Here is a 57,025-nt window from a genome sequence, read left to right on the forward strand (position 1 = left end):
CTCATTTGATTTTTGCAGTCATTGGCGCAGTGATTTTACAAAAGCATCCAGAAATTTTAATCAATAAAGAGGGGAAATTCACTTTATTAAATGGGAAATTACAGTTGTTTAACGTGGGAATTGGAGTGATTCATTCCGCTGCCGAGCTAGTGGTTGTTTCTGTATTTTACACAATGGGCAACTTGCCAGGAACCTATTATACAGCCGGCTTCATGTATTCTATTTTTCTTTTGATGGGCGTTGGTGGATTAATTCATAGTTTGGTGGATTTCAGTATTGCCTACTTTTTAGCAAGTACCTTAAGTAAACATGTAGATATTCCAACTTTTACAGAAGCGAAACAACCCAAAGTGATAAAGAAGAAGGTTAAATTAGCATAAAGAGAAACAATCGAGGCATCCGTCATTGCGACGGATGCCTCGAGATTTTTTTATTTAATGACTTCTTCTGTTTGAGGGTCGAAGAAATGTCCTTTGTTAATATCAAAAGCTAAGTCAATCATTTCACCAGGATGGTGGAAGTCACGAGCATCTACTTTTGAGATAAACTCTGTATCACCAATTTTTGTATAAAGCATGGATTCAGCCCCTAATAATTCAGAAACAACGACTTCAGATTTAATCACCGCATCTTTCATTGCTGTTAAAGCCACTTGTTCGCTATGAATATCTTCTGGACGAATACCGAAAATTAATTCTTTGCCTTCATAACCATGTTCAACAAGCTCTTTGTTTCTTCCTTCAGGAATTGCTAGTTTTAAGCCATGTTGGTTAGAAATAACCCCATTGTTTAAGGTAACTTTGAAGAAATTCATGGCAGGTGAGCCGATGAACCCAGCTACGAACATATTTTTTGGTGTATTGTAAACTTCTTTTGGTGAACCAATTTGTTGAATAAAGCCATCTTTCATAATTACGATTCGATCAGCCATGGTCATCGCTTCGGTTTGGTCATGTGTCACATAAATTGTCGTAGTTTCTAAACGTTGGTGTAGTTTAGCGATTTCAGCACGCATGGCTACACGTAATTTTGCATCCAAGTTTGATAAAGGTTCATCCATTAAAAAGACTTTGGCATCACGAACAATTGCCCGGCCAAGTGCAACACGTTGGCGTTGTCCACCAGAAAGCGCCGCAGGTTTACGTTGTAAGTACTCTGTTAAACCCAGAATATCCGCAGCATTTTCCACCCGTTTTTTAATTTCAGCTTTATCATATTTTCTTAGTTTTAAACCAAAAGCCATATTATCAAAAACAGTCATATGCGGGTAAAGCGCATAGTTTTGGAAAACCATGGCAATATCACGATCTTTCGGTGCAACGTCATTCATGACTTTGTCCCCAATTGATAATTCACCTTCAGTAATATCTTCTAAGCCAGCAATCATTCGCAATGTTGTTGATTTACCGCAACCAGAAGGTCCGACAAAGACGATAAATTCACGGTCTGTAATTTCTAAGTTAAAATCTGTAACAGAATAATGTTCTGCATTGTCATATTTTTTATACACATTTCTAAGCGCCATTTCCACCATTTGATACGTCACTCTTTTCTTTTTGATTTGTTACTCATAGTTTAAATGAAAACGCTATCTTTCAGCAAGGGAGAGTTGCACAAGAAAAAGAAGACTTTTTCGTCAAGGTGACAAAGGACAAACACTCTCAGCGGATTTATCGCTAAACTTTTGTTATAATATAACAAAGACAGGAGTTGGATAACATGAAAATCGCTTTAATCGCTCATGATCGTAAAAAAACATTAATGATCAAACTAGCAACCGCTTATAAACATATTTTAGAAAAACATGAATTGTATGCAACAGGAACGACAGGCATGAAAGTGATGGAAGCAACTGGCTTACCCGTGCATTGCTTTAAATCGGGGCCATTAGGTGGGGATCAACAGATTGGCGCAATGATATCAGAAGACAACATTGATTTAGTTATTTTTTTAAGAGATCCTCTTTCCGCGCAACCGCATGAACCAGACGTGACGGCTTTGATTCGTCTAAGTGATGTCTATGAAATTCCTTTAGCAACCAATATCGGCAGTGCTGAAATTCTTTTGAGAGGTGTCGAGGCGGGGTTTGCGGACTTCCGTGAAGTTATCCATGAAGGCGATCGTCGACCGTTAGCTTTTTAGAGAACCTTAATGGTTATTTTGACTATTTTGTGGTATATTTTATGAGGACTTTTGTCCAAATAAAATAACAGAGTAGGAGACAAAGCGTTAAGTGCTAAAAGGATGGGATGTTGCCTTTTGGACGAAGAACATAAACAGTGTGTTGCTAGAAAGCAAAGGTTCTTACTTTGCTTATCATCAGAACAACACGTTCAGCTTTTTAATGTTCGCGGTTTTGTTTTCGCATTCGCTGCATGGTTCGTCATGTAGCAGCTCTTAGAGGAGATGCTAAAAATGACAAAGAAAAAATTTGGCACAAAATCCATTGCGTTAATGGGCGTACTCATTGCGGTGGTCGTTGTCTTTTCACGCTTTTTTGCGTATGAAACAACGTTTTTAAAAATCAGTTTCACGTTTATCCCAGAATCATTGATTGGGATGATTTTCGGACCTTTTTGGGCTGGAATCGGCACGGCGGTGGCTGATGTGGTAGGAATGCTGCTTTTTCCAAAGGCAGGCTATTTTCCTGGGTTTACTTTAAATGCCTTTTTGGTTGGTGCTATTTATGGTTATTTCTATTATAAGAAAGAAATGACATGGCAACGAGTGATTTTGGCGACATTGTTGGTCACCGTTTTAATTAATATCATTTTAACTCCTTTGTGGTTAAGTTTAATGTATGGAGTCAATCTAGCAAATTTTGCTTGGTGGGTACCACGCTTAATTAAAACAGTTATTTTCTTTCCTATTCAAGTAATTGCCACTTATTATTTAGGCAATAAAATTCCCTTTAAACGTTTATTTGGAAAACCATTATCTGAATTAGATCAATAAATTTAAAATTAAAAGAGTCACTTTTCATCATCCCAGAAAAGTGACTCTTTTTTATTGTGCTTTTTGATTAAACTGCGCTTCGTAAAGGTCACGATAATAACCCTGTTCTTTTTGCAATAATTCGTCATGGGTGCCAATTTCAACCACTTGACCATTGTCCATAACTAGAATTTTTTCAGCACTTTTGATTGTTGCTAAGCGATGGGCAATAACAAAACTGGTCCGGCCAGTCATCATTTGTAAAAAAGCATCCTGAATTTTTTTCTCAGTCAATGTATCAACTGAACTGGTCGCTTCATCTAAAATAAGCATCGGCGGATTACTAATCATCGTGCGTGCAATAGTCATTAATTGTCGTTGTCCTTCAGAAATTTTAACGCCTTGGGAACCAATCTCGGTATCTAGTCCTTGAGGTAAACGCATGACGAAATCAAAAATATGGGCTTTTTTCATGGCTTCTATAATTTCTTCGTCAGAGGCTTCAGGATTCCCGTATGTTAAATTTTCCCGAATGGAACTATCGAATAGCCAAGTATCTTGGAGAACCATACCAAAACTTTTTCGTAAGCTGTCCCGAGTAATTTGAGTAATGTCGTGAGTATCAACCGTAATTTGGCCACGGTCGACCTCGTAAAAGCGCATTAACAAATTCACTAATGTTGATTTACCCGCACCAGTTCGCCCAACAATGGCAATTGTTTCTCCTGGTTCAGCAATTAAATTAAAGTTTTCGATTAAAGGTCGCGTCGGCGTGTAAGAAAAATCAACGTCTTTAAATTCAACACGGCCTCGCGCTTCTTTCAAAACAATTGCGTTCGGGGCATCAGGACGTTCAACTGGTTGATCCATCATATCAAAGGTACGTTCCAATCCAGCTAAGGCGGCTTGGATTTGGTTGGTGATTCCTGAGAGTTCAATAAAAGGTTTAGAAAATTGACTAGAGTAAATGGTGAAACTGGAAATAACACCAACTGTGACTAAAGGATTGCCACTTAAAACTAACAAGCCACCGACTAATCCAATTGATAAATAAGATAAATGATCGATAAATCGAGAAAGTGGGTTGGTTAAGGAAGAAGAAAACTGAGCCTTCTGTCCTTTTTCATACAACGTTTGATTCAATGCTTCAAATGTTTCTTGTGTAGCTTGTTCTTGTTGAAAGGCTTTAACAATTTTTTGGTTGCCAACCATTTCTGAAACGAAGCCGGAAATTTCACCAACAATCGTTTGTTGTGCAGCAAAGTTTTTTTGTGAAGCTTTTGCAACAAGCCAGTTTACAATAAAAATAATCGGCGTACTGATAAGAACCACTAATGTGAGCAGGGGACTTAGCCGAATCATAAAGAGCAAAGCAACAACGACGGTGGCCATGCCGGAAAATAATTGGTTGAAGACAGCCGAGCAAGCCATTGAAATATTGTCAATATCGTTGGTAAAGCGACTGACGATATTTCCGTGTGACGTTTGGTCATAATAACTTAACGGTAATTGATTTAAATGGGCAAAGGCATCTTTTCTCAGCTGTGTGGTCGATAAATAAGACACGCGATTACCGAGACGTTGAATCAGCCATTGACTTAGAACGGTTACGAGTAAAATTCCTGCTAATAAACCTAAAATTTTGATGAGTTGCGCAGCATTGACTTGTCCTTTACCAACCATTGTATCAACGGATTTACCTATATAATAAGTCATGAGGACAGTCGAAAAACCACTGAGAATTCCTAGGATTAAGGCGCCAATAATTTCTTTTGGATAGCGTAGTAAATACGGCTTAAAACGTGAGAAGGCACCAAAATGAATTTTTTTAGTTTGCATGGGTATCCTCCTCCTGTGACGCAACGATTTCTTGATACTCTTTAGAAGAAGTAAGTAATTCTTCGTGGGTGCCAAGGCCAGCGACTTTTCCACTATCTAGGACTAAAATTTGATTCGCCGTAGCAATCGAACTCACGCGTTGTGAAATTAAAATAACGGTTGTCTCTGCTCGTTCTTTTTGTAAAGCACGGCGCAGATTCAAATCTGTTTGATAGTCGAGGGCACTCAAGGAATCATCTAAAATAAGTAAATGTGGTTTCCTAATCAAGGCACGGGCAATGGTCAACCGTTGTCTTTGTCCACCAGAAAAGTTTTTTCCGCCTTCGTTAACAGGCGTGTCTAACCCTTGGTCTAATTGTTCAACAAATTCTTTACATTGGGCGATAGATAATGCTTCCCAACAGTCTTCATCAGTTGCATTTGGTTTGCCCCATTGTAAGTTTTCTCGAATAGTCCCTGTAAATAAGACGGCAGTTTGTGGGACACTTGCCACTTGTTGGCGTAAAGTAAAGAGCGGCCAATCGCGCACATTTATACCATTAATAAAAAGGTTTCCTGCACTCACATCATAAAATCTGGGAATGAGTTGGGTTAAGGTACTTTTCCCGCTGCCGGTAGGTCCCGTGATGCCGAGAATTGAGCCTTTAGGAATCGTAAAATTGATATTTTCCAAAGCCAAACCGGCCTCTGGTTCATAGCGAAAATCTACATGGTCAAAGGTAATATCACCAAATTGTGGCGATGTTTTTGCTGATTCTGGTGTATCTGTTAACTGACTTTCTACAGTTAAAACCTCATTGACACGGTTTGCGGAAGCGGCAGCTCGCGTAAAAATTACCACGAGATTAGAAGCAACAATTAAAGCGAGCATCATTTGATTCATATAATTGATCAATGCTAAAACTTCCCCTTGTTGCAAGGAACCAAAAGAAACTTTTAAGCCACTAAAATAAAGTAAAAATAAAATTCCAACATTCATAATCAAAGTGGTTAAAGGCGTTAATAAAGCAGAGACATTCGATACGCGAATGTAAATATCGCCTAAATCATCGGAAGCTTTATCAACATGTCGTTGCTCTGTTTCCTTTCTAGCAAACGCACGGATCACACGGACACCGCTTAAATTTTGACTAATTTGACGGTTTAACCGATCCAAATATTCTTGGACTTTTTGATATAAAGGCACAGTCACTTTAATGATAATAAAGAGAATAAGGCTAAAAATTGGTAAAAGTAATAGGAAAAGAAAGCCCATCTGTACGTCAATGTAAAAAGCCATGACCACAGAACCGATACTTAAAAAAGGTGTCCGAATGACCAACCGAATAAACATCGCTAAAGCCAATTGAAGCTGGTTGATATCGTTTGTGATCCGAGTGATGAGGGTATCTGTACCAAAACTATTCAATTCTTTGTGTGAAAGCTGATTAATTTTCTTCATTAATTGATTTCTTAGCTCTGTTCCAAAACCTTGCGAAGCGACTGAAGCATAATATTGACAAATCATGACAAAAAATAAACCAACTAACGACATAACAAGCATCCAGAGGGCCATTTCTATGACAGTCTGTCGGTCGTTTTGACGAATACCGACATCGACTAAGTGAGCCATGAATAAGGGCAAGACTAACTCGAAACAAGCTTCTAAAAATTTGAAGACTGGACCGAGGATAATTTGTTTTCGATAATTTTTTGCGTATTTCAATAAACCAAACATAAGATTCCTCCCTTTGCTGCTCTCATTGTAGCCTAATCTTTCAATGAAAGAAAGTTGTTCGCTACATTTTCTCAACTTCTGTTAAAATAGAAGAAAAGCGCAAAGAAGTGGAGTGTGACAGAAACGTGGAAAAAATGAGTCAGGTTATTTTGTTATTTTTTATTTATTCCTTTATCGGCTGGTTATGGGAAACGGTGTATTGTTCATTAAAAGCCAAAAAATTTGTTTATCGAGGATTTTTGGTAGGGCCTTATTGTCCTATTTATGGATTTGGGGTCTTAAGCGTTCTCTATTTTGTGGAACCCTTTGAGAACAATCTCTTGGTATTGTATGTCGGATCGGCTGTTTTAGTGACGATTTTAGAATATGTCACTAGTTATGGCTTGGAAAAACTGTTCCATGCCTCTTGGTGGGATTATCATGATGTACCTTTTAATTTAAACGGTCGTGTGGCTTTACCGGTTTCTCTTTTTTGGGGATTGGGTTGTGTCTTGATTGTCAAAGTTATTCAACCAGAAATCGCCAAAGTTGTCAGTTTTTTACAAGCAACCTTTGGCAACTACTTAGCCCTTTGTATAGTGATTGTAATGGGGCTTGACTTAATTTATACGTTGCTGAACATGCAAGGTTTCAAAAAACTTATTACCGAGATGGGCCAAACGTTGGAAACGAACCAACAAGAATTTAAGCAACGGTTGAACACAAAAATGGAAATCGCTACAGCTGATTGGCAGAAGTTAAAAGAACGAACCAAAAAAGAGCATTTCCAAAATCGGTTAAATTTCCAACAACGTCGTTTTATTAACAATTACCCAAAACTAACTTTAAAAAACATTAAAAATTCCAAAGAAGTTCGGCATCTCTTAGAAGATTTGAAGAAAAAGGGCCAATAATTAACAAAAAATATTACAAAATATTTCAATCAATGGTCTAATGGGATAAAAAAAAGAAAAATCGTCAAAAGCTAGTTTTTAAGGCATCTTAAGAAATTCTTAAAGAATTGAGATAGAAATGGACTAATGAATAAACGCAGGATAAAAAAAGAGTTGCATTTAAATTGTAACAAATTGTAACATTATTGAAATAAAACAAGCCCTCCTGACTAGTATAATGAGTAGGTGTTTTAGATAAGTTAGGAAAGGTGTTGGATTTAGTGAAGGTTAAAAAGTTGATACCATTTTTAACAACAATGATGCTTATCAATTTTGGACTTCCAGTCGCTGCGGCAGCAGAATCACTTGATTCGTTGCAAGAAAAAGAAGCGCAAGCGAAACAATCTGGGGAGTTAATTAGTAAAGAAATCAATTCAGCCTTAGACGATGTAAATGCTAAATATGCGGAAATCGAACGTTTAAAAACGCAAATTTCAAAAGCGGAAGATACGTTGAAAACTTCGAAAGAGGAAATAGAAAAAACAGAAAAAAATATTTCTCGTCGTAAAGAAGCTGTTGGCGATCGTATGAAGGATATTCAATTAAATGGCGACCAACGTACTTGGCAAGCCTTATTAGATGCAGAAAATTTATCAGATTTCTTTAATCGGGCCTACGCCATGACCGTTTTACAAAACTTTGAACGGGAAAAGATTGAAAGCTTAACTAGCGAAAAAGAAAAGTTAGCTGCATTACAAGAAAAAGTTGAAAATACGCAAACAACTTTAAAACAAAATGAAGAAAAATTACAAGTTGAAGCTTCTTCAATGAATAATAAAGTCTCTGAGTTAAAAGAAAAAATGGCGGATAATGAAGAATTATTGGCTCAAATTTCGACAGACAAACAGAAAGAGCAACAACGCTTAGTCAGCGAAAAAGCAGCAGCTGAGGCACAGAAAAAACGTGCGGCAGAAACTGCCAAAGCAGAAGCAGCGAAGAAACAAGCAGCTGCCGACAAACAAGCGCAAGCAGATGCGGCGGCTAAACTAGAAGCCGAAGCTGCTGAAGAGTCAAGCAGTCAAGCATCAAGCTCTTCTACAAGTACGGAAAGCAGTAGCACTGAATCTTCAAGTTCAGCTAGTTCATCCGAATCGTCATCAACGACAGAATCATCGACAGGCGAATCATCAACACCAGGAACTGGCTCTGGTCGTGTGCTTCAGATGGAATCAACCGCTTATTCTTGGCGTGAGCCAGGTGCAAGTAATCTAAGTGCTACTGGTATTGACTTAAGTAAACAAAGCAATGTAGTTGCAGTCGATCCAAGTGTAATTCCTCTAGGTTCATTAGTGAAAGTCTCTGGTTATGGCTTTGCTATTGCTGGAGATACAGGTGGCGCTATTCAAGGAAATATTATTGATGTTCATTTTGATTCAGTAGACCAATGCCGTCTTTGGGGACGACGTCAGGTTACAGTAGAAATTCAATAATAAATTTGTTATACTAAAGACAAGATAAAAGGAATTGGCTAAGTCAGTAATGATAGTAGCCAGTTCTTTTTTAGTTAAATGTAAAGGAGAATTACAATGATTCGCTCGGCAACAAAAGAAGACGGTCAAGCGATTGCTCGGCTGGTCTTAGTTATTTTAAAAGATATGGAGTTACCAATTTTAGAAGAAGTCTCAGAAGAACAAATGATTGACCTATTAGCAGAGGCAACGGCGTATCCAACCTATCGCTATGGCTATCAACGAATTTTAGTTTATGAACATGCAGGTGAAGTTGCAGGGATTGCTGTCGGCTATCCTGCGGAAGATGAAAAGATTATTGATGAACCTTTAAGAGAAGTCTTTAAAAAACATGGCTTAGCAGAAGATGTTCGGCTATTTATTGAAGAAGAAACCTTGCCTAATGAATGGTATTTAGACACGATTTCTGTGGATGAACGTTTCCGTGGAATGGGAATTGGTTCTAAGTTATTAGATGCTTTACCTGAAGTAGCTAAAGCTAGCGGGAAGCAAGCCTTGGGTCTAAATGTTGATTTTGACAATCCAGGGGCGAGAAAGTTATACGCAAGTAAAGGCTTTAAAGATGTCACAACAATGACTATTAGTGGTCACTTATACAATCATATGCAAAAAGAAGTGTAAAAATAACGAAGCTAAAGTCAATCACTTTAGCTTCGTTATTTTTCATTAATCCGTTAAAGGATCAAAATCTAATCCAAAATCATCGGAAGTTTTTTGTTTTTTCTTATTATATAACCAGTAGTCAAGGACAGCTGCTATACAGATGCACAACGGTGCGTCCTCATCATTGGCAACAGTTAAAACAAAATAGTCGCCTGTACAAAGCATGGTTTTATCCATTGACATAATTTTTTTATGGACTTGATAAATTGAATATTGATGCGCTTTGATATCACCAACAACTGCCCAGTGAAGGCCTTGAACATAATAGAAATCAGCATTCAAATTGAACAGTTTTCGTAGAGTACCCACTTTTTCAAAACGCTGATATAACTCAAATCGTGTACCAAAAGTCCAAGAAACTTGTTTAATACTGGCTAAAATTTCTCCGTTCATTGCATATAAAGAAAGCGCATCTCCTCGTGTACCCCAGCGCCCCACCAATAGAAAAAGTGAACGGCCTGCTTGGTCTTTCACGATGGTTCGCGTAACCTTTCCTAACTGTTGTTCTTGAATAAAAAATTCAGACACGACACGATCTCCTTTCTATATATAAATGAGTGCTGTAACTGGTAGTGCTTATTACAAATCTTCTCTTATTGCACGCAGGATGGCTTCGCCAACACCATTTTCTAAATTAGTGGCTGTTTCATATTTAGCGTATTCTTTTAATTCCAGTTCGGCATTGCCCATTGCAAAACTTACTCCGGCCCATTGAATCATGCTGACATCATTTAAATTATCACCAATAGTCATGACTTGTTCAGCGGGAATCCCACGTTCTTTAGCGACGCGCGCAACCGCAATCCCTTTTTGTGCTAGGCGGTGGTTAATTTCAATATTATTAAGCGCAGAAGAGGTAACAACCAAATCATCTAGTTCTTCTACTTCCATCCCAGCAGGACCTAATACTTTCGGCCCATCCATACTGAAGCCAATAATTTTAAGGACTTCAATCGAATCATCTTTTAAAATGTCGTCCAAACGATCAACATAGGTAATATGCAATAAAGATAGGTGTGCTGAAGCCATGGCAATCGCCACTTTATAAGTTAAATGGGGCATGGATTCTGCAATATGAGCGGCAAAGTTTTCAATTCTTTTTTCTTGATGTTCAGAAAAAATACCTTTATTTGTAGAGATTTCATAGTAAACATTGTGTTGACTCAAAATAGTTAGTACTTCTGTTACTGTTTCTTTTTCGATCCCAGCCGTGAAAAGTGAGTGTCCATCTTTGTCGAACACTTGGGCGCCGTTTAAAGTAATCATGGCGCAGTCAATTCCAGCTTCTTCTAACGCGGGTTTCGCTTCGGTATATGCGCGGCCAGTAGCAACCATAAATTCGATTCCTAAACGTTCCGCTTCGCGAATTGCTGAAGCGTTATCATTTGTGATGCTCATTTTTGCATCTAAAAGTGTTCCATCCATATCTGAAGCAATTAATTTAATCATCGATTCTCTACACCTCATTATCTATTTAAAGCTTACCTATAGTTTACCACGTTTTTCCAAGAGAAAGTACCCAGAAATTTCTTGTCAGGTTTGGAGAAATTCGTTATGCTTAGAGAGCGAAGGAGTGAGCATTATGAAAGAAATTATTCACAATAGTTGGCAAAACATTTTATCTGCTGAATTTGAAAAACCGTATTATCAAGAATTGCGGGAATTTTTGAAAAAAGAATATCAGACACAAACGATTTATCCAGATATGTATCATTTATTTTCAGCGTTAGAACTAACCCCTTTTGAAGAAGTAAAAGTAGTAATTTTGGGACAAGATCCATATCATGGACCCAATCAAGCACACGGACTAAGTTTCTCTGTCCAGCCAGGTGTGAAAGTGCCGCCATCTCTTGCGAATATTTACAAAGAATTACAAGCTGATTTAGGGTACCAACCCGTCAACCATGGCTTTTTAGAAAGCTGGGCCAAACAAGGCGTGTTATTATTAAATACTGTGTTGACCGTTCGGGCAGGTCAAGCCTATTCCCATCGAGGTAAAGGGTGGGAGCAACTGACAGATGTCATTATCGAAAAGGTGAATGAGCGTGAAAAACCTGTTGTTTTCATTTTATGGGGACGTCCTGCTCAAGAAAAAATTAAAATGATTGATACGACTCGGCATGTGATTATCAAATCGCCACACCCAAGTCCATTGTCAGCACATCGTGGTTTTTTTGGCTCACGTCCGTTTTCTCAAGCGAATGCCGCTCTAGAACGTTTAGGGGAAACGCCGATTGATTGGCAACTTCCTGAAACAGTGTAGTGTAACAGTGTATGCTGTTATAGTGTAGAAGAGTTAGTTTGTGAAAAGTTTATCGGATTATTGGTTTTTTTGACTAATACAGCTAGAAAAAACTGTTATTTTCTTTGAGAATAGTGTATGATGGATTTTGTAAATATAAAACTGGAGGGTTTATCGTGGAATTATTCGATAGCTTAAAATTTAAAGTCGTACGCCGTAATATCAAAATTGTTTTCCCTGAAGCAACAGATCCTAGAATCTTAGGTGCTGCTGCCCGCTTAAAATCTGATGAATTAGTAGAACCAATCTTAATTGGTGATCCAACAGATATTGCAAATGCTGCTATGGCTCGTGGAATCAACACATCAAACTTTATTATTATCAACCCAAATGATTATGAAAAATGGGATGAAATGGTCGAAGCATTTGTTGAACGCCGTAATGGAAAAGCTACTAAAGAAGATGCTGAAAAAATCTTAAAAGATGTCAACTATTTCGGTACTATGTTAACTTACATGGGTATTGCTGATGGTATGGTTAGTGGTGCTATCCACTCAACAGGTGATACAGTTCGCCCTGCGTTACAAATCATTAAAACAAAACCAGGCGTGAGCCGTACAAGTGGTGCTTTCTTAATGATTCGTGGTCGTGACCAAGAAAGATATTTATTCTCAGACTGCGCGATTAACGTGAACCCAACTGCACAAGAATTAGCTGAAATTGCTGTTGATAGTGCCAAAACAGCTGAATTATTTGACATTGAACCAAAAGTTTCATTGTTAAGTTTTTCAACAAAAGGTTCTGCAAAAGCACCAGAAGTAACAAAAGTTGCTGAAGCTACAAAAATTGCGCAAGAATTAGCACCTGAATATGCGATTGATGGTGAATTACAATTTGATGCTTCTTATGTATCTTCTGTTGCACAATTAAAAGCGCCCAACTCAAAAGTTGCTGGAGAAGCAACAGTCTTTGTATTCCCAGATTTACAATCAGGAAATATTGGCTACAAAATTGCTCAACGTTTAGGTAACTTTGAAGCAATTGGCCCAATCTTACAAGGATTGAACAAACCAGTTTCTGACTTATCACGTGGTGCAAACGAAGAAGATGTTTATAAATTATCAATCATTACAGCTGCTCAAACATTAATGAACGACTAATTAACTATGTCGAAGCATGATAAATAAGCAAAGTAGAAGTTGAGGTTCCCAGGACACTTGGGCCTCAACTTTATTTTTTTGAAGCTGCTACTAGTCAACTTATTGAATTTTCGGTATACTTTCATACATAGATTCTTGCAGATGGGAGGCAAAAAAATGAACATTGTCCTGAACAATCTATTGGAAACAGAAGCAATTGCTAAAATCATTGGACAAAAGGCACAAGCTGGTGATGTAATTGTCCTGACTGGTGATTTAGGGGCCGGTAAGACGACAATGACGAAAGGGATTGCTTTAGGATTAGGCATTTCCCAAATGATTAAAAGTCCCACCTATACGATTATCCGCGAATATCCACAAGGACGACTTCCGTTATACCATATGGATGTCTATCGTGTTGAAGAGGGTGCGGATGAATTAGGGTTAGATGAGTATTTTGAAGGAGATGGGCTATCCGTTGTAGAATGGGGCAGCTTGATTGAAGAAGAATTGCCAGAAGATTATTTAGAAATTATTTTAAATAAAGATTCTCAAGAAACTGACAAGAGAGTTCTTGAATTCCGTGGAACTGGTCCATTGGCAGAAGAAAGAATAGCAGAGATTTTACAAGCGTGGGAGGCTCGCGAATATGACTGAACAAACATTTTCTATTCGAGAAGCAGTGCCTACTGATGCGGATCAATTACTATCTGTGATGTCAAAAATTGGGAGTGAAACGCCCTATTTGGTGATGGATGAGCGAGGAATGGCCATGTCGACAACAGAATTGGCTGAAAATCTAGCAACACTCTATGAATCGCCAAATAATGTTTTATTGGTGGCATTAGCGGGAGAAGCGATCATTGGCACCGCTTCTGTGTCTGCTTCTTCTAAAAAGCGGATGGAGCATATTGGTGAAATTGGCATTAGTATTTTAAAAGAATACTGGGGCTATGGACTAGGCAGTATCCTAATGGAAGAACTTATTCGCTGGGCGCATGAAAGTCATGTTATTCGTCGCTTGGAATTAACGGTACAGGATCGCAATCAACGAGCGATTCATGTCTATAAAAAATTAGGGTTTGAAACAGAGGCAATTATGCCTCGGGGTGCCAAAACAGACCAAGGTGAATTTTTAGATGTTCATTTAATGCGTTTGCTGATTGATTAATTATTGGTTAATAATTTTAATTTCTTAAATAATCGAACGATAATTGCATGAAAAAACAAAATTTTCGCAATTATCGTTTGTTTCATATTTATTTTTCTGATATTTTTGTTATAATTATAGAAGAATTTAACGAAAAAATGAAAATTTATTTTGGGAAGGAATGTAAGAAATGGCGAAGGCAACGAAAATGAATGTTAACTATCGAGAGTCGATCTTGGATCGTGCGTATCGTTTAGAGCTAATAAAAAAAGATGAGTATGCAAAACATCAAGAAAAATTATCATTATTAAATGAAAAATTGTCTGACGGGGAACCAGCTCAATTTGATGCAAAAGAAGAAACGTTTTGGAAAAAAATTTCGCAAAAAGTTATTTTATAAAAGTAATACATACGAATAAGAGCGTACACATAGAAAGAAGCGTAAGCAGTGTTAAACTGCTTACGCTTCTTTTTTAATGAATAGGAATAACTGTTTCACGCTTAATTAATTTGTGAGGAATAACGAGACGGACACCATTCGTCAATTCTTCGTGGATTAATTCATATAATTTTTTCATCGCCATTCGACCTAATTCTGACGTGTCGATGTCAATGCTTGTTAGATAAGGATGTGTCAATGTTGAAAAGATTGAGTTGTTAAAACTAATAATGGATAACGTTTCAGGAACTTGATAACCATAGATTTGCGCAAGTTGCATCGTCCGCAAAGCAAAGATATCATCAATCACCACCAACGCCGTGGCATTATTTTGATGAAGAATGTCATCGAAAGCCATGTAATCTTCAGGTTTTTCTAACGCAACGCTTGGTAAAACAGTTAATCCTTGCATCATCATTGCTTTTTGATAACCAAAGTAACGTTCAAAGTACAAACTTTCATGCGTTGTATTGGTCACAAATAAAATATTTTTATGGCCGTTTTCAATTAAAAATTCCGTCGCTTGTTTCCCTAATAATTGATTATCATTATCCACGTAAACTATTTCCGTTTCATGTTGGTAAGGTTGACCGATTAAAGTAAAGGGAATGTTGTTTTCATATAAGTAATCAATGACGGGGTCCTTACTATCTGAATACACAAGAATAAAACCGTCCACTTGTTTTTGAAGATGCATTCTTTTAACGTTTTCTAATAGTACATCAAAACTTTTGGCAGTTGCAATAGCAGTAGTCATATCATAAAGACGGGCTTCCTCGTTGATGGCTTCCATAATTTCTAAATAAAATGGATTCCCTAACCGTTCTTTCGAATCTAAAGGAGGTAAAATTACGCCAATGGCACTTGAAATTCGTTTACCCAAATTCCGTGCCGTCATATTTGGCACATAGCCTAAGTCATCCATGACTTTTCGCACTTTCTTTTTTGTCGATTCAGAAATACTTGGATGATCGTTAATGACACGCGAAACGGTTGAGGTTGCAACCCCCGCTTTCTTAGCGACATCTTTTACTGTAATTGCCATTTTTGCCACGCCTTTCTTAGTGATTATAGAAGGTTAAATTGATAAACCGTTTGGTAGGTTTGCTTTTTATTAGCTGGTAATAAAATAGAGCCCCACTGAGGATGATGAACTATGTCTGGATACTCTTGAGGTTCAATTGCTAAGCCATAGTTTGAATGCATCGCTTGTCCATTAATAGAAAAAGGAGCCTCAAAACCAGTCGTAGAAAATAATACCATACTTTGGTTCGTTGTTGCTATCGTCATTTTTCTTCCAGAAGTAGGTTCTTGTAAGCATAATTGTGGCTGTCTTAAGTCAGAGCCAACTAAGGGGAAAACATCATCTAACCCAGTTGGATAGCGTTGGAGGATTGTTTCGATAGGTGTCAGTTCATTAAAACGTATGGATAGTTCAGAAGCTGGTAAAATCCGTCCAGTAGGCAGCTTATTATCGTCTAATTCTAACATACCTTGACAGTTCAAAGATAGCAAATGTGACAGAATGTCTAACTTTCCATTGCCAGATAAATTAAAGTAGGCGTGGTTTGTAGGATTAAAAAGTGTTTCCTGTTTACTCCGTCCAGTACTGATCATTCGTAAATGATTATCCTCTAGCTGGTAGGTGATGGTGGCCTCAATTGGTCCGGGATAGCCAGAAAGGGTGTCGGTTAAATGAAAAGCAACGCCGATGATATCCTTTTTTTCAAAGGGCTCGACTGTCCAATATTGAAAAGACCACCCCTTTGAGCCACCATGGATATGATGACCGTCGCTATTTTGTTCTAATATTCCATTTTGCCAATGGCCATTACGAATGCGTCCAGCAACTGGTCCAACAGTGGCTCCAAAAAAGCTTTGATCCTTTAATACATCTTGATACGAATCATACGATAAAAGGATATTTTCCCAATGATTATTTTTGTTTGGCATCAAAAGTTGATGGAGGCGTGCGCCATAATTGAGAAGAACGACTTCTAAAAAGTCGTTCTTCAAAGTAATTTTTTTTAAGTTTGTGTTTGGAATATCGGTTACGGTGATACGATTATCCTTCATGATCAAGCCACACTTTTTTTAAGTAATCAAACGTTAAAGCGCTCGTCTCTGGCACGATGGGCAACCCTTCGCCTAACTCTTCTTTGCGGCCAACGCCAACAGGTTGCGCTCCGCTAGCAAGAATCGCTTGAATCCCAGCTTTGGCATCTTCAATGCCAAGACATTCTGCTGGTGTCAAATCAATTTCTTTCGCAGCTAAAATGAAAATATCTGGAGCGGGTTTGCCTGCCTGAACGTCTGCTGGATTAGCAATGGCATCAAAAAGGGGCGTCAATTGCATTTTTTCTAAAAGGAAAGGCCCATTTTTACTTGCAGAAGCCAAGGCGATTTTAATATTGGCTTCACGTAATTCCGTTAATAAAGAAAGAATTCCTGGGTAGACATCTTCAGGTGTAATCGCTTGGATCATTTCCAAGTAATAATCGTTTTTCCGTTGCGCTAACTGGGCAAATTCTTCAGAAGAAAACGTGCCTTCTTTTTTTCCGTATTTTAACAGTAACTGCAGAGAATCTTCACGGCTTACTCCTTTCAGTTGTTCGTTGAAAACACGGTCAATGGAAATTCCAATTTCGTTCCCTAATTTTTTCCAAGCGTGGTAATGAAATTCTGCTGTATCAGTAATAACGCCATCTAAATCAAACAAAACGCCTTTAAACATGAACTTCTTCCTTTCTGATCGGTAAAACTAATCGATCTTTTAATGTGTATTTTTGATCGTAAACAGTTAATGGAATTGCAGGGCCGTCGAGTAAAGTGAAGGCCACTTGGTCTGCTGCAACTTCAACAAATAGTAAACGATTCCGATAATTAATGTGGAACGAGTAGGCTGTCCATGTCGCTGGTAAAAAGGGGGCAAATTTTAGTTGCTGATGGTCCGTTTTCATTTGGGCAAAACCTTGCACAATCGCTAGCCAACTACCAGTCATTGAGGTAATGTGTAAGCCATCTTCTGTATCATTATTGTAATTATCTAAGTCAAGGCGCGCTGTTCGTTGATACATTTCCACTGCTTTTTCTTCCATGCCTAATTCAGCAGCTAACACAGCATGAATGCTTGGTGAAAGAGAAGATTCATGGACAGTCATTGGTTCGTAAAAGTTAAAGTTCCGGCGTTTTTCTTCTAAAGAAAAGGCATCATTGAAGAAATAAATTCCTTGAAGAACATCGGCTTGTTTAATGAAACAAGACCGTAAAATTTTATCCCATGACCAATGTTGATTTAAAGGCAGCTCACTAAGTGGTAAATCAGAAACAGGCATTAAATCTTTATCTAAGAAAGTGTCATGTTGTACAAAAATGCCTAATTCATTATCCACTGGGAAGTACATATTTTCTACAATGTCTGCCCATTTAGCTAATTCGTCGTCTGCAATTTTGAGCGTTGTTTCTTCTTGGAATTTTAAATAAGACTCACGGGTGTAACGTAGAACCCACGCAGCGATGGTATTGGTATACCAGTTATTGTTGATATTATTTTCATATTCATTTGGCCCCGTTACGCCATGAATCATATATTGTTTATGACGTTGGGAGAAGTGGACCCGATCTGCCCAAAAACGAGCGATTGCCACAAGTACTTCTAGACCAGCATCTTTTAGATAGTCTTCGTCTCCTGTATAGTTGACATAATTATAAATCGCATAAGCAATCGCACCATTTCTGTGAATCTCTTCAAAAGTGATTTCCCATTCGTTATGACATTCGACACCAGTAAAAGTAACCATTGGGTAAAGCGCACCCTTTAACCCTTGTTGTTGGGCATTATGAATGGCTTGAGGCAATTGATTGTGGCGATATTTCAGTAGATTTTTAGTAACTTCGGGCTTAGCCAACGCCAAGTAAAGTGGGACAGCATATGCTTCAGTATCCCAATATGTGGCACCACCATATTTTTCGCCAGTAAAGCCTTTTGGTCCGATATTTAAACGATCGTCTTCACCATAGTAGGTTGAGAAAAGTTGGAAAAGATTAAAACGGATGCCTTGTTGGGCTTCGTCATCTCCTTCAATAACAACATCAGCTAATTGCCAACGTTTTGCCCAAGCGGCAGCTTGCCCAGCTTTTGCTTCAGGGTACAAGGTAGTCATTTCTGCAAATAATTCGTTTACTCGTGTGATTTGTTGCGTTTCTGGCACATCACGACTGGTAACGACAAGCACTTCTTTTGTGATGGCGGTCGTTTCGCCTTCGTTTAAAGACACCGTCAATTCTGCGGTTAAAGCCAAGGGCTGTTGTGTATATGTAGGCACAACAGCGGCTCCATCGATGAAATGGCGCATGCCTGCAGTCACTGTAAAACGCTCTATTTCAAAGTTGTTAGGAATGGTCTTAGTCGTAACAAAGCCAAGTGTTTCTTGTGTTTCAATAGCTCTTTCTTCCCAAAAATGTTCTTCATAATTGCTGTCTTCATTTTGAACATCGCCATCCAATTTTGAGTGAAGAGTGATTGTGCCTGTACCTTCCAGCATTTCAATTGTTAAGTGGATGTAAGCTGCTTCTTTTTTTTCTAAGCTTAAAAAACGTTCAAAAGAGAAGCGCACTTTGTTCTTCGGTGTTTGGATGGTGAATTGCCGAGAAAGGACCCCGTTTTGCATGTCTAATTCTAAAGAAAAATCTTCGTAAGGTGTAGTGGCTAAATCAATTGTTTGTCCATCAATTTGTAAGTCCATTGCGATGAAATTAATTGCGTTAATCACTTTACCAAAATATTCAGGATAACCATTTTTCCACCAACCAACACGTGTTTTGTCTGGATACCAAACACCTGCTAAATAGGTTCCTTGATGGTGGTCGCCAGAATAGTGTTCTTCAAAATTTCCCCGCATCCCCATATAGCCATTTCCGATGCTTGTTAATGATTCTTGTAAACGTAAATTTTCTTTATCTAAGTGTGTAGTACGGATTTTCCAAGGATCAATTTGGAATAAACGTTTGATTTGTTTCATGAGAATCCCCCTCAGTGATTTTATTGATAGGTCTATCATAAACGCAACCGATTGCATTAGTCAATAGTCAATGCTTAAAAAGTGTAATCTTATGAATAAAAGCTGAAACAAAGGTAGGACAGAAGGAACTTTATTTGCTTTATTAAAAGACAAAATAAAAAAGGATTAAGTAGTAGGGAGTTGTTTTCCACAATATTTTTGAAATTAAAGCATTTACAAAAAGGAAACAGGAGTATATAATGGCAACATAACGAAACCGATTGCGTAAGGAGTGGCAGGAATGAAAAAAATGTTTAGTTTTGAATTTTGGCAAAAATTCGGGAAAGCTTTAATGGTCGTTGTGGCAGTAATGCCCGCAGCGGGTTTAATGATTAGTATTGGGAAATCGCTTCCTTTAATCGATCCTAATTTAGGCTTGTTAGTAACAACAGGCGGAGTTCTAGAGAGTATCGGTTGGGCAATTATTGGCAACTTACATTTACTATTTGCGTTAGCAATAGGTGGCAGTTGGGCCAAAGATCGTGCAGGTGGAGCATTTGCAGCGGGGATTTCTTTTGTTTTAATCAACCGTATTACTGGAGCCATTTTTGGTGTAACAAATGAAATGTTGGCTGATGAACAAGCTTTCACGCATACCTTATTTGGCACCAAGATTATGGTGAAGGGATTCTTTACAAGTGTCTTAGAAGCTCCAGCATTAAATATGGGTGTTTTTGTAGGGATTATTGCTGGTTTTGTCGGTGCGATGGCTTACAACAAGTATTACAATTATCGGAAATTACCAGATGCGCTATCATTTTTTAATGGTAAACGGTTTGTCCCATTTGTCGTTATTTTGTGGTCTACAATTGTCTCAATTGCATTAGCACTTATTTGGCCAAATATTCAAGCGGGAATTAATAATTTTGGGTTATGGATTGCGCAATCTCAAGATAGTGCACCTATTTTAGCGCCATTCTTATATGGAACGTTGGAACGTTTGTTATTACCTTTTGGGTTACATCATATGTTGACGATTCCAATCAACTATACACAATTAGGTGGAACGTATGAAATTTTATCTGGCGCACAAGCTGGAACCCAAGTCTTTGGTCAAGATCCTTTATGGTTGGCTTGGGCAACAGACTTAGTGAATCTTAAAGGCGCTGGTGATATGAGCAAGTATCAGTTTGTCTTAGAAAATTGGACACCAGCTCGATTCAAAGTAGGCCAAATGATTGGTTCTTCAGGGATTTTAATGGGGATGGCTTTGGCGATGTATCGTAATGTCGATGCAGATAAAAAAGCTAAATATAAATCAATGTATTTTTCTGCTGCTTTAGCTGTTTTCTTAACTGGTGTGACAGAGCCGTTAGAATTCATGTTTATGTTTGCTGCAGTGCCGCTTTATGTAATTTATGCGGTGATCCAAGGTGCTGCTTTTGCAATGGCTGATATTTTACCATTGCGTGTGCATTCGTTTGGAAATATTGAATTGTTAACAAGAACACCGCTAGCAATAAAAGCTGGTTTAGGTGGCGATTTAATCAATTTTGTTTTAATGGTCATCATTTTTGGTGTTGTCACTTATTTCTTAGCGAATTTCTTAATTAAAAAATTTAATTACGCAACACCTGGAAGAAATGGAAACTACGACAATGATAACGGCGAAGAAATCGCATCTGGCGCGGCTGGTTCAGGCGTCGTCGATCAGCAAATCGCGCAAATTGTCTACTTACTTGGTGGTAAACAAAATATCAAAGAAGTTGATGCGTGTATGACACGCTTACGTGTCAGTGTAAAGGATCGAGAAAAAGTCGGTTCGGAAGAGGCGTGGAAACGGGCAGGCGCAATGGGCTTGATTGTGAAAGATAATGGCGTTCAAGCTGTTTATGGACCAAAAGCTGATGTTTTAAAATCCGATATTGAAGATTTACTAGCTTCCGGCGTTGACATTCCAGAACCAGTTATAGCAGAAAGTACAGCAGGAGTGCCAACAACGAATTTCTTAGGTAAGAAAAAAGATTTCGTGGCTGTAGCGACAGGGGAAGTTATTCCAATGGCGCAAGTCAATGATCCTGTCTTTTCACAAAAAATGATGGGGGATGGATTTGCAGTTAAGCCGCTAGAAGGAGAGGTGGTGGCACCAATTTCGGGGAAAGTCCTAAGTGTTTTCCCAAGCAAACATGCGATTGGGCTACAAACAGAAGAAGGCATCGAAGTACTTGTCCATATGGGGATTGATACAGTCGAAATGGCAACTCCTGCTTTTGAATCTTTTGTTAAAGAAGGACAATCATTGAAAGCTGGGACGAAACTAGCTAAAATGAATTTGGATGTGATTGAACAAGCTGGCAAAGAAACAACGATTATTGTCGCCTTTACAAACAGCGACAAAGTGGAACAAGTAGTTATTAATCAACTAGGAACCACCACTGCGGGAACTGTGATCGGACAGATTGAAATTTAAATGATTAGGTATGAGGTCGGGACAGAACCGTTTAACTCCGAGAAATAAGAAGGAATTTCCGGAAATTGCTTTTTAATTTTTGGATAATTTCGGCTTATTTCCGAAGGAGTTGGTTCTGTTCCCGCCGTTTATCAGGTTTTGCGCGTGAAGCAAAAATCCAAAGTGATTTTTGTCCCACTCACTGACCTAATAACATGTAAGAGAAGGGGAAAAGATGAATCTTTTAACAATCAATACTCATAGCTGGTTAGAAGAAGAACCATTAAAAAAATTAGAGGAGATTGCCAAGGTGATTTTATCTTCTGAAAGTGAAATAATTGCCTTACAAGAAGTGAATCAGAAAGTCGCTTCCAAGAAAGTGCCGTTAGAACAGTTAACTACTTTTTGTCCCATAGCGACCCAAACGCCGATCCATGAAGATAATTTTGCATATCTAATCGTTCAATATCTAGCTGAAAAAGGCCAACACTATTATTGGAGTTGGGAAATGAGCCACATTGGTTATGCTATTTATGAAGAAGGGAACGCACTACTTTCGAAATGTCCGTTGACTAGTGAAGCTCTCCTTATTTCAGAAAGCCAAGAACCAACGAATTATCGAACAAGAAAAATCTTAGTAGCGGAGACAGAGAGTTCAAAAGGTACGCTTACTGTTGTCTCTGGTCACTTTTCTTGGTGGGAAACACCCTGTACAGGTTTTGCCTATGAATGGCTACAATTAGAGAAATACTTAGCGACGGGGCAACAACCGTTAGTCATTTTAGGCGATTTAAACAACCCAGCTGGTACAACTGGCTATCAATTAGTGGAAAATAGTTACTTGCCGATTCAAGATGCATTTGTGGTAGCGGAAGAGACAAGCGGTGAAGCGACAGTAGAGAAAAAAATAGATGGCTGGGAAGAAAATGAAGCAGCCTTGCGGATTGACTACGCATTTGTTCCAAAACAGTGGCACGTACGAAAATATGAAGTAATTTTTGATGGTAGGAAAACACCGATAGTCAGTGATCATTTTGGCTTACTCATTCAACTAAAATAAGAAAAAGCGCTGAATTTTCAGCGCTTTTTCTTATTTATTCGCTCATGTAATTATTCTTATCAGTCTTGTTTGGCTAATTCTTGATCCCGAAGGATGGTGGCCTCAATCCCTTTGATGACTGTTGAAATAAACGCATTGTTTTCTAATTCGACAATCCCAGCAACCGTGGTTCCACCAGGGGAACTGACTTGGTCGATTAAAGTCCAAGGATTCTCTGTGCTATTTGCCAAAGTTTGAGCGCTGCCTAGTACAGCTTGTGTGGCAATTTCTAAGGCTAACTCTTTGTTCATACCATTTTTAACGGCTGCTCGGGCAATCGAATCAATAAATAAGAAAGCATACGCAGGAGTGCTACCTGCAATAGCAGTAAAAATCGAAAAATACTGTTCCTCTAATTCCCAAGCTTGGCCAACTGCTCGAAACAATGATAAAACAGTCTGGATGTCTTCAGGGGATGCAAAAGCGTTACCACAGACAGCTGCTGCACCTGCGCCAATTAATGCATTCATATTGGGCATCACACGAACAAGACGAAGCGGTTGGGTAGTCTCAAACAGTTGATATAATTCTGCAATAGTCGTACCTGCTGCAATGGAAACAATTAACGGTTGCTTGTCTAAAATTGCTTCTTTTGCTTCAAGTAAAGCTGCTTGAACGAATTGCGGTTTCACCGCTAAAATAACTAAGTCAGCTACTGCAATGGCTTCTTGTGGTGAAGCAACCGCGTGTGCACCAATTTCTTGTGCAAAAGCGGCGGTTTTTTCGACTTGAATATCATAAAAATAAAGGTTTTCTGCGGCAATAAATTGCTTTTTTAGCGCACCTTTGGCAATAGCGGATGCCATATTTCCAGCACCAATAAAACTAATTTTCATAAAAAATTCCTCCTAAAAACTGTTGAATCTCTTTTTTCGTGTTACCATGTATCTAGTATAGAAGGAAACGCCAAAGAAAAAAATAGAGGGAGTAAAGTAAAAAGTGTTGGATTATGAGGTGATTAATTGGCAAGCAAAGAAGAACAATATGCAGCATTTTATCAGTTTTTAGAGACCTTAGATTGTTATTTAACCACTACCAGTGCTCTTGAAAAGGAAGTAGCGCAATTTAAGGAAAATCCGCATCGAGAAATTGCGGGCTTTATGTTGGCATCTTCGGAAACCATTGACGTTCCGAAAGGATTTATTCGGATGCTCTATTGTCTAGAGCAAGATGGCAATGCTTATTTGGATCAACAAAGGTGTTCGTTTTCGGCTGGTCAAGTCATGATTGTCAATGAGGCCACCTCGGTTAGCTATCAGGGGCAAGGAATGTCTATGATTATATTTTATTTTAAAAAGCACTATTTTCTTGATACGCTCTTAAATCAGCTGGCGGAAGAACCAGTCATGTATCGTTTTTTTACAGAAATTGCTAGCAGTGAATTTGAAAACATTCCTCGATATTTCGTTTTTGCCAGCCAGCCAAATTCGGATGTTCATGTCTATTCGCTATTATTGCTGAAACAAATTGTGAAAATGGCCTATTTTAATAATAAAGTGACCAAAGCGGCCTTTGTTTTGCTAGTGGTGGAACTAGGTCAACTGCCTAGAGAAGCTTTAAAGATGCAAGATAATTATTTGTCGAATCATCAACGTGTTGAGGTGATTTTAGCGTATATTGAGCAACAGATTGCGCATGTCACTTTAGCAGAAGTCGCCGCTAAATTTCATTTTCATCCGAATTACTTATCGAATTTTTTAAAAGAAAAAACAAACAAAACGTTTACGGAAATTGTCTTAGCCTACCGAATCCAATTGGCGAAAAACTACTTGAAGCAAACAGATTTATCGATTCAAACAATTGTTGAACGAATCGGCTATCAAGACAAAGCCTTTTTTTATAAACGTTTTAAAGAAGAAATGGGCATGACCCCAAAACAATATCGACAGAAAGAGGGAATGGCAGATGTACGAAGAAGTCTTTGAAGAATTTCAGTTAACTGTAGTAGAATTACCAATCGAATTCGTTGATGATTTGCCTGTCTATCGCGGACACTTAAAAGAATTAACGTTTCTTTCAGCGGAAGCCTCTTCACGAAAAAAACTTTACCAACAGCTTTTACAGGCTTATTTGTTGTATAGAGAAGAGAATCAAGCAGTTGTTGAAGAGGAAGAAATAACCTCCTCATTATTGTCTACAGAACAGTTATTAAAATACTATGATGGTGAAACGTTCGATGGGTTTCAGTTGCCATCAAATGAATAAGAAAGCAAGGGAACAAATGGATACAATGGCAAAAATTAATCAATTTCGTGATGAAAGAAATTGGCGCCCCCACCATAATGAAAAAGATTTGGCGCTCTCAATTTGTTTAGAAGCAGCAGAATTGTTAGAACTTTTTCAATGGAAAACAGCAGAAGAAGGCATCAAACAAGAAGAACGAATCAAAGAAGAATTGGCTGATGTTCTCATTTACTCCTACATGATGGCTGATAATTTAGGGTTTGATTTGGACGAAATTATCGAAGAAAAGTTGAAGAAAAATGCGTTGAAATATCCAGTGCCACACTAAGAAGCTTGTATTTTGATTACACGCCCCAAAGTTTAGAAAAATATCAGTTTGGGGCGTATCAAAATTGATACTTTTTTAGTTTCAACTAGTTGTATTTGATTTAATCTATTGTCTCGAATAAGTAGATGAATCCTATCTGCGAAGTGGGTGTCGTTTATACTCCTAGTCTTAGCCAACGTTTATTATTTACCCTTGCAATAGCCAGCGCGATGACTGTTAGAACTATAATATACAAGATAATCAATAAATTGTGGTCAAAACTAATTGAGTTTTCTGAGCCTTCTAAAAAATTCTGGACGTTTAGATATAATTCGTTTGAAGCATCAAATATTGCAAAAAAACGTAAAAATCCACCAATTGCAACAAAAAGTACTGTTGTAATCCAATAGAGTATGCTAAAACCGATAGATAAAAGAACGTTAGCAGATAAAAAACTGATCAACGCAACAATTAAAATATACTGAATTGAAATCATCGATAATAAAAAAAACATTTGCAGAATTACAGAAAAATCCATAAAAATAAAGGAAACGATAAATAACAGAACTAGAATACTGCCTAGGGTCTCTACCGTAAGTGTCAAAACTTTTTTTATATAAAAAGTAAGGCTATTGGTATTCATCATACGATAAAATAAAATTGTTTTTCCTGAGTACTCTTTATTAATAAAGAAAGAGACTAGAAACGAAAACATTAGAAAGCCAAATTGTGTAAATACAGTATATGTACTAAATAAGTATTCTCGGTAACTTAACCTAGTTACTTTATCGATGCCAATAGGTAGAATCCATCCCATTGCAAAGATTGCAACGATAATTGCAATTAAAATAATCATTATTTTGTTGGAAATCGTTTTTTTTAATTCCAAAATTTCACCCCTCAATATACTTCTGAATAACTTCAGTTTGATTAGTAAAACGAATCATTTTGAAATCTTCAATTAAGTAATAGTTGCCTTTTAAATTTTTTAAATCTGATAAATTGTGTGTGATGTTTAGAATAATTTTTTTAGGATGATTTTTTATATATGCAAGTAGAAATAGATAGATTTCATTAATTGTCTGTTTATCTAAGGCGTTGGTAATTTCATCTAATACAATAATTGATTTATCTTCCAGAAAAAAAGAAAGTAATTTTAGTTTTTGTTTTTGTCCATCACTTAATTGTCCAATTAAGGAAGTTTTAGAAATATTTGTAGCGTGCAAAGAATGAGCCAAGTGTGCGACTGAATCTAAACCAAATCTTTTCTCTAGAAGAATAAATAATTCGCAGACTTTTAAATCGTTAGGGACATTAGAAAAGCTTGAAATAATCGTAACATTTTTACTTATTTCAGAAGGGATTAAACCACTTCGGTTTAACAATAAATCCTTAGCAAATTGTGATTTCCCTACACCGTTTTTCCCTAAGATATGATTAATCACCCCTTTTCTAAATGAAACTTTTGTATGTTCTAAAAGTAATTTATTATTTATTTTCAATGTGTAATCATTTAGTTCTAACAACTTAGTCACCTCACACAAACCAACTAATGACTGTTTCAATGACCAATAACAAACTAATTGCTTGTATTAGCTTTACAATCAAGTGATTTTTTCTTTTATTTTCTAATTCATCTACACTGAATAACGTGATTAAAACTTTATAACCATCAGAGTTTAACACAGGAACTAGATTCCATAACAACGCATATGAAAAAAAAATGAATGAACTGTCGAGTATTTTATTTTTTAAAAATAAGAGATTGATGACCTGAATAAAGTTAATGGTTAGATGATTTCATTTCGATTGCCTTTTAGTAAATTAAAGATTATAAAACTCTAATTTTAAGAAGGTATACTAATCGTATCAACTGTTTTGGTAAATGTAAAGGAGATTTTTAGAAAATAACAAGAGAAAGATCACGGGAATATCCAAATAAAATAGAAATGTATGAATAGAAACTTTTTCATTGACTTTCACATGGTGTCAAGGTTTATGATAAGAATATCAATTGAATGAAAAGGAGACTCTATGTATCAAATTGGGCAATTTGCCAAGTTAATGGATATTTCCCCACGGATGCTGCGTCATTATGAAAAAGCAGGAATTTTTGTTCCAAATGAAATTGATAAAAAAACAGGATATCGCTATTATAGCGCACATCAAATTCCTTTATTGAAACAAATTTTACTGTTAAGAGATTCAGGGTTTAAAGTTGAAGAGATGGCGGAAACTTTGAGAAAACTTAAGGATGCTTCTTTTTTGGAAACTATTTTGTTAAGAAAACGAGATCAATCGCGACATTTAATTCAAATGGAGGAGCAAAAGATTAAAAAAATTAATCAACAGTTAGTAGCTTTGAAGGAGGAAAAACAAATGATTAAAGGGACAGAAATCGATTTTATTGTTAGTGATAGCCTTAAGGCGCTTGCCTTATATAAAAAGGTGTTTGAAATAGAGGTAGTAGAAGCAACTGAGTACCCTGTCGGAATGAATGAAGCGGTTTTTCAACTTTATGGCACGAGGTTTCACATGTTAGATGCCAATGAAGAATATGGTTTAAAATCACCAACCCAAGAACATCCCAATACTATCTGGTTTAATATAACAGTAGAAAATATTGAAGAGACACATCAACTGGCAATGGAAAACGGTTGTCAAGAAGTACAGCCTATTACTGAAATGATGGAAGGAGCGCTCAAAAATTCATTGTTTATTGATCCGTATGGGTACATGTGGATGCTCCACCAAATCTATCAAGAGTTGAGTTTTGATGAGCGGATTGAGATTTTAGAAAACGAGCTGTAAAAATCAATATTCTTGTATTTGTTTAACTAGTTATCTGAAAAGAACGTAACGTTTGTCAACTAAGCGTTACGTTCTTTTTTATGCGTGTTAACAGAAATTAGTTAAAAAGATAGAGATTTGAACGTCTATATTCGGTATACTAACTATTAAGAAAATAAATTTTTAATACAAAAAAATTTATTTAGCTCTGTGGAAAATCAGAGCTAGAACATTCGGTAGGAGTGGAAGGGAGAAAAAATCAGTGTATGGGAAAAACAAAGTAGGGATAGAATTACAAATTAGCGTGGGGGAGTATCGAAAAATAAAAGTAAAAAGTATTGTAATGAAGAATTTAGTTTATCTAGCTGTTCTTTTAATAGGGATCTATTTGGGTATGAGTTTCTTAAAACGATTTGAAAGGACTTATTCAGCTCCAACAGACGATGTCGTAGTAAAAATTAATCAAAATCATCTTTTTGTTTCAGATAATGCACAAATTTTGAACGAAGAAGTCATTAATAATGTACAAAAAATTAATCAAGAACTTAGTAAGACGGAAACGAAACCACAACTAATGGTTATCACAGTTGAGCAAGTTCCTGAAAATGAAACGATTGAAAGTTTTACTAATCAAATAGGTAATAAATTAGGTATCGGAAATAAACTTTATAATAATGGAGTGATTTACTTAGTATCTGTGAAAGACAGGCAAGCAAGACTTGAAGTAGGCTATGGGCTTGAAGAGATAATCCCAGATAGTTTAACCGACGAAATAACAGATAGTACCGTGAAAGATTTTTATAAATTAAAGGATTTTAATGCAGGAATACATATTGTCACCACTCGAATTAAGGAACTACTTACTACTGATACTATGTCTAAAACGACCTCGCTACCTAAGATTAGTTTTTTGCAGAAAATTTGGTTATATTTATTAGGAATAGGAAGGTCGTTAAAGCCTTGGCTAATTATAGTTTTTATTATTGTTATGTTGTATTTTTTATGGGAATTACGTAATGCGGGGAAAGAACTTAGTGCCCGCTTGGCTCTAGTTGACATGGCAAATCGCTATAAGGAAGATGTAGCTATGTTTTATAATGGCGGTATTTCCTCTAAGGCAATTGTTTTAGGAGAACAATCAGTTGAATTTAAAGCTGCCAAGGCGCGTTTGGAGAAAAATATTTTATATCCTGAAAATTCGAAAAAAGAGATAATAATTCCCGCATACTATGATATGGATTTTGCATTTGGCGAGGTGACACCAAAGAAATTTATTTATAATTATGTTGCACAGTGGAAAGATTTAAGAAGCTCTTCTATGTGTGCTTGTTTTTGGAAGGTGAATCAACCATGGATCTACTTACCGCGTTTTTGGATAGGTGAAGTATATTGGGAAAAAGTTCCAGAAACGAAACTGCCTGCGTGTCGGATTAGTGGAATTAATGATAACTTAATACCTGCTTACCTAAAAATTATTTTGTTTCCTCTTTCGATTTTATTAAAACATCCTTTTTTGGTATCCGTGACTCTGATTATTTATGTTCAAGTTAGTTTATCAGAGCAGTCGTTTCCTTCGACAGTTTTCACACTAATCACAGAGATTCTGACATTTTTAGAAGACGAAGACTCTTTAGTACCCATGGTTAGTCTGGTCTATTTTTTGATTCCGGTCTTTTTCTTATTTGGTTATATAAAATCAATAGGTGTTGGCTTACAAAATAGATTGCACCTGGATTCTATGATCCGTAGGTTTTTAAAAGATATCCAGCAAGTAAGTTCAGAAAAATCAAAATCATTAAAACAATTAGCAAACGATTTAGACAACCAGCAATATAAAATTGAAAAAAAATTATTGCGGAAAAAAATTAGAGAAAAAAAGATTACCAACAAAAAAGCTTCAAAATCCTTCTATCCGATAAGATTTATTAAGACTACGTATCCTGAATACTATGATATGCGTTTTGCTTATGGAAATGTGTCTATTGCTAAATTTCTAGCAAGTTCACGTTCTGACAGGCAACTAAAAAAGACCAGTATGTATGCGAATCGTCATGATTGGTGGGTTACAAGCAACGAGGGTTCTTCTGATGATGGCTCCGGTGACGGTTTCGGAGGTGGGAGTTTTGGCGGAGGTGGAGGTACTTCAAGTTGGTAGAAAGTTAAACTAGGTTAGGATGAACTTGGGATAACAAAAGCGCCTCTTAGAAACCCTGGTTTCTAAGAGGCGCTTTTGTTATCTTTACGTCACAGGAGGGATTCGAACCCCCGACCGTCCGCTTAGAAGGCGGATGCTCTATCCTGCTGAGCTACTATGACAATAGTTGTAATACAACAAAGCTAATTATAATGGAAGTAGTGTTAGAAAGTCAATCGGAAATTTAAATAACAGAAGAAGTTTTTTTGGAGAGAGAAAGTGAAGAAAATAGAGAGTTTATATTGACGAGGTTTTCTGGTTCTGTTATTATAGTTAGTGTTGTAATTGTGGTCTCCACAGCTACAACCGCACAGAACAAGTTTTTAAGCATGAGTAATCATCACTTGGGATGGCGAGTCTAAGTCTAGAAGAAGGAGGTGCTGTATAGCATGTACGCAATTATCAAAACTGGTGGTAAACAAGTGAAAGTTGAAGTAGGTCAAGCAATCTACGTTGAAAAATTAAACGTTGAGGCTGGCGAGAAAGTTGTTTTTGACGAAGTTATCTTAGTAGGTGGCGAATCTACAAAAGTTGGTGCGCCAACTGTTGCAGGCGCAACTGTTGAAGGAACTGTTGAAAAACACGGCAAACAAAAGAAAGTCGTGACTTTCCAATACAAACCTAAAAAACACTCTCACCGTAAACAAGGTCACCGTCAACCGTATACAAAAGTTATGATCGAAGCAATCAACGCTTAATCTCTCTTGTTGACAGGAAAGAAGGCCTATCAATGATTAAAGGTTCTTTTAAACGAACAGGCTCCGGCCGAATCGTTTCATTCGAATTAACCGGGCATGCTGAAGCAGGTCCTTATGGCAGCGATGTGGTTTGCGCGGCAGTTTCTGCCTTAGCAATTAGCACAGTCAATGGGATTGATGCCTTAGCAGGTTTTGAACCGATTGTGGAAGTTGACGATGTAGAAGGTGGCTACCTTTATGTCGAGATGTTAACAACTGTCAATCAGGAACAAAAAAATATTGCCCAAATTCTATTAGAAAATCTTTTATTAGGTTTACAATCAATAGAGAACGAAAATACTGAATTTATTCAAATAAAAACAATCACTGAGAAATAGGAGGTGCAGACTATGTTATTGACTATGAATTTACAATTATTTGCCCATAAAAAAGGTGGCGGTTCTACATCAAACGGCCGTGACTCTGAATCTAAACGATTAGGCGCTAAAAGTGCTGATGGCCAAACAGTTACAGGTGGTTCAATTTTATACCGTCAACGCGGAACTAAAATTTATCCAGGTGTGAACGTTGGAATCGGTGGCGACGATACGTTATTTGCAAAAGTTGACGGTGTGGTACGTTTCGAACGTAAAGGCCGCGACAAAAAACAAGTATCAGTTTATCCAGTAGCTAACTAATACGATTAAAAAGCTGAATCTGCGGATTCAGCTTTTTTTGTCTTGCATAAAGGGTTAGCCGGAAAATAAAGAAACATCTCAAAATAAAAAAAATCTCACATTGGGTTTAACTGCTTGTCTGACAAGGTTAATTGATGATATATTTAATGTAATAACAAGCATGTTATAAAATAATTGAGTCAAAAGAAAGAAGGGTATTATGCAGAAGAATTTTAGTGTAGTAAAGAAGTACGTGAATTTGATTTTGGATATTGTGTTAGGGATTTTAGGAGTTTTCTTATTAGTATTTATGGCTAGTTATTTAGTTGACCTCGCTACATATCTCATGAAGCCAATGACGCCGGATAATTTTTCAGTTATCATGCAAGAAATTATTTCATTCTTTATGTTATTTGAGTTTATTATGATGATTCTTCGCTATATTCAAGAAGGACACCATATTCCGATTCGTTATTTGATTTTAATTTGTTTAACCGCAATTTTACGTCAATTAATGGTTGCACATGGCGATGGCTTGCAGACTTTATTGTTATCTTTATCAATTCTTTTACTAGTGGTTGTGCTATTTATTCTCGGGTTAAATGGCAGCAAATTTTATACGCTAGGAAAAGCGAAAGTAGAAGAAGATCACGAGCAAGATTTTCATCATTAATCGAACATAATCAAAGACCGTCCAACGTGAGAATTTTTCTCTAACGTGGGGCGGTCTTTTTAATGCATAGTTAAATAGTTAACTCAATCAGTTCAATTGTTGGTAAGACACCAAAGCGTGCGCTGATTTTAGTGGTTCCGATTCCTGGGTGAACAATTAGCGGCGTTTCATCTTCTAAATGATAAAGCCCATGTGTATATTTTTTAGCAAGCTGATTTTTGTAAGTGAAAAAAGGCAAGCGAATCTGTCCGCCGTGACTATGTCCTGCTAAAATGAGGTCAATGTTTTTGTTGACTGCTGAGTCTGCGACATCTGGCTCATGGGTTAGTAGCAGAGTGGGCGTTCCAGTAGGGCGGTTGACTAAAGCTGCAGCTAAGTCGGTTTGTCCATATAACGAATCTTCTAAACCAGCGACGTACAAGGAGATGCGGTGTGAGACAGGCAGTAATTTGCCCGTGTTTTTTAGTACGGTAAAGTCGGCAGCTTCTAAGATTGTTTCGTAAAAATTGGTATCTAACCCGCTATACTCGTGGTTGCCATAAATAGCGAATTTGCCATATGGGGCGTTAATTTTACGGAAAAGTTGACTCACTTCATCCTGAATTTCGATACCGAAACGGGCATAATCATCAAATAAGTCTCCTGTAAAAACGACTATGTCTGGTTGTAATGTATTTGTTTTTTCAACAATCTGTTTTAAGGCCTTCACAGAATAATTCTTTTTTAAATGAATATCAGAGAGTTGAACAATCCGTAAGGTTTTCCCTGATTCTGTTACTTTAATTTGATTTTTGTGTATGACTAAGCATTTAGGTTCAATAAAAAAACTATAGCTTAAAATGCCGATAATAATGAAAAATAGTGCCAGAAATAAATAAACGTTCATAATTTCCTCCTTGAAATCGCTAAATTAGTTTACTACAAAAGTGTTAAGCAAAAAATAAGGAAAGGTAAAATTTTCAGTAAACTTTCTCGATGAAGTTTTTTGGTGATTCATGCTTTTCTGAAGTAAATTTGCTATAATGAAAAATGAGAAAAAAGAAAGAAGGTCGAACCAATGATGGCAAGAGTCGAAAAGCTACGGGAGTTAATGAAAGAAAATAATTTACAAGGATTTTTAGTGACAAGTCCGTATAATTTACGTTATTTAACCAATTTTACTGGGACAACAGGCTTGGCAATGATTACATTAGATAAAGCTTTTTTTGTAACGGATTTTCGTTATACGGAACAAGCTGCGGAACAAGCAACTGGTTTTACTATCGTTAAAAACACAGGACATATTTTTGACGAAGTAGCAGATTTAGCTGAACGTTTGCAATTAGATAATTTAGCTTTTGAAGAAACGCAAGTTAGTTTCGCTGATTATAGCTTATTGGAAGAAATTTTACCATGTGAATTAGTTCCTGTAATGGGTTTGATTGAAGAATTAAGAGAAGTGAAAGATGAAGAAGAAGTAGCGATTATTGAAAAAGCGTGTGCCATCGCGGATCAAGGATTTGCCTTTGTCTTAGAGATGATTAAACCTGGAATGACAGAGATTGAAGTGGCTAATCAATTAGATTTCTTCATGCGTTCAAAAGGAGCCAGTGGTGTTTCTTTTGAGACAATTGTGGCCAGCGGTCTACGTTCAGCGATGCCACATGGCGTTGCTAGCCATAAAGTCATCGAAAAAGGTGAGTTAATCACTTTAGATTTCGGTTGTTATTATGAAGGCTATGTTTCTGATATGACACGGACATTCGCTATTGGTAGTATTCAGCCAAAACTAAAAGAAATTTATGATATTGTTTTAGAAGCACAATTAAAAGTGTTAGCAGAAGCTAAACCTGGGTTGACGGGCATTCAATTAGATGCGATTGCACGGGATCATATTGCTTCCTATGGCTATGGCGATGCGTTTGGTCACAGCACTGGTCATGGCATTGGGTTAGAAATTCATGAAGGACCAAATGTTTCATTCCGAGCAGATAAACAGTTTGTACCAGGGAATGTGATTACGGACGAACCTGGAATTTATTTGCCAGGAATTGGTGGCGTGCGTATTGAGGACGATTTATTGATTACTGCTGAAGGTAATCGTGTATTGACACACGCGCCAAAAGAATTAATCATTTTATAAAGGTTGGGAGAACATGGATATTCAAGAGTATCAGCGGTTTATTAGCGCGTTTTATAAAAAACGTAACTGGTATCAATATGATCCGTTTATTCGTTCCAACTTTTTAACAGAAGAAGTCGGCGAAGTTTGTCGGGCCATTCGGACAATTGAAATTGGCCGTGATCGACCGGATGAAACAGTTTTGGCAGATGAAGAGAATCTGGAAAATTTAACGGAAGAGTTAGGCGATGTGTTGGATAATTTATTTATTTTAGCGGATAAATATGACATCTCTTTAGAAATGATTATGCAAAAGCATCGGACGAAACTAATGGAACGTTATCCTGAAGAATAAAGACGTAAAAATAAGAAAGCCAAAATTACTTGGTCTTTCTTATTTTTACGTCTAAAGCCTTGAATTAGAAATTTATGACAAGAAATTATCTGTTCTTTTAGTCAGAACTTAGCTTTTCTGGTAGCGAAATAGGCTAATTAATGATAAACTAAGAACGAGTATTGATAAGCAAAATTTGGACGTTCTTTCACAACTAACTGAAGAAACCAGTGTTGTTTTAATTTTTAAGAATCATCCGTTGCTTAAAAGAGAATCCTTAAGAGACTTAGTGATTCATCAAATAAATCGTTTATTTAACGATTTTGTGCGTAATAGATAAGGAGGACAACCAAATGTCAGAAGAAAAAAATCTTGTAATCAATGCAAACGATTCTTTAGGAGAAATCGTGATCGCTCCTGAAGTCATTGAAGTAATTATCGGAATCGCTGCTTCAAAAGTAGAGGGCGTTTATGGGATGCGTGGCACGTTTGCCAATAATGTGAATGAATTATTAGGCCGTGCAGCACACGGCAAAGGTGTATATTTACGGACAGAAGAAGAAGGCTTAAAAGTCGATATCTATTGTTACTTGAACTACGGTGTTTCTGTACCAAAAGTTGCGTTAGAAATGCAAGACCGTGTGAAACAACAAGTCTTATTTATGACAGATATTGATTTAGTTGAAGTGAATATTCATGTTGTAGCGGTAGTACCTGAAAAAATCCCTCAACCAGACTTAAATGAATTATTCCCAGAAGATGAAGATGGAGAAGAGAATGAGTAAAACAGAATTAACCCGTCACGAGATTCGTGAAAAAGCGCTCCAAGCCCTTTTTCCTTTAGATTTTAATGCTGATTTAACCAAACAAGATGCCATTGATTATGCATTGGCTTATGATAATCGGGAAATCGTCAGTGAAGATGGCGAAGACCTAGTCCCTACGTATTTAGATTTACTTGTCGGCGGTGTGTGTAGCCGCAAAGCAGAACTAGACGAAGTGATTACGAACCATTTAGGTAATAACTGGTCTATGCAACGCTTAGCAAAAATAGATATTGTTATTTTACGTTTAGCTATTTTTGAAATGCTATACGTTTCAGATGTGCCAAACATTGTGGCATTAAATGAAGCCGTTGAGTTAAGTAAAAAATACAGCGACGACCGTTCACGTAAATTTGTTAATGGTGTGTTATCAAATGTAATGAAAGAAATTGATTCAGAGGCGTAAGCTCTGAATCTTTTTTTACTATCTAACTGGTGTTAAGATACTGGGTTATATGCTAAAATAAATACTATTAAAGAAGTAAAGAAACAATAGAGGGAGCGAAGGAATGAGTACAGTAATTAACGGTCGTGAATTAGCAGATCAAATGCAAGCAGAGATTCAAAAAGATGTAGAAAAGATGACACAACAAGGCATCCAACCAGGATTAGTTGTTTTATTAGTTGGGGAAAATCCTGCCAGCCAAACGTATGTGAGAAATAAAGAACGTGCAGCAGCCAAAATTGGCATTCTGTCAAAGGTCGAAAAACTGCCAGAAACTATTTCAGAAGAAGAATTATTGGCTGAGATTGACAAATATAATCAAGATTCACGCTTTCATGGCATTCTTGTACAACTACCTTTGCCAAAACATATTGATGAAGAAAAGATTTTATTAGCGATTGATCCCAAAAAAGATGTAGATGGGTTCCATCCAATGAATTTAGGCCGTTTGTTTGTAGGCAAACCTGAAATGATTCCTTGCACGCCGTATGGAATTATGAAGATGTTTGAAGCCTATGATATTGATTTAACAGGTAAACGTGCGGTGGTTATTGGTCGAAGTAATATTGTTGGCAAGCCAATGGCACAATTATTGTTAATGAAAAATGCGACCGTGACGATTGCCCATTCTAAAACTGAACATTTAGCAGAAGTTGCAAGAGAAGCGGATATTTTAGTTGTAGCAATTGGACGCGGGCATTTTGTCACCAAAGAGTTCGTGAAACCAGGTGCGGTAGTGATTGATGTGGGTATGAATCGCAATCAAGAAGGAAAACTGATTGGTGATGTAGCATTCGATGAAGTTTCTGAAATTGCAAGCTATATCACACCAGTTCCCAAAGGTGTTGGCCCAATGACGATTACCATGTTAATGTATCAAACAGTCGAGGCAGCAAAAAAACAAAAGTAAGGTGAAAAAATGACGCAACAGTATTTAACAGTAACAGCCTTAACGAAGTATTTAAAACGTAAATTTGATGCAGACCCTTACTTAGGACGTGTCTATTTAACAGGTGAAATTTCGAACTTTCGCTTCCGAGCGAACGCGCATCAGTACTTCAGTTTAAAAGATGATCATGCGAAGATTTCTGCAATTATGTTTAAATCAGCCTTTCAAAAATTGAAGTTTCAACCAAAAGAAGGCATGAAAGTCATGGTGGTGGGGCGGATTTCGCTTTATGAAAACAGCGGCTCCTATCAAATTTATATTGAACATATGGAACCAGATGGTGTAGGTGCACTTTATCAAGCATTGGCAGAATTAAGAGAAAAACTAGGAAAAGAAGGACTTTTTGAAGGGCCTAAACAACAGTTGCCTCGTTATCCCAAACGAATCGCTGTGGTTACAAGTCCTAGTGGTGCTGTCATTCGGGATATCATAACGACAGTTAAAAGACGGTATCCGATTGCACAACTGGTCCTTTTTCCAACCTTGGTCCAAGGCGAGCAGGCGGCGGATGACATTGTGCGGAACATTCAGCGAGCCGATGCGCAAGGCGATTTTGATACGATGATCATCGGCCGTGGCGGTGGTTCAATCGAGGATTTATGGCCATTTAATGAAGAAAAGGTAGCTCGAGCCATTCATGCTGCTACCACACCGATTATTTCATCGGTTGGGCACGAAACAGATGTGACAATTGCCGATATGGTAGCAGATGTTCGTGCACCAACGCCAACGGCAGCAGCGGAACTAGCGGTACCAGTTTTAAATGAAGAACTATTAAGAATTAGTGAACGGCGTAGTCGTTTAGAACAAAGCTTTTTATATCTCTTACAACAACGAACAGAACGTTTCCAACGACTACAAAACTCTTATGTGTTTAAGCAACCTGAGCGACTTTATGAAGGTCAAACGATTAAATTAGATCGAATGACGCAACGTCTTTTCCAAGCAATGACAACAATTCATCACCAAAAACAACGTCAAGCCCAAGGAATTATCGCTCAATTGCAACAACAGACACCAAAGGGACAATTAAGAGAAAGTCAGCAACAATTGGCATTTTTACAACGAAACTTGCAAACACAAATGACACAATTGTTCCTAAACAAACAAAAGCAATTCACGTCTGCTGTTCAACAATTAGACTTACTCAGCCCACTCAAAATTATGGGTCGAGGATATAGTTATACTACAAAAGAGGACCGTGTCGTTAAAACTGTTACCGAGTTACAGCCAGCAGATCAATTAACGATTCATTATGCTGACGGTACAGTTCAAGCAAACGTCGAAACAATAACAGCGAAAAAAGAGGAGTTTTAACATGCCAGCAAAAGAAAAAACGTTTGAAGAATCATTAAATGCCTTAGAAGAAATCGTTCAGCGCTTAGAACGAGGAGATGTTCCTTTGGAAGAAGCCTTAGCTGCCTTTCAAGAGGGCATGGCATTAAGTAAACAATGTCAAGATACATTGGAAAAAGCGGAAAAAACTTTAACGAAAATGATGACAGAAAACAATGAAGAAATTGTTTTTGAAGAGAGCGAGGAAGCGTAATGACGAATTTTAGTCAACAGCATTTACCGTTGGTTGAAAAAGTCATGGTCGATTTTATCGCAGAATATACTGAAAATGAGCGTTTGAAAGAAGCAATGCTCTACTCAATACACGCAGGTGGTAAACGATTACGCCCGCTATTAGTGCTAACAACAGTGGCCGCTTTTCAAAAAGAGATGGAAACACAAGACTATCAAGTGGCTGCCTCTTTAGAGATGATTCATACGTATTCATTAATTCATGATGATTTACCAGCAATGGACGATGATGATTTACGTCGTGGCAAACCAACCAATCATAAAGTGTTTGGTGAAGCGACTGCCATTTTAGCAGGGGACGGCTTATTAACAGGTGCATTTCAGTTACTTTCTTTGAGTCAATTAGGCTTAAGTGAAAAAGTTTTACTGATGCAACAACTGGCAAAGGCAGCGGGGAATCAAGGCATGGTTGCCGGCCAAATGGGTGATATTGAAGGAGAAAAAGTCAGCTTGACTTTAGAAGAGTTAGCGGCTGTTCATGAAAAGAAAACCGGAGCGTTAATTGAATTCGCCTTAATTGCTGGGGGCGTATTAGCCAATCAAACAGAAGAAGTCATTGGCTTACTGACACAGTTTGCGCATCACTATGGCTTGGCTTTTCAAATTCGTGATGACTTATTAGATGCCACAAGTACAGAAGCAGATTTAGGTAAAAAAGTAGGCCGAGATGAAGTGTTGAATAAAAGTACGTATCCAGCTCTTCTAGGGATTGCTGGCGCGAAAGATGCGCTAACACATCAATTAGCAGAGGGCAGCGCTGTTTTAGAAAAAATCAAAGCAAATGTTCCCAACTTTTCAGAAGAACATTTAGCAAACTTGTTAACTCAGTTACAATTGAGATAGAAAGAAGGCACTTATGAAAAAAGAACGCGTCGATGTCTTGGCGTTTAATCAAGGACTATTTGAAACACGAGAAAAAGCCAAACGCAGCGTGATGGCTGGTTTGGTTTACAATGATAAAAATGAACGTTTAGATAAACCAGGGGAAAAAATTTCTGTGGAGACACCCTTACATACTAAGGGCCAAGTAATGCCTTATGTTTCTCGTGGGGGCTTAAAACTAGAGAAGGCACTAAATGTTTTTGCAATCAACGTTCAAGGCAAAACAATGCTAGATATTGGTTCCTCCACAGGTGGTTTTACCGATGTCGCTTTACAAAATGGGGCTCGTTTGAGTTACGCTTTAGATGTTGGCTACAACCAACTAGCATGGAAAATTCGGCAAGATGAACGCGTGGTGGTAATGGAACGTACCAATTTTCGCTATAGTAAACCTGAAGATTTCACCGAAGGGGTGCCGGATATTGCAACGATTGATGTTTCCTTTATTTCATTACGCTTAATTTTGCCACCTCTTCATGATATTTTGAAAAAAGGCGGTAGTGTGGTGGCGTTAATTAAGCCACAATTCGAAGCTGGCAAAGAGTTTGTTGGGAAAAAAGGAATCGTGCGTGATCCAGAAACCCATCAAATGGTTGTGGAGGAAATTACACGCTTTGCCATGAATAACGGTTATGATGTGAAAAACTTGGATTTTTCACCAATCACTGGTGGCGAAGGAAACATTGAATTTTTGGCACATTTAGTTTCTGTTGAAGGGGAAGGATCCTATCAAGCGACAGAATCCATTGAAGAAGTTGTCGCGCATGCGCATCAAAAATTAGCGGAATGATGAGAAAAGTTAGAAGAAAGAAGTGGACGCCTATAGGTGAAAGCTTCTTTTTTGTATAAATCTAGTAATTCATCTTTTAAAATGCATAAAAATAAGCTATGATGAGGGCAAGAGTAAACTGAAAAGGAGAGCGGCGCCATGAGAAAGCAAGATAGACACCGTTTAATTACACGTTTATTGACTGAAAAAAATATTCAAAAGCAAGAAGATTTTGTCAACTACTTACAAGAAAAGGGCGTAGCTGTAACACAAGCAACAATTTCTCGCGACATTAAAGATATGAAACTGATCAAAGTTCCATCTGCAGAAGGGGGTTATCGATATAGCCTTCCATTAGAAACACAAGCTAATACGAGTGCTAAACTTGCAAAGCTTTTAAAAGATGCCTTTGTAGCTGCAGAACAAATGGAAAAATATGTCGTATTACGAACCATTCCTGGCAATGCGGCGGCGTGTGGTAGTTTAATCGAAAAGAATTACCAAGAGAAACTTTTTGCCGTCATCAACGATGATGATAGTGTCCTCATGATTGCACGAACTGAGGAAGCAGCAGAAAAACTTCATAAAGAGCTGTTAAGCTATCTATAAAGAATGAGGTGAACAAGATGTTACAAGAACTTTCCGTGAAAAATTTTGCGATTATCTCTTCGTTACAATTAGAGTTTCAAATGGGTATGACCGTTTTAACGGGAGAAACGGGTGCGGGGAAATCCATCATTATTGATGCAATGGGATTACTCACAGGCGGACGCGGCTCCAGTGACTATATTCGTCAAGGAGCAAATAAATGCACCTTAGAAGGACTTTTTTCAATGCCGAAAAGTCAAGAATTAAAGAAATTATTAGAAGAATTAGGTATTGAAACAGAAGAAGATTCTTTAGTGATTCAACGAGATATTTCCGCTTCTGGTAAAAATGTTTGCCGTGTCAACGGACGGATTGTCAACATTACTAATTTAAAAAGAATTGGGGAATATTTAGTAGATATTCATGGCCAAAACGAACATCAAGAATTGATGCAAAGTGAACGCCATATTGATATGTTAGATGAATTTGGTGGGAAAAAACTTTTAGCAGTCAAAGAAAAATATACACGGGCATATCAAGAGTATCGCGCACTCGAAGCCAAAGTCAGAAAGCGACAAAAAAATGAAAAAGAATTTGCCCAAAGAATGGACATGCTTCATTTTCAAAGTGATGAAATTGCTAGTGCACAGTTAGTCGCTGGCGAAGAAGAACAATTGTTAGAAGAACGCAATAAACTGAACAATTTTCAAAAGATTGCTGATGCACTGACGATTAGTTATGCCGCGCTAAATGGTGAAGACGATAGTAGTTTGGATAAAATCGGAACAAGTATGAATGAACTCGCTTCGATTGAATCCCTTGATCCAGAATATAAAACATTGTCAGATACTGTTCAAAATGCTTACTACTTACTACAAGAAGCCAGTGGAGATCTTTCTAGGTTAATTGATGGCTTAGAACTAGACGAAGGTCGCTTGAATGAAGTAGAAAATCGTTTGGAATTAATCCGTCAAATGAAACGTAAATATGGCGATTCAATCGAAACGATTTTATCTTACTATGAAGAAATCACCAAAGAGTTAGCAGAGGCTGATTTTTTGGAAGGTGGTACAGGTGACTTAGAAGCGTTGCTTGCAGAGAAACAACAAGCGGCTCATCAACAAGCGTTAGCTTTACGAAAAGAACGAAAGCGCCTAGCCAAAGAGCTTGAACAACAAATTTTAACCGAATTAAAAGAACTATATTTGGAGCGAACGGAATTTGAAGTCCGCTTTACAGAACTTGAGCATTTACAAGAAAATGGCTTAGACGGAGTAGAATTTTATATTACTACTAACCCAGGGGAACCATTAAAACCGTTAGTTCGGGTGGCTTCTGGCGGAGAACTTTCGCGAGTGATGCTGGCTATGAAAACAATCTTTTCTCAAACGCAAGGGATTACTAGTATTGTTTTTGATGAAGTGGACACAGGAGTCAGTGGTCGAGTAGCACAGGCGATTGCCGATAAAATTTATCAAATTTCAGAAAATTCGCAGGTGTTGTGTATCACGCACTTGCCACAAGTGGCGGCCGTTGCCGATGAACATTATTTTATTGAAAAAGAAATCGTGGCGGGTCGGACAGAAACAAGCGTCCGAATTTTATCTGAAAAAGAGCGAGTAAACGAAATTGCGCGTATGCTCGCAGGAAGTGAAATTACGAAATTAACCATTGAACATGCACAAGAGCTGTTGGCGATGGCGAAAAAATAGCCGCTCTATTTGAGCAAGTAAAAAAACAGCCCCTTCAATTGATAGAAGGGACTGTTTTTTTACTTTTAATGTGTGAAAAAGTTCTCCAGTTTAAAGACTAAGAATTGCTGTTAAAACAGTTGAACCTACAATTGCGATCAGCATTAGCCAAACCACGACTTTCGTGATTTTTGAAAAGCGACTTTGTTCTTTGTCGTTCATAAATGACACGTCCTTTTTAATTTCTGCTAATAGTGTACAACCTTTTCCTGAAAACAGCAACCTAAAGTTATAAGAGATTCTTTTTCTTTAAAATTCGAATACTAATTACGCAGATTAAGGTAGTGATGGCAAAAATAATCCAAAAGGAATATTCATGCTCTGCAAAAGGGAGTTTCACATTCATGCCGTAAATTCCTCCGATGATGGTCGGAATGGTCAAGACAATTGTTAAGGATGTTAAAATTTTCATGACATTGTTTAAGTTATTTGAAACGATTGCTGAAAAAGTATTACTAATGTTATCAACTAATTTTAGTTGTATTTTAGTCGTATTCAGTCCTTGTTCTAGTTCAATCAGAATATCCCTTAAAAATGGCAAATGTTTTTCTGGATGATTAAAAATTTCAGCGCTATATAAACGTTTTAATACTTTTAAATTATCCGTTAAAGCTGCTTCAAAATAAACTAGACTTTTTTGAATGTCCATAATCTGATACAATTGACTATTTTCTGTGGCTACTTGGAGCTCTCCTTCAAGTTTGTTGGTTTGTTGGATAAGTGCTTGTAAGTTTTTATTGAAGGAAAGGGCCATCTTCCATGAAAGGGCTAAAATTAAGGCCTTCTCAATAGAAAGATCTTGATGGGTGAACGCCTCTTTTTGAATCCCATGAACGATATCGTTAGGCCCCTTGCTAACAGTAATTAGTTTGTTATCGACGGTTGCGATTAAAGCAATCGGCACCGTTTCTACTTGCAGATAGCCACTAGGACTGATACTAGCTTTGGGATAACGAAATAAAAGTAACGTAGGCGTTTGTAATTTTTCGTGGCGGAAACCTTCCACTCGAGCATTTTCTTCATCATCTAAAACGCCGGTAAGATAATCTGTTGGTAAGTGGTATTGATTGACGAGACGCTCGATTTCTTCTTCTGTAGGAGATTCTACCGAAATCCAACTTAGGGCTTCATCGTCTGGTGAACAAGGTTCAAAATAGTCATTTTTCAATAATAAATAATTAATCAAAAGATTCACCCCGAATCAACATTTTTTGTTCTAAATCCATTATAATAGAAGTATGACACAATACGAGAAGAAAAGCTTATAAAAAACATTCAAAAATAAGTGGCCGTGATAGGTGAGGCCTCGTTTTGAAAATGGTTTGATAAGTAATCCGTTTTTTATATGAAAAAGCAAGCAAAAAGGGCTTTTAGCACATATATTTAAACGAAATGAAACATCTGTGTAACGTTGATGAAGTATAGTTATAGCAGGTGGAATGAAAGGATTTGTTGAGAGAATGGTGTCGTTTTCGGCAATAATGTTATTTTGGTATATTTTTCCGGTAATTGTGCTCTTTGCGTGCAATTTTCTCGTGTCCACTTTTTCCCTAACGGAACGTTGGAAAATAAAAGCACCGGATTTGGCCATTCCGTTTTTATTCATAGGGATCCATGAGTTATCCAAAGATAGTTATGATGAATCGATTATGCCGTATTTTGTGATTTCTATTTTGTTATTAGGAGTCGCTGTTGCCCTGTTTCAAGCTTATTATTATGGAGAGATTTTATATAGACGATATTTCAAGATGTTTTGGCGGTTGACGTTTTTACTAACGTTTGTGTTGTATGTGTTGCTTATCTTGCTAAATATCAGTCATTATCTACTGTAATAAAGCGTGGAGACAATAGGGGAAATACGCTGTGGGAAAATGTCCCCCACAACTCCCCACTCCGTGGGGTTTTTTTGTTATTTGTGGGGTTATTTTATAAAAAACATAGTAAAAACCTTGTTATAATAACATTTTTTGTTGGATGATGCTTGTTACATAAAACCCTGTAAATATTACAGAAATTTTAAATAACAGTTAAAAAATAGAAGTTTTTAGATTTATAGTGGTAGAAAGTGGTGGGATGTGGTAGACTTGTTCTATCAAGTGGAAAAGCGGGTGTATTGGCTATGCTTATGGGTGAATACCAACATAATATCGATGCCAAAGGCCGCCTAATCGTTCCATCAAAGTTTCGTGAGGAACTTGGTGAAAAATTTGTGGTAACGAGAGGGATGGATGGCTGTTTATTTGGTTATCCTTTAAATGAATGGTCACAACTTGAAGCAAAACTTCAAGAAATGCCCTTAGCTAAGAAAGATGCACGTACATTTGTACGATTCTTTTATTCCGCTGCAACAGAATGTGAGATTGATAAGCAAGGTCGTATCAATATTCCGGCGAATTTACGAACACATGCCAGTTTAGAAAAAGGCTGTGTTGTTATCGGCGTCTCTAACCGAATTGAAATTTGGAGTGACGAACGTTGGCATGCATTCTCTGATGAAGCTGAAGAAAACTTTGATGAATTAGCAGAAACAATGATTGATTTTGGATTTTAGGAATGAGGCAAATGATGACTGAAGAATTTCGCCATTACACTGTTCTTTTAAAAGAAACAGTGGATGGATTACAAGTGAAGCCGGATGGCGTATACGTAGATTGCACACTCGGTGGTGCCGGACATAGTGAATACTTACTGACACAATTGAATGAGCACGGTCATTTATATGCCTTTGATCAAGACCAAAAAGCGTTGGCACATGCTAAGACTCGTTTGCAGAAATATGTAGACAAAGGTCAAGTGACCTTCATCAAATCAAATTTTAGAAATATTAAAGAAGAATTGGCAGAACACGGGGTGTTCCATGTTGATGGAATTCTATACGATTTAGGTGTTTCTTCACCACAATTAGATGAAGCAGAACGTGGTTTTAGCTATCATCAAGACGCGCCCTTAGATATGCGCATGGATCAAGATGCATCCTTGACGGCTCGCGAAGTGGTGAATACGTATAGCTATGGTGAGTTAGTAAAAATTTTCTTTCGTTATGGGGAAGAGAAATTTTCGAAACAGATTGCTCGAGAAATTGAACGTGTTCGCGAAAAGCAACCAATTGAAACAACAGGTGAACTCGTTGAGATTATTAAGACGGCGATTCCAGCTCCAGCAAGACGCAAAGGTGGACATCCTGCAAAACGAATTTTCCAAGCAATTCGCATTGCCGTTAATGATGAATTAGGGGCAGTTGAAGAGTCGCTAGAACAAGCAATTGATTTGCTAGCGAAAAATGGCAGAATCAGTGTGATTACGTTCCATTCGTTAGAAGATCGTATCGTTAAAACAATGTTTAAAGAATACAGTACGGTACAAGATTTGCCACCAGGCATTCCAGTGGTACCAGAAGAATTTCAACCAGAATTAAAAGTAATTACTAGAAAACCAATTTTACCAAGTGACAGTGAGTTATCTGAGAATAATCGTTCACGAAGTGCGAAGTTACGCATTGCCGAAAAAATAAAATCTAGATAGAGAGAGGGGTAGACACATGGCTGAATTGAAGAAAGTAAATGATTTCCATTATGAAGCACCAGAAATGGATCAGCCAATTGTGGCAACAGAGCAAGACAGAAAAATGCAAGAGGAAACACTACCTGTCCCCACTCTATTACCCAAAAAGAAACTAAAAAATGTCTCTTTACTAGAAAAATTAATCGGTGTTGTATTAGTTTGTGCAACGATTGGTATTGCAATTGCGACAATTCAAGTAAGAACGACAATTGTCCAAACCATGAACGATATTACAGAAACACAAGCAGTCATTAAAGAAAAGGAAGATAACGCTTTGAAATTGGAACAAGAAAGAAGCGAACTTTCTAAATCAGATCGAATCAAAGATGTCGCTAAAAAACAAGGACTAGAAAATAACGGCGACAATGTTAGGACTGTTAAATAATGAGTAAAAGACATAAATTTAAACAATTCATGAAAAAGAAAAACTTAAATCCGATGAACAATCGTAAAAAAGTAGGCATCATTTTATTCGCTACGAGTATTGGATTGTTCTTTTTATTTGCCTTTAGAACGACATACATTGTGGCAACAGGCAAAGTAGCCGGTGTATCACTAAAGGAAAAAACAGCTTCTCTATATGAAGGAAGCCAAGTGGTAAAAGCTAAGCGAGGATCAATTTTAGATCGATATGGTAATCCAATTGCAGAAGATGCTACTTCCTATTCGTTATATGTCGTATTATCAAAAAAATATACGGGACAAAATAATGAAAAGCTATATGCGGAGAAAAAAGACTTCGATGATATTGCTGAAATTTTAGCGAAATATACCAAACTAGACAAAAAAACAGCATTGAAATACTTGAATAATGGGATCCATGAAGATGGGTCAACACAATATCAAGTGGAATTTGGTACGGGTGGTCAAAACATCACCTTGGAAACACGCCAAAAAATTGAAGCAGATTTGAAAAAGAAAAAAATCTCAGGTGTTTATTTCAATGAACATCCAGCCAGATTATATCCCAATGGGCAGTTTGCTTCTCACTTTATTGGCTATACAAAAGCAGCCAATCCAGATGATGATAAAGAAGGCTTAGTAGGCGCGATGGGACTAGAACAGGCCTATAATGATATTTTAAGCGGAACCGATGGCCGTGTGTATTTTGAAAAAGATATTTACGGTAATGCCTTACCAGGAACTGTGGCGGAAGAGAAAAAAGCAGTGGATGGTCAAGATATTTACACAACGCTAGATAGTCGCTTGCAAAATACCTTAGAAGATTTGATGACGCAAGTTAATGAAAAATATGAACCAGTTTCCATGACTGCCATGTTAATGGAAGCAAAAACAGGCGAAATTGTTGCCATGTCTCAACGGCCAACATTTAATCCTGAAACGAAACAAGGATTAGACAATAATGGCACGTGGCAGAACCTATTGGTTGAAAGTCCGTATGAACCTGGCTCAACGCTTAAATTATTTACGTCGGCGGCTGCCATTGAGCAAGGATTGTTTAATCCAAATGAATCATTTAACCGCGTAGGTGGCATCACTGTTGGTGACACCACGATTAACGACCATGATGTCGGCAATTTAAAAGACAAAACGTCTTTAACTTATCGTCAAGCTATTTCTTGGTCTAGTAATATCGGAATGGTGAACTTGGAACAACGAATGGGTGGCGACAAGTGGGTCGAATATTTGAAAAAATTTGGGTTTGGTTCAAGCACACATTCAGGTTTAACTTCAGAACACACTGGGAAACTTCCAGATAATAATATTGTTGATCGGGCCAATTCAGCTTTTGGTCAAGGGATTACGGTTACTAATTTCCAAATGATGAAAGGTTTCTCAGCTATTGCAAATGACGGTTCAATGTTGCAACCTCATTACATCAGCAAAATTGTTGACAAAAATACAGGAAAAGAAACGATTACGGAACCACAAATCGTAGGAACCCCAATCAAAGCGCAAACAGCTCAACAGATTCGTACGTACATGATTGATACTGTTGAAGACCCGACTTACGGGATTGCGTATGATATTTATAAAGTACCAGGCTATCATGTTGCTGCCAAAACAGGAACTGCCCAGATTTCAGATGGTAAAGGGTACGTTGATGGAGCAAGTCAAGTCTTGTCTTCTGTAGTGGAAATGGTCCCAGCGGATAATCCTGAATATGTTTTGTATATTACACTTAGACAAGCAAAATCAGGTTCGCCTTCAGAAGCAATGGCGGCAATTGCAAACCCATTAATGAAATTAGCGTTAGACATTAAAGAGACAGATCCGGAAACAACGAAAGTAGCTTCTGATAAAGTCACAGTTGCTGATTATAAAAACATGACACCAGCGGAAGCGTTGGCCAATGCCAAAGTGAACGGGGTGGATCCTGTGATTATCGGTGATGGTGAAAAAATCAAGAAACAATCAACACCGTCTGGTCAAACATTAATGCCTAATCAGAAATTGATTTTGATCACAAATGGAACGAACTATATGCCTGATTTAACCGGCTGGTCGAAGAGCGATGTTACCAAGTTTGGCGATCTATTAGGTTTGACTGTCGAGTTTAAAGGTGAAGGTTATGTGACGAAACAAAGTATCGCTGCTGAAACTGAAATTACGGAGAAAAAATTAACCGTGACTTTAGAAGGCACAGAATAATAACGTAGAATAATTAGGAGAGATAACATGGAGTGGACACAGATTTTTATTCCCATAGTGGTGAGTTTTGCCATTACAGTGAGCGTAATGCCACTATTCATTGGCTATTTTCAAATGAAAAAACAAGGGCAGGTTACTCGTGAAGATGGCCCAACTTGGCATAGCGTGAAAACAGGTACCCCTACAATGGGGGGAGTCGTTTTCCTTGTAGCCAGCTTGATTACTTCGCTAGCAATGGGGTTGTTCTTCCACCAATTTACGCCGTCTCTACTAATTATTCTATTTATTTTAGTATTATACGGTTTGCTAGGTTATTTAGATGATTTCATTAAAGTCTTTAAAAAACGGAACATGGGCTTAAACTCTCGTCAAAAATTAATTGGTCAAATTTTTGGTGGGTTGGTTTTCTACTTTGTTTATCGAAGTGAAGGCTTTTCAGACACCTTAGATTTGTTTGGATTAGCAGAAGTTCCGTTAGGTATTTTTTATGGCGTGTTTATTATTTTTTGGTTAGTCGGTTTTTCTAATGCCGTGAATTTGACAGATGGGATTGACGGCTTAGTTGCTGGTTTAGGAACAATTTCATTTGGTACTTATGTAATTATTGCCTGGAAACAACAACAATTTGATGTTGTGATTATCTGCCTAAGTGTGATTGGTGGGCTGATTGGCTTTTTCCCTTATAATAGAAAACCAGCAAAAATCTTCATGGGTGATGTTGGTTCATTAGCATTAGGTGGATTGTTAGCAGCAATTTCAATTATTTTGCATCAAGAATGGACGCTACTTTTAATTGGACTTGTCTACGTTTGTGAAACAGCAAGTGTTATTTTACAAGTTGCTTCATTTAAATTATTTGGTCGACGGATTTTTAAAATGTCACCAATTCATCACCATTTTGAAATGTGTGGTTGGTCTGAATGGAAAATTGATTTTGTCTTTTGGTCTGTCGGTTTAATCTGTTCAGGAATCACATTATGGATTCTTTTCTAATCTATCAAAGGGGAATTTGACAATGAAAAAAATAACAACCTATCAAAACAAAAAAGTGTTGGTTTTAGGACTAGCTAAAAGTGGTGTCAGCGCAGCGAAACTCTTACATGAGTTAGGTGCGCTCGTTACCGTTAATGACGCAAAACAATTTGATCAAAACCCTGACGCCCAAGATTTATTAACCTTGGGTATTCGTGTTGTTACAGGGGGGCATCCAATTGAATTGTTGGATGAAGAATTTGAACTAATCGTTAAAAATCCTGGTATTCCTTATACAAATCCACTTGTGGCAGAAGCACTAACTCGGAAAATTCCTATCATAACTGAGGTGGAATTAGCAGGTCAAATTGCCGAATGTCCAATTGTCGGCATTACGGGCACCAATGGTAAAACAACCACGACCACGATGATTGGTTTACTGCTAAACGCTGACAGAACGGCTGGTGAGGCACGTTTGGCGGGAAATATTGGTTTTCCAGCGAGTACGGTGGCTCAAGAAGCAACAGCCAAGGATGATCTTGTGATGGAACTTTCTAGTTTTCAGTTAATGGGAATTGAGACGTTTCACCCACAAATTGCAGTAATTACAAATATTTTTGAAGCACACTTGGATTATCATGGTTCGCGGAAAGAATATGTTGCTGCAAAATGGGCCATTCAAAAAAACATGACCGCAGATGACACCTTGATTTTAAATTGGAATCAAGTAGAGCTTCAAACGTTAGCCAAAACCACAGCTGCCAACGTATTGCCTTTTTCAACGAAAGAAGCAGTAGAAGGGGCTTATCTTTTAGATGGGAAATTATATTTCAATGAAGAATATATTATGTCCGCCGATGAGCTAGGGATTCCTGGCAGTCACAATATTGAAAATGCACTCGCAGCGATTTGTGTAGCTAAATTAAAAAATGTATCGAATGTTCAGATTAGACAAACTTTGAAAAACTTTTCGGGCGTTCCCCATCGAACGCAATTTGTTGGCGAAGTTCAGCAAAGACGTTTTTATAACGATTCAAAAGCAACCAATATTTTAGCTACAGAGATGGCGTTAAGTGGGTTTGACAACCAAAAGCTACTTTTACTTGCGGGTGGCTTGGATCGCGGTAACTCATTTGATGAATTAGTTCCTGCTCTGCTGGGACTCAAAGCAATTGTTTTATTTGGAGAAACCAAAGAAAAATTGGCGGAAGCTGCTAAAAAAGCGAACATTGAAACAATTTTATTTGCTGAAAATGTTCAAACGGCGGTTACCATTGCCTTTGATTATTCGGAAAAAGATGATACTATTTTACTATCACCTGCTTGCGCAAGTTGGGATCAATACCCGAATTTTGAAGTACGTGGGGAAGCCTTTATGCAAGCTGTTCAACAATTAAAAGAAAGTGAAATGTGAGAAAATGAAGATACTAGTAACTGGTGGTGGCACAGGTGGGCATATCTATCCTGCGTTATCCTTCGTCGAACACGTCAAAAAAGAAGCACCTGCAACAGAATTCTTGTATGTGGGAACAGAAAATGGTCTAGAAAGTCAAATTGTGCCAAAGGCGAAAATTCCATTTAAAACGATTAAAATTCAAGGATTCAAGCGTTCGCTAAGTCCTCAAAATTTTAAAACAATTTATTTATTTTTAACAAGCATTAATAAAGCAAAAAAAATTATTCGTGAATTTCAACCAGATGTGGTCATTGGTACAGGCGGTTATGTTTCTGGTGCAGTGGTTTATGCGGCCCACCAATTAAAAATACCGACAATTATTCATGAACAAAATAGTATCCCTGGAATGACAAATAAATTTTTAAGTCGTTATGTGGATAAAATTGCGATTTGTTTTCCGGATGTCGCTAGTTTTTTCCCGAAAGAAAAAACAATTTTGACAGGGAACCCGCGGGGACAAGAAGTCGTAACGGTGGAAAAGTCAGCTATTTTATCAGAGTTTGGCTTGGATCCAGCAAAGAAAACGGTGGTTTTATTTGGCGGAAGTCGTGGCGCCTTGAAAATTAATCAAGCGTTTGAACAGGCCTTTCCTTTGTTTGAAGAGAGAGAGTATCAAGTTTTATACGCTTCAGGAGAAAGATATTATCAGGAACTTCAAGAAAGTCTAAAGCTTTCTGAAAAGAAATTGACAAACATAAGTGTGCAACCGTATATTGATAAAATGGTTGAAGTGATGGCTAATACCGATTTAATGGTGGGACGTGCAGGAGCAACCTCAATTGCGGAGTTCACCGCATTAGGATTACCAGCAATTTTAATTCCGAGTCCTTACGTCACAAATGATCATCAAACGAAAAACGCGCAAAGCTTAGTAAAAGTTGGTGCTGTTGAAATGATTCCAGATGCAGAATTGACCGGCGCTCGTTTAGTTGCGGCAATTGATGATATTTTATTAAACAATGAAAAAAGACAACAGATGGCAACGGCGTCCAAAGGGGAAGGCATCCCAGATGCAAGTGATCGTTTGTATCAAGTTGTGAAAACGTTAGTCTGAGATAGGAGGTGTGGAAGATTAGTAACGAGAACGATATATTCAAAAAAAGAAAACCATTACCTCCAAAAAAATCGGAAGAGTCTCAACCTGAACTGACACCTTGGCAAAAACAAAACCAAGAATATTTGAAGAAGCAAGCGGAAGAAGCTGCTTCAAAAGGTGAAAACGAACAAGCAGAAGTCACCATCACTTTACAAGAACAAAGTCAAGAAGAGCCTCAACAACATCTTCCACAAGAAACAGTGGAAGAAGAGGAGCATTTTGCAGATCGTTTACCGAACGTTAAGAAAACACGGAACAAGCGCTTATATAGGCGTTTAGCCTTTATTTTAACTTGTTTAGGGACAGCCATTTTAGTGGCATTGTATTTTGTTTCGCCTCTTAGTCGATTGAGTGAAGTAACAGTTTCAGGTAACAAAAGTGTGGAGAGTCAAGCGATTATTCAGCAGTCAAAACTTGAAACGGGCAGTGGCTTATGGGAGCAGTATTCAAATAGAAATTATTTTTCTGCAAATATTCAGAAAAAGTTTCCAATTATAAAAAAGGCGAACATTAAGTTAAATGGTATTAATTCATTTAAAATTGATATTCAAGAGTATCAAATTGTCGCTCTTGCTGCGACTAAAGGCGGCTATCATCCGATTTTAGAGAATGGTAAAACTTTGGCGGAAACCACCAAAGCTGCTGAAAGTGGCAAACCAATTTTTGAGAATTTCAAAGAGGATAAATTAATCCCTGAATTAATGGCCTCTTACAACAAATTACCTCAAGAAATTAAACAAGGAATTTCAGAAATTAAATATGCACCATCAAAAACCAATAAAGACTTGATTAATGTCTATATGAATGATGGAAATCGAGTGATTGTTAATATTTCTGATTTAAGTGAAAAAATGGCTTATTATTCACAAGTAGCCGAGCAAATGGACAAACCTGGAATCGTTGATATGGAAGTCGGCATTTTTTCTTATCCGTATGAAAAAGAAAGTGAAGAAACGGGCAGTGAAGTTTCCGAAGATTCAGCGGTTGAAAATCAAGAAGTTGTGGACCCAAATGCAGGCGTAGCAACGGATGAAGCGAATAACGGTACGCCAACAAATGGAGAAAATCAAGAAGTGCAACAAGCAGAATAAGTTTTTTACAAAAATGTTTCAAAAATTAACGAACAAATTCGTATAATCTGCTTTCTAAAACCCCCATTTTTATGGTAAAATTGGAAGAAGTGAATAATACTAAAAAAGAGATAGTTAAACGGACGCCTTTGTCCGCTTAGATATTGGAATTAATAGGAGGAGGAATTCCGTTCATGGCAAAAACAGGAATGTATGTAGGCCTCGATATTGGTACAACTTCTGTCAAAGTAGTTGTCGCTGAATATATTGAAGGTCAAATGAACATCATCGGCGTTGGAAATGCAAAATCAGACGGTTTGAATCGAGGGATTGTCGTCGATATTGATCAAACAGTTCAAGCAATCCAACGGGCCGTTCGACAAGCCGAAGAAAAAGCCGGCATTCAAATTAAAAGCGTAAATGTTGGATTACCAGCGAATTTATTAGAAGTAGAAAGCTGTCAAGGAATGATAGCTGTTAGCAGTGAATCAAAAGAAATTACAGATGAGGATGTGCGCAACGTCGCATCTGCAGCTTTGGTTCGTTCAACTCCTCCTGAACGTCAAATTGTTGCAATCTTACCGCAAGACTTTACCGTCGACGGCTTTGAAGGCATCAAAGACCCACGTGGAATGCTTGGCGTTCGCATGGAGATGTTTGGCGTTGTCTATACTGGACCAAAAACAATCATCCATAACATCCGTAAATGTGTTGAAAAAGCTGGCTTAGGAATTAACGAATTAGTGATTACACCGCTTGCTTTAACGGAAACAATTTTAACAGATGGCGAAAAAGACTTTGGAACAATTGTCATTGATATGGGTGGCGGTCAAACAACGACATCTGTTATCCACGACAAACAATTGAAATTTACTCATGTTAACCAAGAAGGCGGCGAGTTCATCACGAAAGATATCTCAATCGTATTGAATACTTCTTTTAACAACGCCGAAGCCTTAAAAATTAATTATGGGGATGCTTATCCAGAAAGAACTTCAGCAAACGAAGAGTTTCCTGTTGATGTTATCGGTAAGTCAGAGCCTGTAAGAGTGGACGAACGTTACCTTTCAGAAATTATTGAAGCGCGTGTGGAACAAATTTTGAGAAAATCAAAAGAAGTTCTGGATGAAATTGATGCGTTTGAATTACCTGGAGGCGTTGTGTTAACTGGTGGCGCCGCTAGTATGCCAGGTATTGTCGATTTGGCGCAAGAGATTTTTGAAGCCAACGTAAAACTATACGTACCAAATCACATGGGCTTACGTAACCCAGTCTTTGCTAATGTCATTAGCATTGTGGAATATTCAGCGCAACTAAACGATATTTATCACATTGCCAAATATGCAATCCCTGGTGAAAAATCGAAACCAGCACAATCAGTCGCTGTCCAACAAGAAGTTCGCTATGACACATATGCTGAACAGCCTCAAGAAGAATACGAAGAATTCAACGAACGTGAGTCTGGTGAAAAAGTGACAGGCAAAATCAAAGACTTCTTCTCGAACATTTTCGACTAATCACACAAACAGGAGGATACGATATCATGGAATTTTCATTAGACAATAACATTAACAACGGTGCAGTCATTAAAGTTATCGGTGTAGGTGGCGGCGGCGGAAACGCTGTAAACCGTATGATCGAAGAAAACGTTAAAGGCGTGGAATTTATCACAGCCAATACAGACGTTCAAGCATTAAAACATTCAAAAGCAGAAACAGTGATTCAATTAGGCCCTAAATACACTCGTGGTTTAGGTGCCGGTTCACAACCTGAAGTTGGCCAAAAAGCTGCAGAAGAAAGTGAACAAGTGATTTCAGAATCATTACAAGGCGCGGATATGATTTTCATTACTGCTGGTATGGGTGGCGGAACTGGTACAGGTGCTGCGCCAGTAGTTGCAAAAATCGCTAAAGAATTAGGCGCTTTAACAGTTGGTGTAGTAACTCGTCCATTTAGTTTTGAAGGTCCAAAACGTGGTCGTTTTGCCGCTGAAGGAATTGCTTTATTAAAAGAAAACGTTGATACACTATTAATTATCTCAAACAACCGCTTATTAGAAGTAGTTGACAAGAAAACGCCAATGCTTGAAGCATTTAGAGAAGCTGATAATGTATTACGTCAAGGTGTTCAAGGGATTTCAGATTTAATCACAGCACCAGGTTACGTAAACTTGGACTTTGCTGACGTGAAAACAGTGATGGAAAACCAAGGAACAGCTTTAATGGGAATTGGTGTAGCGAGCGGCGAAGAACGCGTAATTGAAGCAACGAAAAAAGCTATTTCTTCACCATTGTTAGAAACATCAATCGATGGTGCGGAACAAGTCTTATTAAACATTACTGGTGGCTTAGATATGACCTTGTTTGAAGCACAAGATGCTTCAGATATCGTTACAAATGCTGCTTCAGGTGATGTGAACATCATCCTAGGTACATCAATCAACGAAGATTTAGGCGACGAAATTCGTGTAACAGTAATCGCTACAGGTATTGATGAATCAAAAAAGGATAGAAAACCGCACCGTCAAACAAGACAAGCGGTTCAACCAATGCAACAAACAACTCAATCTGTGGAAATGGATCAACCAAAATCACAAGAAGAAGCAAGTGCTTTTGGCGATTGGGATATTCGCAGAGAACAAAATACACGTCCAAAAGTTGATGAATCTTCATTAGAACAAGTAGACAAAAAAGAATTTGACACATTCCACCGTGAAGAACCAAATCACAATGATGACGAATTAAGTACGCCACCATTTTTCCGCAGAAAACGATAAGGAGCATCGATTAGAAATGATAGCTGAAAACTTAACAAATATTAATAATCAACTTCAGCTAGCATGCAAAAGCTCACAGCGCTCTGTTGCTGATGTGACAATGATTGGCGTCACTAAATCAGTAGGAATTGAGGAAGCAGCAGAGCTTGTTCAGCTTGGTGTCCAGAATTTAGCTGAAAACCGAGTAGATAAGTTACTAGAAAAGAAAGCTGGATTGGAAAAATTTAATGATATTCAGTGGCATTTAATTGGTAATTTACAACGTAGGAAGGTAAAATTAATTATTAATGAGATAGATTATTTTCATGCATTAGATAGTCTGAGTCTAGCCAAAGAAATTCAAAAAAGAGCAACGAAAGTTATTCGTTGTTTTGTTGAAGTGAATATAACTGGGGAAGAAAGCAAGCACGGCTTTCGTAAAGAAGACGTCTTACCTTTCATTCAAGAACTTGCTGATTTGGACAAAATTCAAATCGTCGGTCTAATGACTATGGCACCTTTTGGGGCAAGTGAAGAAGTATTACATGCAACATTTAGAGAATTAAAAGAGCTGCAAATGACCGTAAATGAGAAACATTTATCTTTTGCTCCTTGTACAGAACTTAGCATGGGAATGAGTAACGATTTCCCAATCGCAGTTGAAGAAGGTGCAACTTTTATACGAATCGGAACAGCGT

General features: G+C 37.6%; 60 protein-coding genes, 1 tRNA gene, 1 pseudogene, 1 riboswitch and 1 other annotated feature (2 of these 64 cut by a window edge). Of the genes and pseudogenes, 46 read left to right on the forward strand and 16 right to left on the reverse strand.

Annotated elements, in window-relative coordinates:
• Nucleotides 1-380 carry the 3' portion of a hypothetical protein gene (locus IGJ03_RS03320; protein ID WP_048955562.1) on the forward strand. The gene continues 238 nt to the left of window position 1, outside the view, so the window shows 380 of its 618 coding nt (coding positions 239-618); the start codon falls outside the window, past its left edge; the stop codon is at nt 378-380.
• 50 nt (nt 381-430) lie between these two features.
• On the opposite strand, the gene IGJ03_RS03325 is transcribed toward IGJ03_RS03320, so the two are convergent.
• Nucleotides 431-1,534, reverse strand: a complete 1,104-nt coding sequence (locus IGJ03_RS03325) for an ABC transporter ATP-binding protein (protein ID WP_002355822.1) — start codon at nt 1,532-1,534, stop codon at nt 431-433.
• A 185-nt stretch (nt 1,535-1,719) separates the two neighbouring features.
• Here IGJ03_RS03325 and mgsA point away from each other — a divergent pair, with 185 nt between their 5' ends.
• Both mgsA and IGJ03_RS03335 read left to right on the forward strand, forming a co-directional pair.
• Nucleotides 1,720-2,142, forward strand: coding sequence for a methylglyoxal synthase (mgsA, locus tag IGJ03_RS03330; RefSeq protein ID WP_002355823.1), 423 nt, complete (start codon nt 1,720-1,722; stop codon nt 2,140-2,142).
• A 66-nt stretch (nt 2,143-2,208) separates the two neighbouring features.
• A riboswitch (THF riboswitch) is annotated at nt 2,209-2,376 on the forward strand.
• A gap of 30 nt (nt 2,377-2,406) precedes the next feature.
• Nucleotides 2,407-2,955, forward strand: a complete 549-nt coding sequence (locus IGJ03_RS03335) for a folate family ECF transporter S component (RefSeq protein WP_174131207.1) — start codon at nt 2,407-2,409, stop codon at nt 2,953-2,955.
• Between the two features lie 51 nt (nt 2,956-3,006).
• Here the strand turns inward: IGJ03_RS03335 and IGJ03_RS03340 are convergent, their stop codons facing one another.
• Nucleotides 3,007-4,773, reverse strand: coding sequence for an ABC transporter ATP-binding protein (locus IGJ03_RS03340; protein ID WP_375804809.1), 1,767 nt, complete (start codon nt 4,771-4,773; stop codon nt 3,007-3,009).
• Nucleotides 4,763-6,490 carry an ABC transporter ATP-binding protein gene (locus tag IGJ03_RS03345; protein WP_010822622.1) on the reverse strand — a complete coding sequence of 576 codons (1,728 nt, stop codon included), beginning with the start codon at nt 6,488-6,490 and terminating at the stop codon, nt 4,763-4,765. The genes IGJ03_RS03340 and IGJ03_RS03345 overlap by 11 nt, the downstream gene beginning before the upstream one ends.
• Nucleotides 6,491-6,615: 125 nt before the next feature.
• On the opposite strand from IGJ03_RS03345, the gene IGJ03_RS03350 reads away from it, so the two are divergent.
• The 3 genes from IGJ03_RS03350 (at nt 6,616) to IGJ03_RS03360 (ending at nt 9,512) form a co-directional block, all read left to right on the forward strand.
• Nucleotides 6,616-7,383 (forward strand): putative ABC transporter permease, encoded by a 768-nt coding sequence (locus IGJ03_RS03350; protein ID WP_002387023.1) that lies wholly within the window; start codon nt 6,616-6,618, stop codon nt 7,381-7,383.
• 248 nt (nt 7,384-7,631) lie between these two features.
• Nucleotides 7,632-8,852 carry a 3D domain-containing protein gene (locus IGJ03_RS03355; RefSeq protein WP_025190346.1) on the forward strand — a complete coding sequence of 407 codons (1,221 nt, stop codon included), beginning with the start codon at nt 7,632-7,634 and terminating at the stop codon, nt 8,850-8,852.
• Between the two features lie 96 nt (nt 8,853-8,948).
• On the forward strand, nt 8,949-9,512 hold the full coding sequence (locus tag IGJ03_RS03360) for a GNAT family N-acetyltransferase (RefSeq protein WP_002355832.1): 564 nt from the start codon (nt 8,949-8,951) through the stop codon (nt 9,510-9,512).
• Nucleotides 9,513-9,557: 45 nt separating this feature from the next.
• Here the strand turns inward: IGJ03_RS03360 and IGJ03_RS03365 are convergent, their stop codons facing one another.
• Nucleotides 9,558-10,082, reverse strand: coding sequence for an LURP-one-related/scramblase family protein (locus tag IGJ03_RS03365; RefSeq protein ID WP_002355833.1), 525 nt, complete (start codon nt 10,080-10,082; stop codon nt 9,558-9,560).
• A gap of 51 nt (nt 10,083-10,133) precedes the next feature.
• The gene (locus IGJ03_RS03370) at nt 10,134-11,003 is read right to left on the reverse strand and encodes a Cof-type HAD-IIB family hydrolase (protein ID WP_002383369.1); all 870 of its coding nucleotides are present in this window, start codon (nt 11,001-11,003) and stop codon (nt 10,134-10,136) included.
• Between the two features lie 133 nt (nt 11,004-11,136).
• Between IGJ03_RS03370 and IGJ03_RS03375 the strand changes: the two genes are divergently transcribed.
• The 5 genes from IGJ03_RS03375 (at nt 11,137) to IGJ03_RS03395 (ending at nt 14,485) form a co-directional block, all read left to right on the forward strand.
• On the forward strand, nt 11,137-11,817 hold the full coding sequence (locus tag IGJ03_RS03375) for a uracil-DNA glycosylase (RefSeq protein ID WP_375804810.1): 681 nt from the start codon (nt 11,137-11,139) through the stop codon (nt 11,815-11,817).
• Between the two features lie 155 nt (nt 11,818-11,972).
• Nucleotides 11,973-12,956 (forward strand): phosphate acetyltransferase, encoded by a 984-nt coding sequence (gene pta, locus IGJ03_RS03380; protein ID WP_002355836.1) that lies wholly within the window; start codon nt 11,973-11,975, stop codon nt 12,954-12,956.
• Nucleotides 12,957-13,097: 141 nt separating this feature from the next.
• Nucleotides 13,098-13,592, forward strand: coding sequence for a tRNA (adenosine(37)-N6)-threonylcarbamoyltransferase complex ATPase subunit type 1 TsaE (gene tsaE / locus IGJ03_RS03385; protein WP_429861413.1), 495 nt, complete (start codon nt 13,098-13,100; stop codon nt 13,590-13,592).
• Nucleotides 13,585-14,106 (forward strand): GNAT family N-acetyltransferase, encoded by a 522-nt coding sequence (locus IGJ03_RS03390; RefSeq protein WP_002366315.1) that lies wholly within the window; start codon nt 13,585-13,587, stop codon nt 14,104-14,106. Before tsaE ends, IGJ03_RS03390 begins: the two co-directional genes overlap by 8 nt.
• Nucleotides 14,107-14,275: 169 nt before the next feature.
• On the forward strand, nt 14,276-14,485 hold the full coding sequence (locus IGJ03_RS03395) for a hypothetical protein (protein WP_002355840.1): 210 nt from the start codon (nt 14,276-14,278) through the stop codon (nt 14,483-14,485).
• A 73-nt stretch (nt 14,486-14,558) separates the two neighbouring features.
• Here the strand turns inward: IGJ03_RS03395 and bopD are convergent, their stop codons facing one another.
• The 4 genes from bopD to IGJ03_RS03415 are packed head-to-tail and all read right to left on the reverse strand — an operon-like array spanning nt 14,559 to nt 19,545.
• Nucleotides 14,559-15,569 carry a LacI family transcriptional regulator BopD gene (gene bopD, locus IGJ03_RS03400; RefSeq protein WP_002358859.1) on the reverse strand — a complete coding sequence of 337 codons (1,011 nt, stop codon included), beginning with the start codon at nt 15,567-15,569 and terminating at the stop codon, nt 14,559-14,561.
• A 23-nt stretch (nt 15,570-15,592) separates the two neighbouring features.
• The gene (locus IGJ03_RS03405) at nt 15,593-16,600 is read right to left on the reverse strand and encodes an aldose epimerase family protein (protein ID WP_002366316.1); all 1,008 of its coding nucleotides are present in this window, start codon (nt 16,598-16,600) and stop codon (nt 15,593-15,595) included.
• Nucleotides 16,590-17,258, reverse strand: a complete 669-nt coding sequence (gene pgmB, locus IGJ03_RS03410; RefSeq protein WP_002355844.1) for a beta-phosphoglucomutase — start codon at nt 17,256-17,258, stop codon at nt 16,590-16,592. The genes IGJ03_RS03405 and pgmB overlap by 11 nt, the downstream gene beginning before the upstream one ends.
• Nucleotides 17,251-19,545: a glycoside hydrolase family 65 protein gene (locus IGJ03_RS03415; protein WP_375804812.1), complete on the reverse strand. Its 2,295-nt coding sequence runs from the start codon at nt 19,543-19,545 to the stop codon at nt 17,251-17,253. Before IGJ03_RS03415 ends, pgmB begins: the two co-directional genes overlap by 8 nt.
• A gap of 280 nt (nt 19,546-19,825) precedes the next feature.
• On the opposite strand from IGJ03_RS03415, the gene IGJ03_RS03420 reads away from it, so the two are divergent.
• Together IGJ03_RS03420 and mapP are read left to right on the forward strand one after the other, a co-directional pair.
• Entirely contained in the window at nt 19,826-21,994 is a 2,169-nt protein-coding gene (locus tag IGJ03_RS03420) for a PTS transporter subunit IIBC (RefSeq protein ID WP_002368190.1), read from the forward strand.
• 214 nt (nt 21,995-22,208) lie between these two features.
• The gene (mapP, locus tag IGJ03_RS03425; RefSeq protein WP_002370688.1) at nt 22,209-23,033 is read left to right on the forward strand and encodes a maltose 6'-phosphate phosphatase; all 825 of its coding nucleotides are present in this window, start codon (nt 22,209-22,211) and stop codon (nt 23,031-23,033) included.
• A 59-nt stretch (nt 23,034-23,092) separates the two neighbouring features.
• On the opposite strand, the gene proC is transcribed toward mapP, so the two are convergent.
• Nucleotides 23,093-23,908 carry a pyrroline-5-carboxylate reductase gene (gene proC / locus IGJ03_RS03430; RefSeq protein WP_002355848.1) on the reverse strand — a complete coding sequence of 272 codons (816 nt, stop codon included), beginning with the start codon at nt 23,906-23,908 and terminating at the stop codon, nt 23,093-23,095.
• A gap of 126 nt (nt 23,909-24,034) precedes the next feature.
• On the opposite strand from proC, the gene IGJ03_RS03435 reads away from it, so the two are divergent.
• Genes IGJ03_RS03435 through IGJ03_RS03445 form a run of 3 tightly spaced genes read left to right on the forward strand, consistent with a single transcriptional unit; the run spans nt 24,035 to nt 25,584 of the window.
• Nucleotides 24,035-24,997, forward strand: a complete 963-nt coding sequence (locus IGJ03_RS03435) for a helix-turn-helix domain-containing protein (RefSeq protein ID WP_002403726.1) — start codon at nt 24,035-24,037, stop codon at nt 24,995-24,997.
• Nucleotides 24,978-25,277, forward strand: a complete 300-nt coding sequence (locus IGJ03_RS03440) for a hypothetical protein (RefSeq protein WP_002358867.1) — start codon at nt 24,978-24,980, stop codon at nt 25,275-25,277. The genes IGJ03_RS03435 and IGJ03_RS03440 overlap by 20 nt, the downstream gene beginning before the upstream one ends.
• Nucleotides 25,270-25,584, forward strand: a complete 315-nt coding sequence (locus IGJ03_RS03445; RefSeq protein WP_033599934.1) for a nucleotide pyrophosphohydrolase — start codon at nt 25,270-25,272, stop codon at nt 25,582-25,584. The genes IGJ03_RS03440 and IGJ03_RS03445 overlap by 8 nt, the downstream gene beginning before the upstream one ends.
• 154 nt (nt 25,585-25,738) lie before the next feature.
• Here the strand turns inward: IGJ03_RS03445 and IGJ03_RS03450 are convergent, their stop codons facing one another.
• Nucleotides 25,739-26,419, reverse strand: coding sequence for a peptide ABC transporter permease (locus IGJ03_RS03450; protein WP_002401553.1), 681 nt, complete (start codon nt 26,417-26,419; stop codon nt 25,739-25,741).
• Nucleotides 26,420-26,456: 37 nt separating this feature from the next.
• Nucleotides 26,457-27,098: an ATP-binding cassette domain-containing protein gene (locus IGJ03_RS03455; RefSeq protein WP_002385078.1), complete on the reverse strand. Its 642-nt coding sequence runs from the start codon at nt 27,096-27,098 to the stop codon at nt 26,457-26,459.
• A gap of 499 nt (nt 27,099-27,597) precedes the next feature.
• On the opposite strand from IGJ03_RS03455, the pseudogene IGJ03_RS03460 reads away from it, so the two are divergent.
• The 3 genes and pseudogenes from IGJ03_RS03460 to IGJ03_RS03470 all read left to right on the forward strand — a co-directional run.
• Nucleotides 27,598-27,798 (forward strand): annotated as a pseudogene (locus tag IGJ03_RS03460) (MerR family transcriptional regulator); the annotation flags it as partial.
• 144 nt (nt 27,799-27,942) lie between these two features.
• Nucleotides 27,943-28,374, forward strand: a complete 432-nt coding sequence (locus IGJ03_RS03465) for a VOC family protein (RefSeq protein WP_002368197.1) — start codon at nt 27,943-27,945, stop codon at nt 28,372-28,374.
• A gap of 241 nt (nt 28,375-28,615) precedes the next feature.
• Nucleotides 28,616-30,508, forward strand: coding sequence for a TPM domain-containing protein (locus IGJ03_RS03470; protein ID WP_375804813.1), 1,893 nt, complete (start codon nt 28,616-28,618; stop codon nt 30,506-30,508).
• A gap of 87 nt (nt 30,509-30,595) precedes the next feature.
• Here IGJ03_RS03470 and IGJ03_RS03475 read toward each other — a convergent pair.
• Nucleotides 30,596-30,669 (reverse strand) — tRNA-Arg (locus IGJ03_RS03475).
• 172 nt (nt 30,670-30,841) lie between these two features.
• Nucleotides 30,842-30,917 (forward strand) — a sequence feature (ribosomal protein L21 leader region).
• A 19-nt stretch (nt 30,918-30,936) separates the two neighbouring features.
• Between IGJ03_RS03475 and rplU the strand changes: the two genes are divergently transcribed.
• The 4 genes from rplU (at nt 30,937) to psiE (ending at nt 32,574) form a co-directional block, all read left to right on the forward strand.
• Nucleotides 30,937-31,245: a 50S ribosomal protein L21 gene (rplU, locus tag IGJ03_RS03480; protein ID WP_002355866.1), complete on the forward strand. Its 309-nt coding sequence runs from the start codon at nt 30,937-30,939 to the stop codon at nt 31,243-31,245.
• 32 nt (nt 31,246-31,277) lie between these two features.
• Nucleotides 31,278-31,622, forward strand: coding sequence for a ribosomal-processing cysteine protease Prp (locus tag IGJ03_RS03485; protein ID WP_002355867.1), 345 nt, complete (start codon nt 31,278-31,280; stop codon nt 31,620-31,622).
• 12 nt (nt 31,623-31,634) lie between these two features.
• Nucleotides 31,635-31,922, forward strand: a complete 288-nt coding sequence (gene rpmA / locus IGJ03_RS03490) for a 50S ribosomal protein L27 (protein WP_002355868.1) — start codon at nt 31,635-31,637, stop codon at nt 31,920-31,922.
• A gap of 199 nt (nt 31,923-32,121) precedes the next feature.
• On the forward strand, nt 32,122-32,574 hold the full coding sequence (gene psiE, locus IGJ03_RS03495; RefSeq protein WP_002355869.1) for a phosphate-starvation-inducible protein PsiE: 453 nt from the start codon (nt 32,122-32,124) through the stop codon (nt 32,572-32,574).
• 70 nt (nt 32,575-32,644) lie between these two features.
• Here psiE and IGJ03_RS03500 read toward each other — a convergent pair whose 3' ends face one another.
• Nucleotides 32,645-33,460: a metallophosphoesterase gene (locus tag IGJ03_RS03500; protein ID WP_002363393.1), complete on the reverse strand. Its 816-nt coding sequence runs from the start codon at nt 33,458-33,460 to the stop codon at nt 32,645-32,647.
• A 171-nt stretch (nt 33,461-33,631) separates the two neighbouring features.
• On the opposite strand from IGJ03_RS03500, the gene IGJ03_RS03505 reads away from it, so the two are divergent.
• From IGJ03_RS03505 to recN, 11 genes are all read left to right on the forward strand, one after another.
• Complete coding sequence (locus IGJ03_RS03505; RefSeq protein WP_002391500.1) at nt 33,632-34,696, forward strand: M24 family metallopeptidase; 1,065 nt, start codon at nt 33,632-33,634, stop codon at nt 34,694-34,696.
• A 13-nt stretch (nt 34,697-34,709) separates the two neighbouring features.
• The gene (locus IGJ03_RS03510) at nt 34,710-35,030 is read left to right on the forward strand and encodes a MazG nucleotide pyrophosphohydrolase domain-containing protein (RefSeq protein WP_002355872.1); all 321 of its coding nucleotides are present in this window, start codon (nt 34,710-34,712) and stop codon (nt 35,028-35,030) included.
• Nucleotides 35,031-35,362: 332 nt separating this feature from the next.
• A complete protein-coding gene (locus IGJ03_RS03515) occupies nt 35,363-35,794 on the forward strand; it encodes an Asp23/Gls24 family envelope stress response protein (RefSeq protein ID WP_002355874.1) in 432 nt (143 codons plus the stop codon).
• A complete protein-coding gene (gene nusB, locus IGJ03_RS03520; protein ID WP_002355875.1) occupies nt 35,787-36,239 on the forward strand; it encodes a transcription antitermination factor NusB in 453 nt (150 codons plus the stop codon). Before IGJ03_RS03515 ends, nusB begins: the two co-directional genes overlap by 8 nt.
• A 103-nt stretch (nt 36,240-36,342) precedes the next feature.
• Nucleotides 36,343-37,188, forward strand: coding sequence for a bifunctional methylenetetrahydrofolate dehydrogenase/methenyltetrahydrofolate cyclohydrolase (locus tag IGJ03_RS03525; RefSeq protein WP_429861475.1), 846 nt, complete (start codon nt 36,343-36,345; stop codon nt 37,186-37,188).
• A 9-nt stretch (nt 37,189-37,197) separates the two neighbouring features.
• Nucleotides 37,198-38,544: an exodeoxyribonuclease VII large subunit gene (xseA, locus tag IGJ03_RS03530; protein WP_086317713.1), complete on the forward strand. Its 1,347-nt coding sequence runs from the start codon at nt 37,198-37,200 to the stop codon at nt 38,542-38,544.
• A gap of 1 nt (nt 38,545) precedes the next feature.
• The gene (locus tag IGJ03_RS03535; protein ID WP_002355878.1) at nt 38,546-38,776 is read left to right on the forward strand and encodes an exodeoxyribonuclease VII small subunit; all 231 of its coding nucleotides are present in this window, start codon (nt 38,546-38,548) and stop codon (nt 38,774-38,776) included.
• On the forward strand, nt 38,776-39,657 hold the full coding sequence (locus IGJ03_RS03540; protein WP_174090941.1) for a polyprenyl synthetase family protein: 882 nt from the start codon (nt 38,776-38,778) through the stop codon (nt 39,655-39,657). The genes IGJ03_RS03535 and IGJ03_RS03540 overlap by 1 nt, the downstream gene beginning before the upstream one ends.
• A 13-nt stretch (nt 39,658-39,670) precedes the next feature.
• The gene (locus IGJ03_RS03545) at nt 39,671-40,486 is read left to right on the forward strand and encodes a TlyA family RNA methyltransferase (RefSeq protein WP_002355880.1); all 816 of its coding nucleotides are present in this window, start codon (nt 39,671-39,673) and stop codon (nt 40,484-40,486) included.
• A gap of 138 nt (nt 40,487-40,624) precedes the next feature.
• Nucleotides 40,625-41,074 (forward strand): arginine repressor, encoded by a 450-nt coding sequence (locus tag IGJ03_RS03550; RefSeq protein ID WP_002358881.1) that lies wholly within the window; start codon nt 40,625-40,627, stop codon nt 41,072-41,074.
• A 17-nt stretch (nt 41,075-41,091) separates the two neighbouring features.
• Complete coding sequence (gene recN / locus IGJ03_RS03555) at nt 41,092-42,765, forward strand: DNA repair protein RecN (RefSeq protein WP_174090942.1); 1,674 nt, start codon at nt 41,092-41,094, stop codon at nt 42,763-42,765.
• A gap of 90 nt (nt 42,766-42,855) precedes the next feature.
• On the opposite strand, the gene IGJ03_RS03560 is transcribed toward recN, so the two are convergent.
• Entirely contained in the window at nt 42,856-42,966 is a 111-nt protein-coding gene (locus IGJ03_RS03560; protein ID WP_002383399.1) for a DUF4044 domain-containing protein, read from the reverse strand.
• A 67-nt stretch (nt 42,967-43,033) separates the two neighbouring features.
• Nucleotides 43,034-43,999, reverse strand: a complete 966-nt coding sequence (locus tag IGJ03_RS03565) for a magnesium transporter CorA family protein (protein WP_104807302.1) — start codon at nt 43,997-43,999, stop codon at nt 43,034-43,036.
• 244 nt (nt 44,000-44,243) lie between these two features.
• Here IGJ03_RS03565 and IGJ03_RS03570 point away from each other — a divergent pair, with 244 nt between their 5' ends.
• The 12 genes from IGJ03_RS03570 to IGJ03_RS03625 form a co-directional block, all read left to right on the forward strand.
• On the forward strand, nt 44,244-44,636 hold the full coding sequence (locus IGJ03_RS03570; protein ID WP_002383401.1) for a DUF3397 domain-containing protein: 393 nt from the start codon (nt 44,244-44,246) through the stop codon (nt 44,634-44,636).
• A 233-nt stretch (nt 44,637-44,869) separates the two neighbouring features.
• The gene (gene mraZ / locus IGJ03_RS03575) at nt 44,870-45,355 is read left to right on the forward strand and encodes a division/cell wall cluster transcriptional repressor MraZ (RefSeq protein WP_002383402.1); all 486 of its coding nucleotides are present in this window, start codon (nt 44,870-44,872) and stop codon (nt 45,353-45,355) included.
• A gap of 14 nt (nt 45,356-45,369) precedes the next feature.
• On the forward strand, nt 45,370-46,326 hold the full coding sequence (gene rsmH, locus IGJ03_RS03580) for a 16S rRNA (cytosine(1402)-N(4))-methyltransferase RsmH (RefSeq protein WP_185938094.1): 957 nt from the start codon (nt 45,370-45,372) through the stop codon (nt 46,324-46,326).
• A 16-nt stretch (nt 46,327-46,342) separates the two neighbouring features.
• On the forward strand, nt 46,343-46,750 hold the full coding sequence (ftsL, locus tag IGJ03_RS03585) for a cell division protein FtsL (RefSeq protein ID WP_002355892.1): 408 nt from the start codon (nt 46,343-46,345) through the stop codon (nt 46,748-46,750).
• Nucleotides 46,750-48,978 carry a penicillin-binding protein gene (locus IGJ03_RS03590; RefSeq protein WP_010821561.1) on the forward strand — a complete coding sequence of 743 codons (2,229 nt, stop codon included), beginning with the start codon at nt 46,750-46,752 and terminating at the stop codon, nt 48,976-48,978. Before ftsL ends, IGJ03_RS03590 begins: the two co-directional genes overlap by 1 nt.
• A gap of 27 nt (nt 48,979-49,005) precedes the next feature.
• A complete protein-coding gene (gene mraY, locus IGJ03_RS03595; RefSeq protein ID WP_375804814.1) occupies nt 49,006-49,971 on the forward strand; it encodes a phospho-N-acetylmuramoyl-pentapeptide-transferase in 966 nt (321 codons plus the stop codon).
• Nucleotides 49,972-49,993: 22 nt separating this feature from the next.
• On the forward strand, nt 49,994-51,364 hold the full coding sequence (gene murD, locus IGJ03_RS03600; RefSeq protein ID WP_375804815.1) for a UDP-N-acetylmuramoyl-L-alanine--D-glutamate ligase: 1,371 nt from the start codon (nt 49,994-49,996) through the stop codon (nt 51,362-51,364).
• Nucleotides 51,365-51,368: 4 nt separating this feature from the next.
• Complete coding sequence (gene murG, locus IGJ03_RS03605) at nt 51,369-52,460, forward strand: undecaprenyldiphospho-muramoylpentapeptide beta-N-acetylglucosaminyltransferase (RefSeq protein ID WP_002355896.1); 1,092 nt, start codon at nt 51,369-51,371, stop codon at nt 52,458-52,460.
• 8 nt (nt 52,461-52,468) lie between these two features.
• Nucleotides 52,469-53,593, forward strand: a complete 1,125-nt coding sequence (locus IGJ03_RS03610) for a cell division protein FtsQ/DivIB (RefSeq protein ID WP_002368241.1) — start codon at nt 52,469-52,471, stop codon at nt 53,591-53,593.
• 173 nt (nt 53,594-53,766) lie between these two features.
• Nucleotides 53,767-55,089, forward strand: a complete 1,323-nt coding sequence (gene ftsA, locus IGJ03_RS03615) for a cell division protein FtsA (RefSeq protein ID WP_002355898.1) — start codon at nt 53,767-53,769, stop codon at nt 55,087-55,089.
• 26 nt (nt 55,090-55,115) lie between these two features.
• Nucleotides 55,116-56,348, forward strand: a complete 1,233-nt coding sequence (ftsZ, locus tag IGJ03_RS03620) for a cell division protein FtsZ (RefSeq protein ID WP_002355899.1) — start codon at nt 55,116-55,118, stop codon at nt 56,346-56,348.
• A gap of 16 nt (nt 56,349-56,364) precedes the next feature.
• Nucleotides 56,365-57,025, forward strand: partial view of a YggS family pyridoxal phosphate-dependent enzyme gene (locus IGJ03_RS03625; RefSeq protein WP_002358890.1) — the 5' portion only. The gene runs 17 nt beyond the window's last position; only the first 661 of its 678 coding nucleotides appear in the window; the start codon lies at nt 56,365-56,367; the stop codon falls past the right edge of the window.

It is taken from the genome of Enterococcus sp. DIV1315a (assembly GCF_051712325.1).
In the GTDB taxonomy this organism is placed as follows: domain Bacteria; phylum Bacillota; class Bacilli; order Lactobacillales; family Enterococcaceae; genus Enterococcus; species Enterococcus faecalis.

Excerpts from the sequence above, each read along its gene's own strand:
- IGJ03_RS03540 (WP_174090941.1), top strand. The coding sequence starts at position 38,776 with ATGACGAATTTTAGTCAACAGCATTTACCGTTGGTTGAAAAAGTCATG.
- IGJ03_RS03590 (WP_010821561.1), top strand. The coding sequence starts at position 46,750 with ATGAGTAAAAGACATAAATTTAAACAATTCATGAAAAAGAAAAACTTA.
- rpmA (WP_002355868.1), top strand. The coding sequence starts at position 31,635 with ATGTTATTGACTATGAATTTACAATTATTTGCCCATAAAAAAGGTGGC.
- IGJ03_RS03415 (WP_375804812.1), bottom strand. The coding sequence starts at position 19,545 with ATGAAACAAATCAAACGTTTATTCCAAATTGATCCTTGGAAAATCCGT.
- murG (WP_002355896.1), top strand. The coding sequence starts at position 51,369 with ATGAAGATACTAGTAACTGGTGGTGGCACAGGTGGGCATATCTATCCT.
- IGJ03_RS03500 (WP_002363393.1), bottom strand. The coding sequence starts at position 33,460 with ATGAACGTTTATTTATTTCTGGCACTATTTTTCATTATTATCGGCATT.
- mapP (WP_002370688.1), top strand. The coding sequence starts at position 22,209 with ATGAATCTTTTAACAATCAATACTCATAGCTGGTTAGAAGAAGAACCA.
- rplU (WP_002355866.1), top strand. The coding sequence starts at position 30,937 with ATGTACGCAATTATCAAAACTGGTGGTAAACAAGTGAAAGTTGAAGTA.
- IGJ03_RS03325 (WP_002355822.1), bottom strand. The coding sequence starts at position 1,534 with ATGGTGGAAATGGCGCTTAGAAATGTGTATAAAAAATATGACAATGCA.
- murD (WP_375804815.1), top strand. The coding sequence starts at position 49,994 with ATGAAAAAAATAACAACCTATCAAAACAAAAAAGTGTTGGTTTTAGGA.
- IGJ03_RS03450 (WP_002401553.1), bottom strand. The coding sequence starts at position 26,419 with ATGATTATTTTAATTGCAATTATCGTTGCAATCTTTGCAATGGGATGG.
- IGJ03_RS03375 (WP_375804810.1), top strand. The coding sequence starts at position 11,137 with ATGAAAGAAATTATTCACAATAGTTGGCAAAACATTTTATCTGCTGAA.
- IGJ03_RS03335 (WP_174131207.1), top strand. The coding sequence starts at position 2,407 with ATGCTAAAAATGACAAAGAAAAAATTTGGCACAAAATCCATTGCGTTA.
- IGJ03_RS03465 (WP_002368197.1), top strand. The coding sequence starts at position 27,943 with ATGATTAAAGGGACAGAAATCGATTTTATTGTTAGTGATAGCCTTAAG.
- IGJ03_RS03440 (WP_002358867.1), top strand. The coding sequence starts at position 24,978 with ATGTACGAAGAAGTCTTTGAAGAATTTCAGTTAACTGTAGTAGAATTA.
- IGJ03_RS03445 (WP_033599934.1), top strand. The coding sequence starts at position 25,270 with ATGAATAAGAAAGCAAGGGAACAAATGGATACAATGGCAAAAATTAAT.
- mgsA (WP_002355823.1), top strand. The coding sequence starts at position 1,720 with ATGAAAATCGCTTTAATCGCTCATGATCGTAAAAAAACATTAATGATC.
- IGJ03_RS03570 (WP_002383401.1), top strand. The coding sequence starts at position 44,244 with ATGAAAGGATTTGTTGAGAGAATGGTGTCGTTTTCGGCAATAATGTTA.
- xseA (WP_086317713.1), top strand. The coding sequence starts at position 37,198 with ATGACGCAACAGTATTTAACAGTAACAGCCTTAACGAAGTATTTAAAA.
- bopD (WP_002358859.1), bottom strand. The coding sequence starts at position 15,569 with ATGGCAATTACAGTAAAAGATGTCGCTAAGAAAGCGGGGGTTGCAACC.
- IGJ03_RS03550 (WP_002358881.1), top strand. The coding sequence starts at position 40,625 with ATGAGAAAGCAAGATAGACACCGTTTAATTACACGTTTATTGACTGAA.
- mraY (WP_375804814.1), top strand. The coding sequence starts at position 49,006 with ATGGAGTGGACACAGATTTTTATTCCCATAGTGGTGAGTTTTGCCATT.
- IGJ03_RS03510 (WP_002355872.1), top strand. The coding sequence starts at position 34,710 with ATGGATATTCAAGAGTATCAGCGGTTTATTAGCGCGTTTTATAAAAAA.
- IGJ03_RS03545 (WP_002355880.1), top strand. The coding sequence starts at position 39,671 with ATGAAAAAAGAACGCGTCGATGTCTTGGCGTTTAATCAAGGACTATTT.
- ftsL (WP_002355892.1), top strand. The coding sequence starts at position 46,343 with ATGGCTGAATTGAAGAAAGTAAATGATTTCCATTATGAAGCACCAGAA.
- proC (WP_002355848.1), bottom strand. The coding sequence starts at position 23,908 with ATGAAAATTAGTTTTATTGGTGCTGGAAATATGGCATCCGCTATTGCC.
- IGJ03_RS03345 (WP_010822622.1), bottom strand. The coding sequence starts at position 6,490 with ATGTTTGGTTTATTGAAATACGCAAAAAATTATCGAAAACAAATTATC.
- IGJ03_RS03340 (WP_375804809.1), bottom strand. The coding sequence starts at position 4,773 with ATGCAAACTAAAAAAATTCATTTTGGTGCCTTCTCACGTTTTAAGCCG.
- pgmB (WP_002355844.1), bottom strand. The coding sequence starts at position 17,258 with ATGTTTAAAGGCGTTTTGTTTGATTTAGATGGCGTTATTACTGATACA.
- IGJ03_RS03370 (WP_002383369.1), bottom strand. The coding sequence starts at position 11,003 with ATGATTAAATTAATTGCTTCAGATATGGATGGAACACTTTTAGATGCA.
- IGJ03_RS03525 (WP_429861475.1), top strand. The coding sequence starts at position 36,343 with ATGAGTACAGTAATTAACGGTCGTGAATTAGCAGATCAAATGCAAGCA.
- IGJ03_RS03395 (WP_002355840.1), top strand. The coding sequence starts at position 14,276 with ATGGCGAAGGCAACGAAAATGAATGTTAACTATCGAGAGTCGATCTTG.
- IGJ03_RS03390 (WP_002366315.1), top strand. The coding sequence starts at position 13,585 with ATGACTGAACAAACATTTTCTATTCGAGAAGCAGTGCCTACTGATGCG.
- IGJ03_RS03405 (WP_002366316.1), bottom strand. The coding sequence starts at position 16,600 with ATGAAGGATAATCGTATCACCGTAACCGATATTCCAAACACAAACTTA.
- IGJ03_RS03515 (WP_002355874.1), top strand. The coding sequence starts at position 35,363 with ATGTCAGAAGAAAAAAATCTTGTAATCAATGCAAACGATTCTTTAGGA.
- rsmH (WP_185938094.1), top strand. The coding sequence starts at position 45,370 with ATGACTGAAGAATTTCGCCATTACACTGTTCTTTTAAAAGAAACAGTG.
- IGJ03_RS03505 (WP_002391500.1), top strand. The coding sequence starts at position 33,632 with ATGATGGCAAGAGTCGAAAAGCTACGGGAGTTAATGAAAGAAAATAAT.
- psiE (WP_002355869.1), top strand. The coding sequence starts at position 32,122 with ATGCAGAAGAATTTTAGTGTAGTAAAGAAGTACGTGAATTTGATTTTG.
- IGJ03_RS03560 (WP_002383399.1), bottom strand. The coding sequence starts at position 42,966 with ATGAACGACAAAGAACAAAGTCGCTTTTCAAAAATCACGAAAGTCGTG.
- IGJ03_RS03535 (WP_002355878.1), top strand. The coding sequence starts at position 38,546 with ATGCCAGCAAAAGAAAAAACGTTTGAAGAATCATTAAATGCCTTAGAA.
- ftsZ (WP_002355899.1), top strand. The coding sequence starts at position 55,116 with ATGGAATTTTCATTAGACAATAACATTAACAACGGTGCAGTCATTAAA.
- IGJ03_RS03420 (WP_002368190.1), top strand. The coding sequence starts at position 19,826 with ATGAAAAAAATGTTTAGTTTTGAATTTTGGCAAAAATTCGGGAAAGCT.
- nusB (WP_002355875.1), top strand. The coding sequence starts at position 35,787 with ATGAGTAAAACAGAATTAACCCGTCACGAGATTCGTGAAAAAGCGCTC.
- IGJ03_RS03360 (WP_002355832.1), top strand. The coding sequence starts at position 8,949 with ATGATTCGCTCGGCAACAAAAGAAGACGGTCAAGCGATTGCTCGGCTG.
- recN (WP_174090942.1), top strand. The coding sequence starts at position 41,092 with ATGTTACAAGAACTTTCCGTGAAAAATTTTGCGATTATCTCTTCGTTA.
- tsaE (WP_429861413.1), top strand. The coding sequence starts at position 13,098 with ATGGGAGGCAAAAAAATGAACATTGTCCTGAACAATCTATTGGAAACA.
- ftsA (WP_002355898.1), top strand. The coding sequence starts at position 53,767 with ATGGCAAAAACAGGAATGTATGTAGGCCTCGATATTGGTACAACTTCT.
- IGJ03_RS03485 (WP_002355867.1), top strand. The coding sequence starts at position 31,278 with ATGATTAAAGGTTCTTTTAAACGAACAGGCTCCGGCCGAATCGTTTCA.